The organism is Streptomyces sp. NPDC041784, from assembly GCF_055591025.1.
This window is the reverse complement of the sequence record NZ_JBVJAB010000014.1, coordinates 1-57,671: the sequence shown is the minus strand read 5'-3', so window position 1 is coordinate 57,671 and position 57,671 is coordinate 1. Positions and strand designations below refer to the sequence as shown.

47 protein-coding genes and 3 pseudogenes (1 of these 50 running past the window's edge) are annotated in these 57,671 nt (G+C 71.6%); 31 read left to right on the top strand and 19 right to left on the bottom strand.

The window, feature by feature from the left end:
* Together ACZ6D7_RS28015 and ACZ6D7_RS28010 are read right to left on the bottom strand one after the other, a co-directional pair.
* On the bottom strand, positions 1-1,170 hold the 5' portion of the coding sequence (locus ACZ6D7_RS28015; protein ID WP_469496356.1) for a D-arabinono-1,4-lactone oxidase. Its footprint begins 150 nt before the window's first position; the window shows 1,170 of its 1,320 coding nt (coding positions 1-1,170); its start codon is at positions 1,168-1,170; its stop codon lies beyond the left edge, outside the window.
* A complete protein-coding gene (locus ACZ6D7_RS28010) occupies positions 1,130-2,368 on the bottom strand; it encodes an MFS transporter (protein ID WP_469496354.1) in 1,239 nt (412 codons plus the stop codon). Before ACZ6D7_RS28010 ends, ACZ6D7_RS28015 begins: the two co-directional genes overlap by 41 nt.
* Before the next feature lie 242 nt (positions 2,369-2,610).
* On the opposite strand from ACZ6D7_RS28010, the gene ACZ6D7_RS28005 reads away from it, so the two are divergent.
* Together ACZ6D7_RS28005 and ACZ6D7_RS28000 are read left to right on the top strand one after the other, a co-directional pair.
* The gene (locus tag ACZ6D7_RS28005) at positions 2,611-3,738 is read left to right on the top strand and encodes a ferrochelatase (protein WP_469496349.1); all 1,128 of its coding nucleotides are present in this window, start codon (positions 2,611-2,613) and stop codon (positions 3,736-3,738) included.
* 8 nt (positions 3,739-3,746) lie between these two features.
* A complete protein-coding gene (locus ACZ6D7_RS28000; protein ID WP_469496346.1) occupies positions 3,747-4,562 on the top strand; it encodes an inositol monophosphatase family protein in 816 nt (271 codons plus the stop codon).
* A 74-nt stretch (positions 4,563-4,636) separates the two neighbouring features.
* Here the strand turns inward: ACZ6D7_RS28000 and ACZ6D7_RS27995 are convergent, their stop codons facing one another.
* Entirely contained in the window at positions 4,637-4,810 is a 174-nt protein-coding gene (locus ACZ6D7_RS27995) for a hypothetical protein (RefSeq protein ID WP_177244520.1), read from the bottom strand.
* A gap of 417 nt (positions 4,811-5,227) precedes the next feature.
* Here ACZ6D7_RS27995 and ACZ6D7_RS27990 point away from each other — a divergent pair, with 417 nt between their 5' ends.
* The 4 genes from ACZ6D7_RS27990 to ACZ6D7_RS27975 all read left to right on the top strand — a co-directional run bounded on the left by ACZ6D7_RS27990 (position 5,228) and on the right by ACZ6D7_RS27975 (position 8,806).
* On the top strand, positions 5,228-5,881 hold the full coding sequence (locus ACZ6D7_RS27990; RefSeq protein ID WP_003993508.1) for a response regulator transcription factor: 654 nt from the start codon (positions 5,228-5,230) through the stop codon (positions 5,879-5,881).
* A gap of 5 nt (positions 5,882-5,886) precedes the next feature.
* Complete coding sequence (locus ACZ6D7_RS27985; RefSeq protein WP_469496341.1) at positions 5,887-7,152, top strand: sensor histidine kinase; 1,266 nt, start codon at positions 5,887-5,889, stop codon at positions 7,150-7,152.
* 396 nt (positions 7,153-7,548) lie between these two features.
* Entirely contained in the window at positions 7,549-7,845 is a 297-nt protein-coding gene (locus tag ACZ6D7_RS27980) for a DUF4193 domain-containing protein (RefSeq protein ID WP_003993510.1), read from the top strand.
* 13 nt (positions 7,846-7,858) lie between these two features.
* A complete protein-coding gene (locus ACZ6D7_RS27975; protein WP_469496334.1) occupies positions 7,859-8,806 on the top strand; it encodes a hypothetical protein in 948 nt (315 codons plus the stop codon).
* A gap of 64 nt (positions 8,807-8,870) precedes the next feature.
* On the opposite strand, the gene ACZ6D7_RS27970 is transcribed toward ACZ6D7_RS27975, so the two are convergent.
* On the bottom strand, positions 8,871-9,335 hold the full coding sequence (locus tag ACZ6D7_RS27970; protein ID WP_469496330.1) for a DUF3093 domain-containing protein: 465 nt from the start codon (positions 9,333-9,335) through the stop codon (positions 8,871-8,873).
* A 58-nt stretch (positions 9,336-9,393) separates the two neighbouring features.
* Here ACZ6D7_RS27970 and ACZ6D7_RS27965 point away from each other — a divergent pair, with 58 nt between their 5' ends.
* The 8 genes from ACZ6D7_RS27965 to ACZ6D7_RS27930 all read left to right on the top strand — a co-directional run bounded on the left by ACZ6D7_RS27965 (position 9,394) and on the right by ACZ6D7_RS27930 (position 17,393).
* Positions 9,394-9,978 (top strand): PaaI family thioesterase, encoded by a 585-nt coding sequence (locus ACZ6D7_RS27965; protein WP_469496325.1) that lies wholly within the window; start codon positions 9,394-9,396, stop codon positions 9,976-9,978.
* Complete coding sequence (gene dut / locus ACZ6D7_RS27960; RefSeq protein WP_469496321.1) at positions 9,975-10,517, top strand: dUTP diphosphatase; 543 nt, start codon at positions 9,975-9,977, stop codon at positions 10,515-10,517. The genes ACZ6D7_RS27965 and dut overlap by 4 nt, the downstream gene beginning before the upstream one ends.
* Position 10,518: 1 nt before the next feature.
* Positions 10,519-11,286: a DUF3710 domain-containing protein gene (locus tag ACZ6D7_RS27955; protein WP_469496318.1), complete on the top strand. Its 768-nt coding sequence runs from the start codon at positions 10,519-10,521 to the stop codon at positions 11,284-11,286.
* Between the two features lie 248 nt (positions 11,287-11,534).
* A complete protein-coding gene (locus ACZ6D7_RS27950) occupies positions 11,535-12,692 on the top strand; it encodes an alginate lyase family protein (protein ID WP_469496314.1) in 1,158 nt (385 codons plus the stop codon).
* A gap of 179 nt (positions 12,693-12,871) precedes the next feature.
* Positions 12,872-15,463 (top strand): ATP-binding protein, encoded by a 2,592-nt coding sequence (locus ACZ6D7_RS27945; protein WP_469496311.1) that lies wholly within the window; start codon positions 12,872-12,874, stop codon positions 15,461-15,463.
* A complete protein-coding gene (locus ACZ6D7_RS27940; protein WP_469496308.1) occupies positions 15,457-16,173 on the top strand; it encodes a response regulator in 717 nt (238 codons plus the stop codon). The genes ACZ6D7_RS27945 and ACZ6D7_RS27940 overlap by 7 nt, the downstream gene beginning before the upstream one ends.
* A 74-nt stretch (positions 16,174-16,247) precedes the next feature.
* Entirely contained in the window at positions 16,248-16,646 is a 399-nt protein-coding gene (locus tag ACZ6D7_RS27935; RefSeq protein WP_159536198.1) for an OB-fold nucleic acid binding domain-containing protein, read from the top strand.
* A gap of 3 nt (positions 16,647-16,649) precedes the next feature.
* Positions 16,650-17,393 carry a DUF3159 domain-containing protein gene (locus tag ACZ6D7_RS27930; RefSeq protein ID WP_469496304.1) on the top strand — a complete coding sequence of 248 codons (744 nt, stop codon included), beginning with the start codon at positions 16,650-16,652 and terminating at the stop codon, positions 17,391-17,393.
* A 165-nt stretch (positions 17,394-17,558) separates the two neighbouring features.
* Here the strand turns inward: ACZ6D7_RS27930 and ACZ6D7_RS27925 are convergent, their stop codons facing one another.
* Both ACZ6D7_RS27925 and ACZ6D7_RS27920 read right to left on the bottom strand, forming a co-directional pair.
* Complete coding sequence (locus ACZ6D7_RS27925; RefSeq protein WP_020125145.1) at positions 17,559-18,236, bottom strand: potassium channel family protein; 678 nt, start codon at positions 18,234-18,236, stop codon at positions 17,559-17,561.
* Complete coding sequence (locus ACZ6D7_RS27920) at positions 18,236-18,904, bottom strand: potassium channel family protein (RefSeq protein ID WP_390661841.1); 669 nt, start codon at positions 18,902-18,904, stop codon at positions 18,236-18,238. Before ACZ6D7_RS27920 ends, ACZ6D7_RS27925 begins: the two co-directional genes overlap by 1 nt.
* A 402-nt stretch (positions 18,905-19,306) precedes the next feature.
* On the opposite strand from ACZ6D7_RS27920, the gene ACZ6D7_RS27915 reads away from it, so the two are divergent.
* The 4 genes and pseudogenes from ACZ6D7_RS27915 to ACZ6D7_RS27900 form a co-directional block, all read left to right on the top strand.
* Positions 19,307-21,433, top strand: coding sequence for an APC family permease (locus ACZ6D7_RS27915; protein ID WP_469496299.1), 2,127 nt, complete (start codon positions 19,307-19,309; stop codon positions 21,431-21,433).
* Positions 21,434-21,525: 92 nt separating this feature from the next.
* Positions 21,526-22,854, top strand: coding sequence for a class I SAM-dependent RNA methyltransferase (locus ACZ6D7_RS27910; protein WP_469496296.1), 1,329 nt, complete (start codon positions 21,526-21,528; stop codon positions 22,852-22,854).
* A 461-nt stretch (positions 22,855-23,315) separates the two neighbouring features.
* Positions 23,316-25,043, top strand: coding sequence for a glycosyltransferase family 2 protein (locus ACZ6D7_RS27905; protein ID WP_469496293.1), 1,728 nt, complete (start codon positions 23,316-23,318; stop codon positions 25,041-25,043).
* Positions 25,044-25,137: 94 nt separating this feature from the next.
* Positions 25,138-25,264: pseudogene (locus ACZ6D7_RS27900) on the top strand (IS701 family transposase); the annotation flags it as partial.
* A gap of 16 nt (positions 25,265-25,280) precedes the next feature.
* Here the strand turns inward: ACZ6D7_RS27900 and ACZ6D7_RS27895 are convergent.
* The 6 genes and pseudogenes from ACZ6D7_RS27895 to ACZ6D7_RS27870 all read right to left on the bottom strand — a co-directional run.
* Positions 25,281-25,427 (bottom strand): annotated as a pseudogene (locus ACZ6D7_RS27895) (IS701 family transposase); the annotation flags it as partial.
* Between the two features lie 178 nt (positions 25,428-25,605).
* Positions 25,606-26,685 carry an ABC transporter ATP-binding protein gene (locus ACZ6D7_RS27890; protein WP_469496290.1) on the bottom strand — a complete coding sequence of 360 codons (1,080 nt, stop codon included), beginning with the start codon at positions 26,683-26,685 and terminating at the stop codon, positions 25,606-25,608.
* Between the two features lies 1 nt (position 26,686).
* Positions 26,687-28,252, bottom strand: coding sequence for an ABC transporter permease (locus ACZ6D7_RS27885; RefSeq protein WP_469496287.1), 1,566 nt, complete (start codon positions 28,250-28,252; stop codon positions 26,687-26,689).
* The gene (locus tag ACZ6D7_RS27880) at positions 28,249-29,298 is read right to left on the bottom strand and encodes an iron ABC transporter substrate-binding protein (protein WP_469496285.1); all 1,050 of its coding nucleotides are present in this window, start codon (positions 29,296-29,298) and stop codon (positions 28,249-28,251) included. The genes ACZ6D7_RS27885 and ACZ6D7_RS27880 overlap by 4 nt, the downstream gene beginning before the upstream one ends.
* A 171-nt stretch (positions 29,299-29,469) precedes the next feature.
* Positions 29,470-29,949 (bottom strand): bacterioferritin, encoded by a 480-nt coding sequence (gene bfr, locus ACZ6D7_RS27875; protein ID WP_469496282.1) that lies wholly within the window; start codon positions 29,947-29,949, stop codon positions 29,470-29,472.
* A gap of 169 nt (positions 29,950-30,118) precedes the next feature.
* Positions 30,119-30,772, bottom strand: a complete 654-nt coding sequence (locus ACZ6D7_RS27870) for a PH domain-containing protein (RefSeq protein ID WP_469496279.1) — start codon at positions 30,770-30,772, stop codon at positions 30,119-30,121.
* A 144-nt stretch (positions 30,773-30,916) separates the two neighbouring features.
* On the opposite strand from ACZ6D7_RS27870, the gene ACZ6D7_RS27865 reads away from it, so the two are divergent.
* The 5 genes from ACZ6D7_RS27865 to ACZ6D7_RS27845 all read left to right on the top strand — a co-directional run bounded on the left by ACZ6D7_RS27865 (position 30,917) and on the right by ACZ6D7_RS27845 (position 39,706).
* Positions 30,917-31,138: an ATP-binding protein gene (locus tag ACZ6D7_RS27865; RefSeq protein ID WP_469496277.1), complete on the top strand. Its 222-nt coding sequence runs from the start codon at positions 30,917-30,919 to the stop codon at positions 31,136-31,138.
* A gap of 117 nt (positions 31,139-31,255) precedes the next feature.
* Positions 31,256-32,887: a TIGR02677 family protein gene (locus ACZ6D7_RS27860; protein WP_469496274.1), complete on the top strand. Its 1,632-nt coding sequence runs from the start codon at positions 31,256-31,258 to the stop codon at positions 32,885-32,887.
* Positions 32,884-34,134: a TIGR02678 family protein gene (locus ACZ6D7_RS27855; RefSeq protein ID WP_469496271.1), complete on the top strand. Its 1,251-nt coding sequence runs from the start codon at positions 32,884-32,886 to the stop codon at positions 34,132-34,134. Before ACZ6D7_RS27860 ends, ACZ6D7_RS27855 begins: the two co-directional genes overlap by 4 nt.
* A complete protein-coding gene (locus tag ACZ6D7_RS27850) occupies positions 34,131-38,354 on the top strand; it encodes a TIGR02680 family protein (protein ID WP_469496269.1) in 4,224 nt (1,407 codons plus the stop codon). The genes ACZ6D7_RS27855 and ACZ6D7_RS27850 overlap by 4 nt, the downstream gene beginning before the upstream one ends.
* Complete coding sequence (locus ACZ6D7_RS27845; protein WP_469496267.1) at positions 38,351-39,706, top strand: TIGR02679 family protein; 1,356 nt, start codon at positions 38,351-38,353, stop codon at positions 39,704-39,706. The genes ACZ6D7_RS27850 and ACZ6D7_RS27845 overlap by 4 nt, the downstream gene beginning before the upstream one ends.
* Before the next feature lie 34 nt (positions 39,707-39,740).
* Here the strand turns inward: ACZ6D7_RS27845 and ACZ6D7_RS27840 are convergent, their stop codons facing one another.
* The 4 genes and pseudogenes from ACZ6D7_RS27840 to ACZ6D7_RS27825 all read right to left on the bottom strand — a co-directional run bounded on the left by ACZ6D7_RS27840 (position 39,741) and on the right by ACZ6D7_RS27825 (position 45,888).
* Positions 39,741-40,076, bottom strand: a complete 336-nt coding sequence (locus tag ACZ6D7_RS27840; protein WP_469496265.1) for a hypothetical protein — start codon at positions 40,074-40,076, stop codon at positions 39,741-39,743.
* Between the two features lie 466 nt (positions 40,077-40,542).
* Positions 40,543-44,897 (bottom strand): annotated as a pseudogene (locus tag ACZ6D7_RS27835) (putative T7SS-secreted protein); the annotation flags it as partial.
* A gap of 2 nt (positions 44,898-44,899) precedes the next feature.
* The gene (locus ACZ6D7_RS27830) at positions 44,900-45,556 is read right to left on the bottom strand and encodes a hypothetical protein (protein ID WP_469496262.1); all 657 of its coding nucleotides are present in this window, start codon (positions 45,554-45,556) and stop codon (positions 44,900-44,902) included.
* A complete protein-coding gene (locus tag ACZ6D7_RS27825; RefSeq protein ID WP_469496259.1) occupies positions 45,553-45,888 on the bottom strand; it encodes an SseB family protein in 336 nt (111 codons plus the stop codon). The genes ACZ6D7_RS27830 and ACZ6D7_RS27825 overlap by 4 nt, the downstream gene beginning before the upstream one ends.
* Before the next feature lie 425 nt (positions 45,889-46,313).
* On the opposite strand from ACZ6D7_RS27825, the gene ACZ6D7_RS27820 reads away from it, so the two are divergent.
* On the top strand, positions 46,314-47,381 hold the full coding sequence (locus tag ACZ6D7_RS27820; protein ID WP_469496256.1) for an enoyl-CoA hydratase/isomerase family protein: 1,068 nt from the start codon (positions 46,314-46,316) through the stop codon (positions 47,379-47,381).
* A 99-nt stretch (positions 47,382-47,480) separates the two neighbouring features.
* Here ACZ6D7_RS27820 and katG read toward each other — a convergent pair whose 3' ends face one another.
* A complete protein-coding gene (gene katG / locus ACZ6D7_RS27815; RefSeq protein ID WP_469496252.1) occupies positions 47,481-49,673 on the bottom strand; it encodes a catalase/peroxidase HPI in 2,193 nt (730 codons plus the stop codon).
* Positions 49,674-49,697: 24 nt separating this feature from the next.
* Positions 49,698-50,135 carry a Fur family transcriptional regulator gene (locus ACZ6D7_RS27810; RefSeq protein ID WP_469496249.1) on the bottom strand — a complete coding sequence of 146 codons (438 nt, stop codon included), beginning with the start codon at positions 50,133-50,135 and terminating at the stop codon, positions 49,698-49,700.
* Positions 50,136-50,453: 318 nt separating this feature from the next.
* Between ACZ6D7_RS27810 and ACZ6D7_RS27805 the strand changes: the two genes are divergently transcribed.
* Positions 50,454-51,125 (top strand): TetR family transcriptional regulator, encoded by a 672-nt coding sequence (locus tag ACZ6D7_RS27805; RefSeq protein ID WP_469496247.1) that lies wholly within the window; start codon positions 50,454-50,456, stop codon positions 51,123-51,125.
* Positions 51,126-51,310: 185 nt separating this feature from the next.
* Positions 51,311-52,939 (top strand): MFS transporter, encoded by a 1,629-nt coding sequence (locus tag ACZ6D7_RS27800; protein WP_469496244.1) that lies wholly within the window; start codon positions 51,311-51,313, stop codon positions 52,937-52,939.
* A 149-nt stretch (positions 52,940-53,088) separates the two neighbouring features.
* Here ACZ6D7_RS27800 and ACZ6D7_RS27795 read toward each other — a convergent pair whose 3' ends face one another.
* A complete protein-coding gene (locus ACZ6D7_RS27795; protein ID WP_469496241.1) occupies positions 53,089-53,718 on the bottom strand; it encodes a MarR family winged helix-turn-helix transcriptional regulator in 630 nt (209 codons plus the stop codon).
* Between the two features lie 119 nt (positions 53,719-53,837).
* On the opposite strand from ACZ6D7_RS27795, the gene ACZ6D7_RS27790 reads away from it, so the two are divergent.
* The 5 genes from ACZ6D7_RS27790 to ACZ6D7_RS27770 all read left to right on the top strand — a co-directional run bounded on the left by ACZ6D7_RS27790 (position 53,838) and on the right by ACZ6D7_RS27770 (position 57,576).
* Entirely contained in the window at positions 53,838-54,353 is a 516-nt protein-coding gene (locus tag ACZ6D7_RS27790) for a YceI family protein (RefSeq protein WP_469496239.1), read from the top strand.
* Between the two features lie 395 nt (positions 54,354-54,748).
* On the top strand, positions 54,749-55,129 hold the full coding sequence (locus tag ACZ6D7_RS27785; protein WP_469496236.1) for a cell division protein SepF: 381 nt from the start codon (positions 54,749-54,751) through the stop codon (positions 55,127-55,129).
* Positions 55,130-55,258: 129 nt separating this feature from the next.
* Positions 55,259-56,521, top strand: coding sequence for a P-loop NTPase family protein (locus tag ACZ6D7_RS27780; protein WP_469496234.1), 1,263 nt, complete (start codon positions 55,259-55,261; stop codon positions 56,519-56,521).
* Entirely contained in the window at positions 56,518-56,844 is a 327-nt protein-coding gene (locus ACZ6D7_RS27775) for a nucleotide pyrophosphohydrolase (RefSeq protein WP_469496231.1), read from the top strand. The genes ACZ6D7_RS27780 and ACZ6D7_RS27775 overlap by 4 nt, the downstream gene beginning before the upstream one ends.
* A gap of 261 nt (positions 56,845-57,105) precedes the next feature.
* A complete protein-coding gene (locus tag ACZ6D7_RS27770) occupies positions 57,106-57,576 on the top strand; it encodes a DUF6099 family protein (protein ID WP_469496228.1) in 471 nt (156 codons plus the stop codon).
* Positions 57,577-57,671: the final 95 nt, after the last annotated feature.

Sequence of the window (57,671 nt, the reverse complement as noted above, 5' to 3'; positions counted from 1 at the left end):
GCCCTCGTGCGCGGTCAGGATGCGCTCGGCGGCGGTGAAGTACGCCTGGTAGGGCGTGCCCTTGACCATGTGGACGGCGATGTAGGCGCTGTCCCGGCCGGAGGCGGTGGACAGTGTGATGTCGTCGGCCGGCGCGGTGCGCACCTCCACGGGGAAGCTGACCCGAAGGCCGGACCGCTCGATCGTCGTCCTCAGTTCGCGCAGCGCCCCGGTGACGGCCGCGCGCGGGAGGGCGTACTCCATCTCCACGAAACGCACCCGGCGCGGGGACGTGAAGACCTTGTACGGGATGTCGGTGTAGGTGCGCGCGGAGAGGGCCTTGCTGGAGAGCCGGGCGATCGACGGGATCGTGCCGGGCGCCGCGCGGCCGACCCACTGGGCCACCTGGAAGACGCCGTTGGAGAGGAACTCGTCCTCGATCCAGCCCGGGACCTGGCCCACCGGCCTGCGCGGGCCCGCGCTGCGGTTGTTGCGCTTGGTGTTGGTGCTGCCGGTGTGCGGGAACCAGTAGAACTCGAAGTGCTCGTTCTCGGCCCAGAGTTCGTCGAAGTCGGCGAGCACCCGGTCGAACGGCATCGGCTCCTCGCGCGCGGTGAGCAGGAAGATCGGCTCCACGGCGAAGGTGATCGCGGTGACGATCCCCAGCGCGCCGAGACCGATCCGGGCGGCCGCGAAGACCTCCGGGTTCTCCTTCTCGGAGCAGGTGAGCACCGAGCCGTCGGCCGTGACCAGCTCCAGGCCCTTGATCTGCGCGGCGATCGAGGCGGACTCGCGGCCCGTGCCGTGCGTGCCGGTGCTGGTGGCCCCCGACACCGTCTGCTCCATGATGTCGCCCATGTTCGTGAGCGACAGACCCTCGCGCGCGAGGGCCATGTTGAGTCTCTTGAGCGGTGTGCCGGCCTCCACCGTGACGGTCATCTCGTCGCGGTCGATGCCGCGGATCCCGGTCAGCAGCTGAGGGCGGATCAACACACCGTCCGTGGCGGCGATCGACGTGAAGGAGTGGCCGGTGCCGACCGCCTTCACCTTCAGCCCGTCCTCGGCGGCCCCGCGCACGGCCTCGGCCAGTTCGTCGACGGACGCGGGGGTGACCTCCCGCGCGGGCCGGGCGGTCACATTGCCGCCCCAGTTACGCCACGTGCCGTTCTTCGCGCTCGCTGTGCTGCTCAACGGTGCCTCCCCGACCCGGCGCCGGCCTGCTGAGCCGGCGGTACCCCAGGAATCCGACCGCGACCGCGACGGCCCCGGCGACCGCCGGAACCCCGTACCCGGCCTGTGCACCGGCCGCGTCGATGACCCAGCCGGCGATGGAGGAGCCGAGCGCCACCCCGACCGCGAGCCCGGTGCTGATCCAGGTCATGCCCTCGGTCAATTGTGCGCGTGGTACGTGCTCTTCGATGAGGGACATCGTGGTGATCATCGTGGGAGCGATGGCCAGGCCCGCAACGAACAGCGCCACGGCCAGAAACGGCAAGTTTCCGACCAGTAGGAGGGGGATCATACTCACGGCCATCATGAACACGCCCAGCAGCCAGCGTCGTTCCGGTGCCCCCTGGGGGCGCAGCAGCCCGAACACCAGCCCGGCGACGCAGGAGCCGGCCGCGTAGAGCGCCAGGACGACGCTCGCGGCGCCCTTGTGGCCCTGCTCGTCGGCGAAGGCGACGGTGACCACGTCGACCGCCCCGAAGATCGTCCCCGTCGCCACGAAGGTGGCCACCAGGACCTGGAGGCCGGGGGAGCGCAGCGCGCTGCCGGCGCCGTGCTGCGCGCGCGGGTGCGGCGCCGGCTCGGTGCCCCGCTGGGCGGTCAGCCAGAAGACCCCGACCGCGAGGAAGCAGCCCGCGAGCAGCGGGCCCGCCTCCGGGAACCAGGCGGTCGACAGACCGATCGAGATGATCGGGCCGAAGATGAAACACACCTCGTCCACCACGGACTCGAACGAGTACGCGGTGTGCAGCTGCGGGGTGCCCCGGTAGACGGCCGCCCAGCGGGCCCGGACCATCGCGCCGAGGCTCGGCACGGCTCCGATGCCCGCGGAGCACACGAACAGCACCCAGTCCGGCCACCGGAAGTGGGCGGCCAGCAGCAGCCCGGCCGCGGCCGCCAGCGCGACCAGCGTCGCGGGGCGCAGCACCCGGCGCTGCCCGTGCTGGTCCACCAGACGCGAGATCTGCGGTCCGACGAGCGCGGCCGACAGCGCGATGGTCGCCGACAGGGCGCCCGCGAGGCCGTAGCGCCCGGTGAGCTGGGAGACCATCGTGACCACGCCGATGCCCATCATCGACAGCGGCATCCGGCCGAGGAACCCCGCGGCGGCGAAGCCCTTGGAGCCGGGGGCGGCGAACAGGGCGCGGTACGGGCTGGGCACGGCGGTCTCCGGGGGTCCGGTCACGCGCGCGTGCGGCTTCGCGCGGCATGAAGGAGGGCGGCTCGTAGGCCTTCGGTCACGCTCGGTAAGGCGTAAAGGTGGCCCATACAGCTTACGAGTTAGGTAACCCTAACGCACCACTCGCGCACCGCCCGACGCAGCCGGCGGCCCCGGGCGGCGCGCTGGCCCGCCCCCCCCCCGCCGTTTCCCGGCCGTCAGCGCCGGGTGGCAGGATCGACTCCATGCCAGACGCGCTCGATGCCACCCCCTACGACGCCCTGCTCCTGCTCTCCTTCGGCGGCCCGGAAGGCCCGGACGACGTGGTCCCGTTCCTGGAGAACGTGACGCGAGGGCGCGGCATCCCCAAGGAACGCCTCAAGGAAGTCGGGCAGCACTACTTCCTGTTCGGCGGGGTCAGCCCCATCAACGACCAGAACCGCGCCCTGCTGGACGCCCTGCGCAAGGACTTCGCCGACCACGGCCTGGACCTGCCAATTCATTGGGGCAACCGCAACTGGGCCCCGTACCTGACGGACACCCTGCGCGAGATGGTCGCGGGCGGCCACCGCCGCATCCTCGTCCTCGCCACCAGCGCCTACGCCTCGTACTCGGGCTGCCGCCAGTACCGCGAGAACCTCGCCGACTCGCTGGCCGCCCTGGAGGCCGAGGGCCTGCCGCTGCCGACGATCGACAAGCTGCGGCACTACTTCAACCACCCGGGCTTCCTGGAGCCCATGATCGACGGCGTGCTCGAGTCCCTCGCCGACCTCCCCGAGGACATCCGCGACGGCGCCCACCTCGCCTTCACCACCCACTCGATCCCGAACGCCTCGGCCGACACCTCCGGCCCCGTCGAGGACCACGGCGACGGCGGTGCGTACGTGCGCCAGCACCTGGACGTCGCGCGGCTGATCGCCGACGCCGTCCGTGAGCGCACCGGTGTCGACCACCCCTGGCAGCTCGTCTACCAGTCCCGCTCCGGCGCCCCGCACATCCCCTGGCTGGAGCCCGACATCTGCGACCACCTGGAGGAGCGGCACGCGGCCGGCGTCCCGGCGGTCGTGATGGCCCCCATCGGCTTCGTCTCCGATCACATGGAGGTCCTCTACGACCTCGACACGGAGGCGACGGCCAAGGCCGAGGAGCTGGGCCTGCCGGTGCGCCGCTCGGCCACCGTCGGCGCCGACCCGCGCTTCGCCGCCGCCGTCCGCGACCTCGTCCTGGAGCGCGCCGCCGCCGAGAGCGGGCGGCAGGTCACCCCGTGCGCCCTGGGCACGCTCGGCGCGAGCCACGACCTGTGCCCCGTCGGCTGCTGCCCCGCCCGGGCGCCCCGGCCCGCCGCCGCGGGCGCCGACAGCCCCTACGCGTGAGGAACCCCGTGACCGACCCCCTCCACACGGACCTGCTCGCCCTCGCCCGCGAGGCCGCCCGCCGGGCCGGCGAGCTGCTGCGCGACGGCCGCCCGGCCGACCTCGCGGTCGCCGCCACCAAGTCGAGCCCCATCGACGTGGTCACCGAGATGGACATCGCGGCCGAGAAGCTGATCACCGGCCTGATCGCCGAGCACCGCCCCGACGACGGCTTCCTCGGCGAGGAGGGCGCCTCCAGCGAGGGCAGCACCGGCATCCGCTGGGTGATCGACCCGCTCGACGGCACGGTGAACTACCTGTACGGCCTCCCCACCTGGGCCGTCTCCATCGCGGCCGAGCAGGACGGCGAGGCCGTCGTCGGCGTCGTCGAGATCCCGATGCGCGGCGAGACGTACCACGCGGTGCGCGGCGGCGGGGCCCGGGCGACCGGCGCCTGGGCCGGCGAGCGCGTCCTGGCCTGCCGGCCCCCGGCACCCCTCGACCAGTCCCTGGTCTCCACCGGCTTCAACTACGTCGCCGAGGTCCGCGCCCACCAGGCCGACGTCGCGCAGCGGCTGATCCCGCTCCTGCGGGACATCCGGCGCAGCGGTTCGGCCGCCGTCGACCTGTGCGACGTGGCGGTCGGCCGTCTCGACGGCTACTACGAGCGCGGGCTGCACCCCTGGGACCTCGCGGCGGGCGACCTCATCGCCCGGGAGGCGGGCGCGCTGACCGGTGGACGCCCCGGAGAGCGCCCGGCACGCGATCTGGCGATCGCCGCCACCCCGGCCGTCTTCGAGCCCCTCCAGCGCCTGCTGGAGGACTTCGGCGCCTGGCACGACTGATCGCTCGCCCCGCATACGCGAAGGGGCCCCGGCGCTGGATTCGCCGGGGCCCCTCCGTCGTACGTACGAACCGCTCAGACGCTTGTGGCGCCGACCTCCACACCGTGTTCGGCGGCGAGGCGTCGCAGGTCGTCGAGCTCTGCCTGCTCCACCTCGGCGAGGAAGTCGTCGCCCTCGTCACGAGCCCGGGTCAGATCGGACTCGGTCGCCCTTATGCGCTGCAGAAGTCCTGCGGTGAATGCGTCCATGCTGCGCCCCCTCGTCCTTGGGTCGTGGGTCGGTGGCACGGGGGTGTGCCGGTTGGGAAGGGGCGATCACGTCTCCAGCAGATGCCCGGCGCGCTGCCCTGCCGGGCGGCCACGGTGCCGGACACCCACGCCCGCTCTGCGGAAAGCGGACCGGAGTGCCACATGGTGGTGTGGCACATGCAGAGCGTGATCGCGGGGTGTAAAGCCGTCCTCCCCCCGCTCTCTTCCACGGAAACCTCAACCGCACGAGAAAATCTCGCATTCCCGGGCCTCACACCCGCCCTTCATGCCGCCCTCACCGTCTTACCGCCGACTTATGGCCGAAAAGGGCAGGATGGGATGCACACACTCACCAGCACCCCTGCCCACGCGCGCTCACCGAGCGCTACGCGGGTGGACACAGGAAGGACAAGCGACGTGCGCGTACTCGTCGTCGAGGACGAGCAGCTGCTCGCCGATGCGGTGGCCACCGGACTGCGCCGGGAGGCCATGGCCGTCGACGTCGTGTACGACGGTGCGGCCGCCCTGGAGCGCATCGGCGTCAACGACTACGACGTGGTCGTCCTCGACCGCGACCTCCCCCTCGTGCACGGCGACGACGTCTGCCGCAAGATCGTCGAGCTGGGCATGCCCACGCGCGTGCTGATGCTCACGGCGTCGGGCGACGTCAGCGACCGGGTCGAGGGCCTGGAGATCGGCGCCGACGACTACCTCCCCAAGCCCTTCGCCTTCAGCGAGCTGATCGCACGCGTGCGTGCCCTCGGCCGGCGCACCAGCGTGCCGCTGCCGCCCGTCCTGGAGCGCGCCGGCATCAAGCTCGACCCCAACCGCCGCGAGGTCTTCCGCGACGGCAAGGAGGTCCAGCTCGCGCCCAAGGAGTTCGCCGTCCTGGAAGTGCTGATGCGCAGCGAGGGTGCCGTCGTCTCCGCGGAACAGCTCCTGGAGAAGGCGTGGGACGAGAACACCGACCCGTTCACCAACGTCGTACGCGTGACCGTCATGACCCTCCGCCGCAAGCTGGGCGAACCCCCGGTGATCGTGACGGTGCCCGGCTCCGGCTACCGGATCTGATCCCCGTGGCAGCGACGCCCGCGCCTCCCCAGGCGCCTCCGAAGCCCACTTGGGACCCCCGGAGGCCGCAGCCCAACCTCCCGTGGCTGCGCCCGACCATCCGGATACGCCTCACGCTGCTGTACGGCGGCATGTTCCTGATCGCCGGCATCCTGCTGCTGTCGATCATCTACCTGCTCGCCGCCCAGGCCATCAGCACGGGCAACCAGCCGCCGTTCAAGATCGTGAGTCTCGGCGTCAACGACGAGATCAAGGTCGCCAGCGCCGACTGCCCCGCGGTCAACCAGGCCAACGCGACCAGCCTGACGCTCACCCAGTTCAACACCGCGATCAGCGCCTGCATCGACCACCAGCGCCAGGTCGCCCTGGACAACCTGCTCAGCCGCTCGCTGCTGGCCCTCCTCGGCCTCGCCGTGATCGCCTTCGCCTTCGGCTACGCGATGGCCGGACGGGTCCTGTCCCCGCTCGGCCGGATCACCCGCACCGCCCGCGCGGTGGCGGGCTCGGACCTCTCCCGCCGGATCGAGCTGGACGGCCCGGACGACGAGCTGAAGGAGCTGGCCGACACCTTCGACGACATGCTGGAGCGCCTCCAGCGGGCCTTCACGGCCCAGCAGCGCTTCGTCGGCAACGCCTCGCACGAGCTGCGGACACCGCTGGCGATCAACCGCACGCTGCTCGAGGTGCACCTGTCCGATCCGGGCGCGCCCGTGGAGCTTCAGCAGCTCGGCAAGACCCTGCTGGCCACCAACGAGCGCAGCGAGCAGCTCGTGGAGGGCCTGCTGCTGCTCGCCCGCAGCGACAACCAGATAGTCGAGCGCAAGCCGGTCGACCTCGCCGAGGTCGCCGAGCAGGCCGTCGACCAGGTGCACGCGGAGGCGGACGCCAAGGGCGTGACGATCCGCGGCGAGCAGAAGCCGGCGGTCGTCCAGGGCAACGGCGTCCTGCTGGAGCGCATCGCCCTGAACCTGGTGCAGAACGCCGTGCGCTACAACGTGCCGGAGGACGGCTGGGTCGAGGTCACCACCGAGGTCCAGCACGGCCAGGCGGTCCTGGTCGTGTCCAACACGGGACCGGTCGTCCCGGCGTACGAGGTCGACAACCTCTTCGAGCCCTTCCGGCGGCTGCGTACGGAGCGCACGGGGAGCGACAAGGGGGTCGGGCTCGGGCTGTCCATCGTGCGGTCCGTGGCCCGGGCGCACGGCGGGCACATCACGGCCCAGCCGCGCGAGGGAGGAGGCCTCGTGATGCGGGTCACCCTTCCCGTCTGAGACCATGTCGCCGACACACGCGGGGATGTTCGCTTTGCGCGGAATTTTCAGGGCTCGCCCCTGACACTTCCGTGTGTGATCGATCACAAGGGCGAATTTCCGGCCATCTACTCTCCGTGATCATGGAGGGCGTCGGAAGGCCCGGAAAATCCGGGTTTTCGGGGGTCCTGATCACGGGAAGTACACGGTGAGACGCCTTTGAAGTGCGGCAACGGGACCGTGTACGGTCCCGATCGCCATCCAAGCCGATCACTCTTGAGGAGTCCGGTTGGGTGTCGATTGAGTAACAGACCTTGATGTGAGGCAAAATCTCCGCCTCGAGGCGGGCACAAGTCCGGCCTCTCACGCGTTACGTGCGCTGGAGACACCGCAGACACCCAGAGGGGGAGAGGCGAAATGGCAACCGATTACGACACCCCACGCAAGACCGATGACGATGTCGATTCCGACAGCCTTGAGGAGCTGAAGGCACGGCGGAACGACAAGTCCGCCTCCGCTGTCGACGTCGACGAGTTCGAGGCCGCGGAGGGCCTTGAGCTGCCCGGCGCCGACCTCTCCAACGAGGAGCTGGCGGTCCGAGTACTGCCCAAGCAGCAGGACGAGTTCACTTGCATGAGCTGTTTCCTGGTGCACCACCGCAGCCAGCTGGCCCGGGAGAAGAACGGTCAGCCGATCTGCCGCGACTGCGACTGAGGCGGGGTCGGCCGTGACTGGCTCGACCCCTTCCCGGAAGCGCCGCTTCTCCTTGCCGGGAGCGGACAAAGGGCCCTCCGAAGGCCCTCACGGCGTGCGTGACGACGAGCGAGGCTCATCCGGCAAGGGAGTGACCCCTGCGGGATCGGCCTCGCTCGGAACGGCAGGTGACGGGGCTGACCTCCCGGCGCCGCGCCAGGAAACCGCGGCCGTCGCCAGGCGACGTGCCGCGGTCATCCGCGAGAAGGCCAGGGACCTGGCCCGGGAAGGCGTCCGCAAGGGCGGTGACCGTGCCAGGGCGGCCCTGGCCTACCTCACCGACCGCATCATCGAGATCGCCCCCAGAATCCCCGTACGGGACCTTCAGACGCTCCGCAGACAGTTTCCGGGGTTGGGGCCCGAGGACCTCGCGGACAAGCTCGTGGCGGGCGCGGCGAACGCCACGTCCACGGTCGGCGCCGGCATCGGGGCGGCCGCGATGCTCCCCGTGCCGCCCGCGATGCCCACCGAACTGGCCGCGGAGATCACCGGCGTCGCCGCGATCGAGCTGAAGCTGATCGCGGAACTCCACGAGGTCTACGGCGTACGGCCGCCCGGCAACCTCAAGGACCGCAGCACCGCGTATCTGCGCTCCTGGTCCGGTGAACGCGGCGTCGACCCGCTGAAGCCGTCCACGATCAACTCCGCGCTCGGCGGCCAGATGCGGCGCGAGCTGCGCCAGCAGGTCATGAAGCGCATGGTCCGCGACCTGCCGAACCTCATGCCGTTCCTGGTGGGCGCCGCCGTCGGCGCGCTCATGAACCGGCGGGACACCAGAAAGCTGGCCGCGAAGATCCGGACCGATCTGCGCAAGGCGCAGGTGCCGTGGGACGCGCTGCCGGACCTGCCGCGCCTGGAGAAGCCCGCGGACGCGCTGGACATGGAACAGCTCCCCGGGAATCCCAGGGAGCTGGGGTACTGAGGAGTTCCGGCGCGCGGATCCCCCCCCGCGAAGGCTCCGCGCGGCGCGTTGAGAGGCGCGCTGCCTAGGCCGCGGCCTCCCGCGCCGACACCAGGGCCTGCGCCAGCCGCTCCGGCTCGCGCGTCGACAGGTACAGGTACGGCGTCGGGTCCTGCGGGTCGGTGACCTGCACGCGCAGTGCCGTCGGGATGTAGGCGCGCAGCAGCAGGAACGCGCGCGTGTCGGCCTTGTACGTGCGCCAGGCGCGCGCCTCCTCCGCGTCCAGGACCTCCGCCTCGCCCAGGGCCGTCACCGGGATCTTCGCCTCGCCGGCGATCAGCGAGTCGCCCACGACCCGGATGCGGACCGAGCCGTAGGAGCTGGCCACGACCGCCGCGGCCGCGGTGCCGCCGACCAGACCGCCCAGCAGCGGCAGGGTGCCGAACGGCAGCAGGATCAGGGCGAAGGAGACGCCCACGAGGAACGACACCAGCCACCAGGAGCGGGGGGCGGTGAGGCGTTCTTCGTAGGAGGTGGCGGAGAGCTGCATGCAGCCAAGCTTGGCACGGTGTCCGGATCGGGCGGACGCGCGGGTAAGGTCTGCGGCTGTGAGTGGTACTTCCGCAGCTCTTCAACCTCCGGCCGACGCCGGGAAACCCGTTCGGCACCCCGATGCCCCCGCGCCCGGTGAGCTGCTCGGTGCCCACTACGAACAGTGTTTCGGGTGTGGCGGCGGGCAGTCGCACGGGCTGCACCTGGCGGCGCGGGCCGGCGAGGGGGTGACCGTCACCGCCGAGTTCACCGTCCAGCCCGCCCACCAGGGGGCGCCTGGGCTCGCCCACGGCGGTGTGCTGGCCACCGCCCTCGACGAGACGCTCGGCTCGCTGAACTGGCTGCTGCGGACGATCGCCGTGACCGGGCGGCTGGAGACCGACTTCGTCCGGCCGGTGCCCGTGGGCACCACGCTGTACCTGGAGGCCGAGGTGACGGCGGTGGCTCGGCGGAAGATCTACTCGACCGCCACCGGCCGGATCGGCGGCCCCGACGGGCCGGTCGCCGTCCGTGCCGACGCGCTCTTCATCGAGGTCGCCGTGGAGCACTTCGTGCACCACGGCCGCGAGGAGGAGATCCGGGCCGCGATGAGCGACCCGGACCGGATCCGGCGCACCCGCGCCTTCGAGGTGAACCCGTGAGCCGTGCCCCGCTGGACGTCCTGATCCGCCGCGTCGACCCCGACGTACCGCTTCCGGCGTACGAGCACCCCGGGGACGCGGGGGCCGATCTGCGGACCACCGAGGCCTGCGAACTGGCGCCGGGGGAGCGGGCGGTGCTGCCGACGGGGGTGTCCGTCGCGCTGCCCGAGGGGTACGCGGCCTTCGTGCACCCGCGGTCGGGGCTCGCCGCCCGGTGCGGAGTCGCGCTCGTGAATGCCCCGGGGACGGTTGATGCCGGGTACCGTGGGGAGATCAAGGTGATCGTGGTGAATCTCGACCCGCGCGAGTCCGTGCGGTTCGAGCGCTTCGACCGGATTGCCCAACTGGTTGTCCAGCAGGTCGAGAGGGTCCGCTTCCAGGAGGTGGCGGAACTTCCCGATTCGGCACGGGCCGCGGGGGGCTTCGGGTCCACCGGCGGGCATGCCGCGGTGGGCGGTGCAAGCGGTCAGGCCGCCAAGGGCGGCACTGTGGGTGGGTATCGATACGCTTCGGTCGTATCCGACCGGGAAGGACAGTGACGTGTTCGGACGTCGCAAGAAGAAGGGTGCCGCCGAGGACGCGGCCGGCGAGGCCGAGCAGGTCGTCGACAGTGTCGACACTGAGGCGGACGAAGAGGTAACCGGCGAGCGCGAGCGCGTCCGGCTCGAACCGGAGCCGCGGCCCGACGGGCCGTGGGACGACTCCGAGGTCCGCGACCCGGCCGAGGGCCGGGTGGACCTGGGCGGTCTGTTCGTGCCGGGTGTCGACGGCATGGAGCTGCGGGTCGAGGTCGCGGGCGACGCGATCGTCGCGGCCACCGTCGTGCTGCGCGACAGCGCCATCCAGCTCCAGGCCTTCGCCGCACCCAAGCGCGAGGGCATCTGGGGCGAGGTGCGCGAGGAGATCGGCTCCGGCATCACCCAGCAGGGTGGCATCATCGACGAGGTCGAGGGCCCCCTGGGCTGGGAGCTGCGGGCCCAGGTGCCGGTGCAGCTGCCGGACGGCACGGGCGGCTTCCACGTCGTACGGTTCGTCGGCGTGGACGGTCCCCGCTGGTTCCTGCGCGGTGTGATCTCGGGTCAGGGCGCGGTGCAGCCGCAGGCCGCCGGGCTGCTCGAGCAGATCTTCCGGGACACGGTCGTGGTCCGCGGCGAGGGCCCGATGGCGCCTCGCGACCCGATCGTCCTCAAGCTGCCGAACGACGCGCAGATGGTGCCGGAGGGTGTCCAGCAGCAGGAGGAGGGCTCGCGCTTCTCCGGCGGCATGGGCCAGCTCCAGCGCGGACCGGAGATCACCGAGGTCCGCTGACCGCACGGCAGGCACACGACTGAAAGGGCCGCATCCCGCTCCGGGGTGCGGCCCTTCGTCATGCCGTCGTCATGCCCTTCACCGCGCCCTCGCCGTGCCGCCCCGTCAGGCCGGGGCCGCGCGGACCCTTGACGGCGGATTGGTCTGTACCTATGGTCTCGGCTCAACGCCTCGTTCATAAGGGCACTCTGTGTTCACATACGAGAACGAACGGAGCTGCTGTGCGCCGAACCGCATCCGCAATCCTTGTGACCGTCACCGCCCTCGTGCTGGCGGTCCTCGCGCCACCCGACACTCCTCGCGCCGAGGCCGCCCCCGCCGTCTTCGCCCACCCCGGGGTCACGGTCTCCCGGGGACAACTGGACTTCGTCCGCACCCAGGTCGCCTCCGGGGCCCAGCCCTGGAAGGGCGCCTTCGACCAGATGCTGGCGAGCAGGTACGCCGACCTCAATCGGGCCCCCAAGCCCCGCGCGGTCGTCGAGTGCGGTTCGTACTCGAACCCCAACTACGGCTGCACCGACGAGCGGGAGGACGCCCTCGCCGCCTACACCGACGCCCTCGCCTGGTACATCACGCGGGACGAGCGGTACGCGCGCAAGGCCATCGAACTGATGGACGCCTGGTCCGCCGTCATCACGGACCACACCAACAGCAACGCGCCCCTCCAGACCGGCTGGGCCGGCTCCTCCTGGCCGAAGGCCGCCGAGATCATCAAGCACACCTACTCCGGGACCTGGGCGAACTCCGGCCGCTTCGCGACCATGCTGCGCAACGTCTATCTGCCCGAGGTGATCAACGGATCCAACTCCAACGGCAACTGGGAGCTGTCGATGATGGAGGCGGCCGTCGGCATCTCCGTCTTCCTCGAGGACCGGACGTCGTACGACAGGGCCATGGCCCGCTTCCGTACCCGCACCGCCGCCTACGTCTACCTCGCCTCCGACGGTGCTCTGCCGAAGACCGTGCCGAGCCAGAACCTCGACACGCGGGAGAAGATCGTCAACTACTGGCAGGGGCAGGGCACCTTCGTCACCGGATTGACCCAGGAGACCTGCCGCGATCTCACCCACACCGGGTACGGCATCTCCGCGATCTCGCACATCGCCGAGACCAGCCGGATCCAGGGCCAGGACCTGTACGGCACCGACGTCGGCGAGCGGCTGCGGCAGGCCCTGGGCTTCCAGTCCAGGTACCAGCTCGGTACGGCCGTCCCGAGCTGGCTGTGCGGCGGCTCGCTGACGCTGGGGCTCGGCCCGGTCACCGAGGTCGGATACAACGCCCTGCACCACCGGCTCGGCATCGCGATGACCAACACCCAGACCCTCACCGAGCGCAACCGTCCCGCGGGCACCAACAACCTCTTCGTCGCCTGGGAGACGCTGACCCACGCCGAGAATTCCGCGTGAACCGATCAGGGGGGCTCGTCCGATGAACGGGTGAGGGGCGGCGAGGCCAGGCACGGCATCCGGTCGCGTCAGGGTTGCGTCAAGGACGCCCCTCATCCTGCGGATGATCCCGTTTGTCGGAACTGTTGGCCGTAAGGTCGACGCTGCGTACGCAGCAGTTACTGGAAGACAATGAGGCCATGGCACGCGGCAAGCTTCGGATCTACCTCGGTGCGGCACCGGGTGTGGGCAAGACGTACGCGATGCTGTCCGAGGCGCACCGGCGGGTGGAGCGCGGCACGGACTGCGTCGTCGCGTTCGTGGAGCACCACGACCGCCCGCGCACCGAGGTGATGCTGCACGGCCTGGAGCAGGTCCCGCGCCGCGAGCTGGCCTACCGCGGCGCCGTCTTCACCGAGATGGACGTGGACGCCGTCCTCACCCGCCACCCCCACGTCGCCCTGGTCGACGAACTGGCCCACACCAACATCCCCGGCTCGCGCAACGCCAAGCGCTGGCAGGACGTGGAGGAGCTGCTGGCCGCCGGGATCGACGTGGTCTCGACCGTCAACATCCAGCACCTGGAGTCCCTCGGCGACGTCGTGGAGTCGATCACCGGGGTACGGCAGCAGGAGACCGTCCCCGACGAGTTCGTCCGGCGCGCCGACCAGATCGAACTGGTCGACATGTCCCCGCAGGCCCTGCGGCGGCGCATGGCCCACGGCAACATCTACCGGCCGGACAAGGTCGACGCGGCCCTGTCGAACTACTTCCGGCCCGGCAACCTGACCGCGCTGCGCGAGCTGGCCCTGCTCTGGGTGGCCGACCGGGTCGACGAGTACCTGAAGCAGTACCGCAGCGAGCACCGGGTGTCGGCGATCTGGGGCTCGCGGGAGCGGATCGTGGTCGGACTGACCGGTGGCCCGGAGGGGCGCACCCTCATCCGGCGGGCCGCCCGGCTCGCCGAGAAGGGCGCAGGCGGCGAGGTGCTCGCCGTGTACATAGCGCGCAGTGACGGGCTGACCTCCGCCTCGCCCAAGGAACTCGCGGTCCAGCGCACCCTCGTCGAGGACCTGGGCGGCACCTTCCACCACGTGGTCGGCGACGACATACCGGCCGCGCTGCTCGCCTTCGCCCGCGGGGTGAACGCCACCCAGATCGTCCTCGGCTCCTCGCGCCGCAAGGCCTGGCAGTACGTCTTCGGACCCGGCGTCGGCGCGACGGTCGCCCGGGAGTCGGGGTCCGACCTCGACGTGCACATCGTCACCCACGACGAGGTCGCCAAGGGGCGGGGGCTGCCGGTGGCCCGGGGCGCCCGGCTCGGGCGGTCCCGCATCATCTGGGGCTGGGTGATCGGACTGGCCGGTCCGGCGCTCCTGGCGGTCCTGCTGAACATCGTCGACCTGGGCCTCGCCAACGACATGCTGCTGTTCCTGGCGGTGACGGTGGCGGCCGCGCTGGCCGGCGGGCTGCTGCCGGCCCTGGCCTCGGCGGCGCTGGGCTCCCTGCTGCTGAACTACTACTACACCCCGCCCCTGCACCGCTGGACCATCGCCGACCCGAAGAACATCGTCGCCATCCTGATCTTCGTCGGGGTCGGCGTCTCGGTGGCCTCGGTGGTGGACCTGGCCGCCCGGCGCACCCACCAGGCGGCCCGGCTGAGAGCCGAGTCCGAGATCCTGTCCTACCTGGCCGGCAATGTGCTGCGCGGCGAGACCAGCCTGGAGGCACTGCTGGAGCGGGTGCGGGAGACCTTCGGCATGGAGTCGGCGGCGCTGCTGGAGCGGGCGGACGACCGGGCGCCGTGGACCTGCGCGGGCCACATGGGCGTCGGCCGGCCGGTCGAGCGGCCGGAGGACGCGGACGTGGACGTGCCCGTCGGCGACCACATGGCACTGGCGCTCACCGGCCGGGTGCTGCCCGCCGAGGACCGCCGGGTGCTGGCCGCGTTCGCCGCGCAGGCGGTCGTCGTGCTGGACCGGCGACGGCTCCAGGAGGAGGCCGAGCAGGCCCGCGCGCTGGCCGAGGGCAACCGGATCCGCACCGCCCTGCTGGCCGCCGTCAGCCACGATCTGCGGACCCCGCTGGCCGCGATCAAGGCGGCGGTGTCCAGCCTGAGAGCCGACGACGTGGCCTGGTCCGAGGAGGACGAGGCGGAGCTGCTCGAAGGCATCGAGGACGGCGCGGACCGCCTCGACCACCTGGTGGGCAACCTGCTCGACATGTCCCGCCTCCAGACCGGCACGGTCACCCCGATCATCCGGGAGATCGACCTCGACGAGGTGGTGCCGATGGCCCTCGGCGGGGTGCCCGACCCGGGGGAGACCGTGGAGCTGGACATCCCCGAGACGCTGCCGATGGTCGCCGTGGACGCCGGGCTGCTGGAGCGGTCGGTGGCCAACCTGGTGGAGAACGCGGTCAAGTACAGCCCCGCCGACGAACCGGTGCTGGTCTCGGCGAGCGTGCTGTCCGACCGGGTCGAGGTGCGCGTGGTGGACCGCGGTCCGGGCGTTCCCGACGAGGCCAAGGAGCGGATCTTCGCGCCCTTCCAGCGGTACGGTGACGCTCCGCGCGGGGCGGGGGTGGGACTCGGCCTCGCGGTGGCCCGCGGCTTCGCCGAGGCCATGGGCGGCACCCTCAACGCCGAGGACACCCCGGGCGGGGGCCTGACCATGGTCCTCACGCTGCGCGCGGCGGGATCGCGACCGCAGTTGCCGCCCGGCGCGGATGCCGAGGCGCGGGCCGCGGCAGAGGAACGCTCGGCACAACGGGAAAGGCAGGCTTCATGGTGAGCCCTGCTGGGGGGATCCCCCAGACCTCGACGAGGGTGCTTGTCATCGACGACGAACCGCAGATCGTGCGCGCCCTCGTGATCAACCTCAAGGCGCGCAAGTACGAGGTCGACGCCGCCCACGACGGCGCCACCGCCCTCAAGCTCGCCGCCGCCCGCCACCCGGACGTGGTCGTCCTCGACCTGGGACTGCCCGACATGGACGGCGTCGAGGTGATCAAGGGGCTGCGCGGCTGGACCCGGGTGCCGATCCTGGTGCTGTCCGCCCGGCACACCTCGGACGAGAAGGTCGAGGCGCTCGACGCCGGCGCCGACGACTACGTCACGAAGCCCTTCGGCATGGACGAGCTGCTGGCCCGGCTGCGGGCCGCCGTGCGCCGCGCCGAGCCCGCCGGGGGCGAGGAGGACGACGCCCTGGTGGAGACCGACGACTTCACCGTCGACCTGACCGCGAAGAAGGTCCACCGGGCCGGGAAGGACGTCCGGCTGACGCCCACCGAGTGGCATCTGCTGGAGGTGCTGGTGCGCAACACCGGCCGGCTGGTCAGCCAGAAACAGCTGCTCCAGGAGGTCTGGGGGCCGTCGTACGGGACGGAGACGAACTACCTGCGGGTCTACATGGCCCAGCTGAGACGCAAGCTGGAGGCGGACCCGTCGCATCCCGAGCACTTCATCACGGAGCCGGGGATGGGATATCGGTTCGAGCGATAGTGCGCGGCGGTGTCCGGGCACCGCGGCAGTACCAGGGGTACGGCGGTGTCGGCGGGCACCGGTACGCTTCAGATATGAGTGCTGTTCCTCGTTCCGAAAAGCCGGCGGGCCGTTTCCGGCGCATGCTCGACCGGCTCTCCTCGTCCCAGGAGGACCTGGAGTCGGAGGAGCTGCGAGAGGACGCCGAGACGGCCGGATGCACCCGCATCGGAGACTGCCAGGACCGCCAGATCGTGACGGTTACTGGTACCTTGCGCACGGTCACCCTGCGGCCGCGGGCCGGGGTCCCGGCCCTGGAGGCGGAGCTGTTCGACGGCAGCGCCGCGCTGGACGTGGTGTGGCTGGGCAGGCGTTCCATCGTGGGGATAGAACCGGGGCGCAGGCTCATCGCATCGGGCCGGATCTCCATGAGCAGAGGCCGCCGGGTGCTCTTCAACCCGAAGTACGAACTGAGACCCCTCGGTAGGGAGTAGCCGGTGACGTCGCTCGACAAGCCGACCGAAGACACTCAGCAGGACGACGCCCGGGCGGTGACCGAGGCGGCCTTGTTCGAGGCGTTCGGCGGCGTGCGGGGCATGGTCGAGACGGTGATGCCCGGCCTCCTCTTCGTCACGATCTTCACGATCAACAAGGACCTGCACATGGCGGCGATCGCCGCCCTCGCGGTCTCGGTGATCCTGGTCGTGGTCCGCCTGGTGATGAAGGACACCGTCAAGCACGCCTTCAGCGGCGTCTTCGGCGTCGCCTTCGGTGTCGTCTTCGCGATGATGACCGGCAACGCCAAGGACTTCTATCTGCCCGGCATGATCTACACGCTGGGCCTGGCGCTGGCCTACATCATCACGACCCTGTGCGGGGTCCCGCTGATCGGGCTGATCCTCGGCCCGGTGTTCAAGGAGAACCTCTCCTGGCGCACCCGCAACCCGGGCCGCAAGACGGCGTACGCCAAGGCCAGTTGGGCGTGGGGCCTGATCCTGCTCGCCAAGTGCGCCATCCTCTTCCCGCTGTACTGGTGGGCCGACACGACCCAGCTCGGCTGGGTGCTGGTCGCGCTGAAGATCCCGCCGTTCCTGCTCGCCGTCTACCTGACCTGGGTCTTCCTGGCGAAGGCGCCCGCGCCGATCGACGTCTTCGCGGAGATGGAGGCGGAGGAGAAGGCGGAGGCCGAGCGCACGGCGGCCGCCGCGGAGGCTGGTGGGCGGCACCGTCGGGAGGGCTAGTACCCGGCGTTTTGGTGACCGTCCCCGGTGACCGCCTCCGGGGGCTGCGCCCCCAGACCCCCGCTTCGGCCCTGAACGGGCCTCGTCCTCCATCGCCGGACCCGCTGGCAGGGAAAGGGCGCCCTGAGATTTCAGGGCGCCCTTTGCCGTCGTCACCCGCTCCGGTCAGCTGCCGGTGTCCTCCTTGCGGACCGACAGCAGGTCCTCCAGCTGCTCCTCCCGCGCCTGCGCGGCCACGAACAGCAGCTCGTCGCCCGGCTCCAGCGAGTCCTCGCGGGTCGGGGTGAGGACACGCGTGCCGCGGATGATGGTGACCAGGGAGGTGTCCTCCGGCCACTCCACGTCGCCGACCTGCGTGCCGGCCAGGGCCGACTCCTCGGGGAGGGTCAGTTCGACGAGGTTCGCGTCGCCGTGGCTGAAGCGCAGCAGCCGGACCAGGTCGCCGACGCTCACCGCCTCCTCGACCAGGGCGGACATCAGACGCGGGGTGGAGACGGCCACGTCGACGCCCCAGGACTCGTTGAAGAGCCACTCGTTCTTGGGGTTGTTGACCCGGGCGACGACGCGCGGAACGCCGTACTCCGTCTTCGCCAGCAGCGAGACGACCAGGTTGACCTTGTCGTCGCCGGTGGCGGCGATCACGACGTTGCAGCGCTGGAGGGCCGCCTCGTCGAGGGACGTGATCTCGCAGGCGTCGGCGAGCAGCCACTCCGCCTGGGGGACGCGCTCGACCGAGATGGCGGTCGGCGCCTTGTCGACGAGCAGGACCTCGTGGCCGTTCTCCAGCAGCTCGCCCGCGATCGAGCGGCCGACGGCGCCGGCTCCGGCAATGGCGACCCTCATCAGTGACCGCCTTCCTTCGGGCCCTCGGCGAACGACGCCTCGACCTTCTCCACCTCGTCGGTGCGCATCATCACGTGGACCAGGTCGCCTTCCTGGAGCACCGTCTGCGAGGTCGGCAGGATCGCCTCGCCGAGACGGGTCAGGAACGCCACGCGGACGCCCGTCTCCTCCTGGAGCTTGCTGATCTTGTGGCCGACCCAGGACGGGGCGGCGTGCACCTCGGCGAGCTGGACGCCCCCGGTGGGGTCGCGCCACAGCGGCTCGGCGCCCGAGGGCAGCAGCCGGCGCAGCATCTGGTCGGCCGTCCAGCGGACGGTGGCGACGGTGGGGATGCCCAGGCGCTGGTAGACCTCGGCGCGCCGCGGGTCGTAGATCCGGGCCGCGACGTTCTCGATGCCGAACATCTCGCGGGCCACCCGGGCGGCGATGATGTTGGAGTTGTCACCGCTGGAGACGGCGGCGAAGGCGCCCGCCTCCTCGATGCCGGCCTCGCGCAGGGTGTCCTGGTCGAAGCCGACTCCGGTGACACGACGGCCGCCGAAACCGGAGCCCAGTCGTCGGAAGGCGGTGGGGTCCTGGTCGATCACGGCGACCGTGTGCCCCTGTTGCTCCAGGGTCTGGGCGAGAGCGGAACCCACTCTGCCGCAGCCCATGATGACGATGTGCACGCCCGTCCTTCCGAGGTCAAGAAGTCAAGATGTCCGTCAGTTCTCTTGCGTGGCTCTGAACAGGGTCTCAGACCGTCGACCAAGCTACACACGCGCGGTCGTCCAGGGGCACCCCCGTGCACGGTTCGGGGGATCAGCGGCGGCTGATGCTCCAGAGACTGAGAAAGGTAAGGATTCCGAGGCCGACGAGGGTGCCGGCGGCGCCGATCAGCTCCGCGGTCGTGTGCATGGAACCTCCGAGAGGTGGCAGCGGGACGGGGTTTGTCATATATGCATGGCGATCCGTGCCGCTGCGGAATCCGTAGCCGCGCCGTGGCCGATTTCACCCGTGAGGCAGACGCGGCGTCCCGGGGCCGGGGGAGGGTGGGCGACCCCGTGTTCGAAGGCTTACGATCCTCTGTTGTGTCCAAACTGACCGACGTGCCCAAAAGGATTCTGATCGGGCGCGCACTGCGCAGTGATCGGCTGGGGGAAACGCTCCTGCCGAAGCGCATCGCCCTGCCCGTCTTCGCTTCCGACCCGCTGTCCTCCGTGGCCTACGCGCCCGGGGAGGTGCTGCTGGTCCTGTCCATCGCGGGCGTGTCGGCCTACCACTTCAGCCCGTGGATCGCCCTCGCGGTCGTCGTGCTGATGTTCACGGTGGTCGCCTCCTACCGGCAGAACGTCCACGCCTACCCCAGTGGCGGCGGTGACTACGAGGTCGCCAACACCAACCTCGGTGCCAAGGCGGGCCTGACCGTCGCGAGCGCCCTGCTCGTCGACTACGTCCTCACCGTCGCCGTGTCCATCTCCTCCGGCATCGAGAACCTCGGTTCCGCGGTCCCGTTCGTCGTCGAGCACAAGGTGGCCTGCGCGGTCGCCGTGGTTGTCCTGCTGACGCTGATGAACCTGCGCGGCGTCAAGGAGTCCGGGAAGCTCTTCGCCATCCCGACCTACGTGTTCGTCGCCGGCGTCTTCATCATGATCGCCTGGGGCGCGTTCCGCGGCCTGGTCCTCGACGACAGCATGCGGGCGCCGACGGCCGAGTACACGATCAAGCCCGAGCACCAGGGGCTGGCCGGGTTCGCGCTGGTCTTCCTGTTGCTGCGAGCCTTCTCCTCCGGCTGTGCGGCGCTCACCGGCGTCGAGGCGATCTCCAACGGCGTCCCGGCGTTCCGTAAACCCAAGTCGAAGAACGCGGCGACCACGCTGGCGGCGATGGGCCTGCTGGCCGTCACCATGTTCTGCGGCATCATCGTCCTGGCCCTGGTCACCGACGTCCGCATGGCCGAGAACCCGGCCGTCGACCTGCTGAACAACGGGGTCGCGGTCGGCGCCGACTACGTCCAGAACCCGGTGATCACCCAGGTCGCCGAGGCCGTCTTCGGCAAGGGCAGCATCCTCTTCATCGTGCTCGCCGCGGCCACGGCCCTGGTGCTGTTCCTCGCCGCCAACACCGCCTACAACGGCTTCCCGGTGCTCGGCTCGATCCTCGCCCAGGACCGCTACCTGCCCCGCCAGCTGCACACCCGGGGCGACCGCCTGGCGTTCTCCAACGGCATCGTGCTCCTGGCCGGCGCGGCCAGCCTGCTGATCGTGATCTACGGCGCCGACTCCACGCGGCTGATCCAGCTGTACATCGTCGGTGTGTTCGTGTCGTTCACGCTCAGCCAGATCGGCATGGTCCGCCACTGGAACCGCCATCTGGCCACCGAGACCGACCCGGCCAAGCGCCGCCACATGGTCCGCTCGCGCGCGATCAACACCTTCGGCGCCTTCTTCACCGGCCTGGTCCTGGTCGTCGTCCTCGTCACCAAGTTCACCCACGGCGCCTGGGTCGCCCTGCTCGGCATGGTGATCTTCTACGCGACGATGACCGCCATCCGTAAGCACTACGACCGGGTGGCCGAGGAGATCGCGGCCCCCGAGGGCCCGAGCGACGACAGCGTACGGCCGTCCCGCGTGCACTCGGTCGTGCTGATCTCGAAGATCCACCGGCCGACGCTGCGCGCCCTCGCCTACGCCAAGCTGATGCGCTCCGACACCCTGGAGGCGCTCACCGTCAACGTCGACCCGGCCGAGACGAAGCTGCTGCGCGAGGAGTGGGAGCGGCGCGGGATCGACGTACCGCTGAAGGTCCTCGACTCGCCGTACCGCGAGATCACGCGGCCGATCATCGAGTACGTCAAGGGCCTGCGCAAGGAGTCGCCGCGGGACGCGGTGTCGGTGATCATCCCCGAGTACGTGGTCGGCCACTGGTACGAGCACCTGCTGCACAACCAGAGCGCGCTGCGGCTGAAGGGCCGGCTGCTGTTCACCCCGGGCATCATGGTCACGTCCGTCCCGTACCAGCTGGAGTCCTCCGAGGCAGCGCGGATGCGCGCCCGCAAGCGGTCGGAGTGGAACGCGCCGGGTGCGGTGCGGCGCGGTCCGGCGGAGGCGGCCCGGCCGAAGGAGCCGTCGGACAGCTCGGCCGGTGGTGGCGGTGGTACCGGCGGTACTGGGGGTTCCTCCGGCGCCTCGGGCGGCTCGTCGGGCACCAAGCGCTGAGGCCTTTCTGGTCAACGGCCGGGCGGCACCCACGTAGACTGGTGGGCTGTTGTCCGGCCGTTTTCTCATCTCGTCACTGGAGTCACCCCGCCATGCAGGCAGAACCGAAGAAATCGCTGGTGGGGACCGAGTACGAGGTCGAGATCGGCCCCGTCGCCCACGGCGGTCACTGCATCGCCCGCACCGAATCGGGCCAGGTGCTGTTCGTCCGGCACGCGCTGCCCGGCGAGCGGGTCGTGGCCCAGGTGACCGACGGCGAGGAAGGCGCGCGGTTCCTGCGCGCGGACGCCGTACGGATCATCGAGGCATCCAAGGACCGCGTCGAGGCCCCCTGCCCCTTCGCCGGCCCCGGCCGCTGCGGCGGCTGCGACTGGCAGCACGCCAAGCCGGGCGCCCAGCGCCGGCTCAAGGGCGAGGTCATCGCCGAGCAGCTCCAGCGGCTCGCCGGACTCACCCCCGAAGAGGCCGGCTGGGACGGCACCGTGATGCCGGCCGAGGGCGACAAGCTCCCGGCGGGGCAGGTGCCGCAGTGGCGTACGCGCGTGCAGTACGCGGTGGACGCGGACGGCAACGCCGGGCTGCGCCGGCACCGCTCGCACGAGGTCGAGCCGGTCGACCACTGCATGATCGCGGCTCCCGGTGTCACCGAGCTGGGCATCGAGAAGCGGGACTGGACCGGGATGGCCTCGGTCGACGCGATCGCGGCGACGGGCTCGCAGGACCGCATGGTGATCCTCGAACCCCGTCCCGGTGCCCGCCTTCCCCTCGTCGAACTCGACAAGCCGGTCTCCGTGATGCGTGTCGAGGAGAAGGACGGCGGCATCCACCGTGTCCACGGCCGGGCGTTCGTGCGCGAACGCGCCGACGGCCGTACGTACCGCGTCGGCAGCGGCGGTTTCTGGCAGGTCCACCCGATGGCTGCCGACACGCTGGTCAAGGCCGTCATGCAGGGCCTGCTGCCGCGCAAGGGCGACATGGCGCTCGACCTGTACTGCGGCGTCGGGCTCTTCGCCGGCGCCCTCGCGGACCGCCTCGGCGACAAGGGCGCGGTCCTCGGCATCGAGTCCGGCAAGCGCGCGGTCGAGGACGCCCGGCACAACCTCGCGGGCTTCGACCGGGTACGGATCGAGCAGGGCAAGGTGGAGAGCGTCCTCCCGCGCACCGGGATCACGGAGGTCGACCTGATCGTCCTCGACCCGCCGCGGGCGGGGGCGGGGCGCAAGACGGTGGAGCACCTCTCGTCGCTGGGGGCGCGGAGGATCGCGTACGTGGCCTGCGACCCGGCCGCGCTGGCGCGGGATCTGGGGTACTTCCGGGACGGGGGGTACCGGGTGCGGACGCTGCGGGCGTTCGACCTGTTCCCGATGACGCATCATGTTGAATGCGTCGCGATCCTTGAGCCTGCCGCAAAGGGCGCCTGACCTGCTGTTTTTAGCTGGTGTGCGTGATGTGCGTTGCGGGCGTTACGGGCGATATCTTGACGCACGTTTGACGCACGCGGCGCATGTCGACGCACGTTCTGACGTGTCGTCAGGTGTCTTGGGCTGCAGGTCAGTAGCCCGCGAAGGCTGGGATCTGGCCGAGGGCGCCCGCGCGATCCCTGCGAGCTGGTCTTCCAGGGGGCGGTCGGGGGTGTCGGCCCATTCGATGGCTCGGTGGGGATTGCCGCCGCGGAGAAAGATGGCTCCAGAAGGCCGGGTCCGCAGTGTCAGGGGAGCCGGAGTCGTAGGCGGCGATGGTGAGGGTGCCGGGTAGCGGCGAGCTGGGCATGACGCCCACTTGGACCAGCCGGACTGTCTGTACGAGGCGCTCACCGGCGTCTCCCCTTAGCGTGGTGACCGAACTCGGGATTCGGGCGCTCTGGCAACCGTCTGGGGGTTTCGTGCTGAAAGTCAGCGTCGTGGTGCCCGTCTACAACGCGGGCCGCTACATCGAGCTCTGCTCCCCTTCACTGCTCCACCAGAGCATCGGCCGGGAGTCGTACGAGGTCATCTACGTCGACGACGGCTCGACCGACGACTCCGCCGAGCGGCTCGACCGGCTGGCCGCCCAGTACCCGCACGTGCGCGTCTTCCACCAGGAGAACTCCGGCTGGCCCGGCAAGCCCCGCAACGTCGGTGTCCGCCACGCCCGCGGCGTATACGTCCAGTTCGTCGACCAGGACGACGAGCTGACCCCCGAGGCCCTGGAACGCCTCTACGCTCTCGCCGCCCGCAACGGCTCCGACATCGTCATGGGCAAGGTGGCCGGCACCATGCAGGGGCCCCACAACCTCTTCAAACGCACCGTCGAGCGTTGCACGGCCGCGGACGCTCCCCTCTTCGAGAGCCTCACTCCGCACAAGATGTTCCGCCGCACCTTCCTCCTCGACCACGGCATCGAGTTCCCCGAGGGACCGGTGCGTCTGGAGGACCAGGTGTTCATGGCCCGGGCCTACGTGCGCGCCAGGACGGTCTCCATCCTCGGCGACTACCCCTGCTATCTGTGGAACCGCCGCGACGACGGAGGCAACACCAGCAGCCGGCCCGCCGCCCCCGAGGACTACTACGCCCACCTGCGGACGGTGGTGGAGGCAGTCAAGGAGGGCATCGAGCCCGGCCCTCTCCAGGACCACCTGCTGCGCCGCTCCTACCGGGTCGAACTCCTGCGCCCGGTGAGCGAGCCGCGAGTCCTCCAGCGCACCGGCAAGGAACTCGAACGCTACTTCGACGTCGTGCGCCGGATGGCCCTGGACGCCTACCCCCCGGGCGTACGGCAAGGACTCCCGGCGATCACCAGACTCAGGGCGACCCTGCTGGAGGAGGGGCTCCTCGACTCCCTCGTCGAACTGGCCCGCCGGGTCCGGGACATCAAGCCCCACCTCACCATCGACGACATCCGCTGGCAGGCAGGCAGGCTCCGCGTCACAACGACGATCGGCATGGTCCGCTCCGACGGCGAACCCCTTACCCTGCAGGAACGGTACGGTCGGCTGCTCCTGGACCCCGAGCTCCTCGAAGGCATCAAGGGCGCCGAAGGCTGGGAGGCTCCGCACCCACTCGCCTACGCCCGAGGGGAACTGCTCGTCCACGACACCGCGCGCAACCAGTGGTGGTTTCCCGACGCGGACCTGCGACCCCGTACGGAGCCGCTGGGCGCCGGCCGGCACCATGTGCTCATCTCCGGCGTGACGGTCATCGACCCCCTGACCCTGACCGGCGGCCACTGCTTGCCTCCCGGCACCCACCAGATCTGGGCCGACGCCCAACTCCTGGGCGTCGGCCGCCGCATCCGCCTCACCCGCCCAGCCCCCCGCTCCCGCCTTGCCCCGGTCACGGTGGGCACTCCGCCCCGCCTGGTCATTCCCGGCTGGACCGCCCGAGACAGCCAGCTGCGCCTGGCCGTGGGCCCTCCGGCCGGCACCAACATCGCGCACCGCATCCTCCTGCGCACCACGTCCGCAGCCCCCGTCCGCCGCGCCGCCCGAGCCGTCCTCCACCAACTCCCACCCGCGCTGCGACAGAGGGCCCGGACCCTGGCTCACCAAGCCGACCCATGGAGGCGGGCCGCCACAGACCGGCCGGGACCCGACGCTCCGAAGTCCCGGCGGACCCACCTTCGCTCAGACTGAGAACGCGGCGGTCTCCCTTCTTCGATCAGATTGATCAACGACTGCCGGGCGTAGGAGAGCAGGTGCCCGGCATGACGCGAAGCGGCCGGGGCGCGGGGCCGGTTTCTCGCGGGCGGACCTGCGGTGGCGGATGCGGCTGTGTCCGCGGGCTGCCGGCGCCGGTGGGCCGCAAGGACGGCCGGCAGCTGGCGGAGTACGCAGGACATCGCGGCGGACCAGGTCCTTGGTCAGCTCGCCCTTGGTCAGCTCGCCCTTGGTCGCGCAGGCGCGCTCGTCGGGGATCTTCGCCTCCGGGCACCGCTCACGATCCCTGGTCCAGCACTTGGGCAGGTAGAGCTCGCGGTCGACCAGGGCCCGTCCGCGGACAGTGGCGTAGGCCGCGAAGCGCCGTTCAGCACATGTTGCAGCCCAGCAGGGGCTGCATCGCCTCGGCCTGCTCACCGGCCTGGCCGCCACCGCCGTCCTCCTCCTGCGCCGCTACCACCAAGGGCTCGCCGGTCGCATGAGCGAGCCAGTCCCGGCCTGACCGCAGCCCACCGTCGGTCCAGCTGACGGTACGTCTCTAGCCCAGCGGGTCACGACCACTTCCTGGAGACGCAGTGAAAGCACGGGCGGTGCCGCGGACGCGCAGGGCGACCTTGTCGCCGACTGCGGGTGGGACGGCGGCCGGGTCGAAGATCCGGGCGGCCACCGGCGTGCCGTCGTTCAGGTGCAGGGCCAGCACCGCGTCGTGGCCGTAGAAGTCGCGTTGTACGACGGTCGCGGCGACCGCGTCCTGGGCACCGATCGGGGCGAGGGTGATCTGCTCGGGCCGCAGCAGTACGCGGATCGGGCCGGTCGGCACGCCTCCGTCGGCCTCGGCCGTGGTGACTCGTACCGTGCCCAGTGGGGTGCGGGCCCGGTCGCCGTCCCGGACCGCGTGCAGCCACACGGCTTCGCCGACGAAGCCGGCCACCCACGGGTCGGCCGGGCAGCGGTAGACGATCTCGGGCGGTCCGCTCTGGACGATCCGGCCTTCGCGCATGACGGCGACCTCGTCGGCCATCGACAGGGCCTCCGCCTGGTCGTGGGTGACGAGGACGGCGGTGGCGCCGTCGGCACGCAGGGCCTGCCATACGTCCCGGCGCAGTTCGGCCCGTAGCGCGGCGTCGAGCGCGTTGAACGGTTCGTCGAGCAGCACGACCGGTGGGCGCGGCGCGAGTGCCCGGGCGACCGCGACGCGCTGCTGCTGCCCGCCGGAGAGGTGGTGCGGCATCCGGTCCTGGAAGCCGGCCAGGCCCACCAGGTTCAGAACGGCGGCTGCCCGGCCGGCCTTCCGGGCGGAGCGGTCGAGCCCGTAGGAGACGTTGCCGAGCACGGAGAGGTGCGGGAAGAGGGCGCCTTCCTGCGGGACCATTGCGATGCGTCGCCGTTCGGGCGGCGTGGCCGCGGCGGGGGAGGCGATGCGGCGGCCGTCGACGCGGATCTCGCCGGCGTCGAGTGCTTCGAAGCCGGCGACGCAGCGCAGCAGGGTGGTCTTGCCGCAACCGGAGGGGCCGAGCACGGCCACCAGCGCTCCGGACGGGACCGTGAGGTCCACACCGGACAGTGCCTGGACCCGTCCGTATGCCTTGCGGACGCCGACGATACGCAGGTCCGCCATGTCAGCCGCCTCCCCGGGTGAGTACTCCGGTGCGCGCCGACAGCCACCAGGTGGGCACGGCGGCGATGAGCACCAGAAGAGCCGCGTAGGGTGCGGCGGCCGCGTACGCGGCGACCGAGGTGTGCGTCCACAGGCCGGTGGCCAGGGTGTTCATCCCGGTGGGGCGCAGCAGCAAGGTGGCGGGCAGCTCCTTCATGCAGGTGAGGAAGACCAGTGCGGCCCCGGCGCCGATGCCGGGTGCGGCCAGCGGCAGGGTCACCGTGCGCAGCACGTAGGAAGGTCGGCGCCCGAGCGAGCGTGCCACCTCATCGAGGCCGGGCGGGGCCTGCGCCGCGGCGGCGCCGACGGCCGCGACCGCGAGGGGCAGGAAGAGCGCCGCGTACGCCAAGGCGAGCAGCCACACGCTCTGGTAGAGCGGGTAGGCCACGTTGATGCCGAAGAACACCAGGGAAAGACCGATGACCAGACCGGGCAGCGCGTGCGAGAGATAGGCGAGGCGGTCCAGGGCCACGGCGAGCAGACCGGGTGCACGGACGGCGAGCAGACCGACGGGCAGCCCGAGCAGCAGGGTGACGGCCGTCCCGAGCAAGGAGACACCGAGCGAGTTCCCCGCCGCGGTGGCGAGCTCGGCAAGCGATGCGGGGCGTGAGACGCCTTCGCCGGACCACCGGAGCAGGCTCCCGGCCGGGACACCGAGGGCCAGTGCGATCACGCCGGTGAGCCCGAGCAGGGCCGGCCACCGCAGCCGTCCCAGGCGCAGCCGCGCCGGCGGTCGGGGCGCCCCGCCGCCCAGGCGCGCGTAACGGGCCGCGCGCCGCCGGGTGAGCTGCTCGCCGAGGAGTACGAGGGCGGTGAGGGCGACGAGCACGGTGGCGAGCACGAGGGCCCCCGTACGGTCGAAGCCGAGGTTGATCGAGGTGAAGATGGCCCTTGTGAAGACGTCGACCCGCAGGATGGAGACGGCGCCGAAGTCGGAGAGCACGTAGAGCGCGACGAGCAACGCGCCCGCCGACACCGCCGGCCGCACCTGCCGCAGCGTCACTCCGAGGGCCGTGCGCCACGGCCCGCTCCCCAGCGACCGCGCCACCTCCTCCTGCGCCGGGTCCGCACCGGCCAACGCGGCGGCGACCGGCAGGTAGACGTAGGGGTACGAAACCAGCGTAAGGACGAGCGCGGCCGCCCAGAAGCCCTCGAATCCCCCGACCGTGGACACCCAGGCGAAGGAGGCGACGTAGCTGGGCACCGCGAGCGGCAACGCGGCCAGCACCCCGAACACGCGCCGCCCCGGCACATCGGTGCGGATCACCAGGAACGCCGAAGCCACGCCCAGTACGGTGCATGCCGCGGTGACGACCGCCGCCAGCGCCACACTGCGGACGACCAGTACCCCGGTGCGCGCCGTGAACACCTCCTCGGCGATCCGGGCCCAGCCCGCCTCACCGACGCGTACCGCCAAATACACCAAGGGGATGAGGGCGACCCCGACGGCCAGCACCGCGGCGCCGGCCAGCACGGGACGCGGCATCAGCTGCCGCACCCGCCGCAGGGTGAGGACCGGTGTGCTCACACGAGACCCGACTCCTTGATCATCTTGACGGTGGCCTCCAGGCCGGCCAGGTCATTGAGGTCGATGTCCGGCGAGTTCAGTGAGGACAGCTCGGGCAGGCCGGGTGCGCTCGCGACTCCGGCCACGAGCGGGTACTCGTACGTCTCCTCGGCGAAGTACCTCTGCGCCTCGGTGCCCAGCAGGTAGTCGACGAAAGCACGCACGTCGGGATCGGCAGCGGACCCGTCCAGCACGCCGACGCCGGAGACGTTGACCAGGGCGCCGGTGTCCCCACCCGGGAAGAAGTGGTTCTTCGCCTTCAGCGCGTCGACGGAGGTGCCCTTCTCCTTGGCCAGCTCGTACACGTAGTAGTGGTTGACCAGTCCGGTGGCGAGCCTGCCTGCGTCGACGTCGGCGACGATGGGGCTGTTGCCCTCCCGGATCTGTGCGTCGTTGGCCTTCAGTCCCGCGAGGAACTCCTCGGTCTTCTCGTCGCCGTGCTGGACCCGCATCGCCGTCACGAATGCCTGGAACGAGCCGTTGGTCGGCGCGATTCCGACCTTGCCCTTCCACTTCGGCTCGGTCAGCTCGAACACCGACTTCGGTAGATCGGCGGCGGGCACCTGGTCGGTGTTGTAGACCAGCACGCGTGAGCGGCCGGTGACTCCGACCCACTCTCCGCCCGTCGCGCGATACTCCTTCTGCACCTTGTCCAGGACCTCGGCGGGCAGTGGGGCGAACAGCCCCTCCTCCGTCACGGCACCCAGTGCGCCCGCGTCCTGGGCGAGGAACACGTCGGCCGGACTCTTGCTCCCCTCCTCCAGCAGCTGGGCGGCCATCTGCGCCGTGTCGCCGTACCGCACCTCGACGGTGATGCCACTGGCTTTCTGGAAGCTGTCCAGCACCGGTTTGACGAGCGACTCGCTCCGCCCGCTGTACACGGTGATCTTCTTGTCGGAACCGCCCTCGGGCGGCTCTTCCTGCGCCGAACCGCAGGCCGCGACTCCCGAGGCCAGCAAGCCGCCGAGGGCCGACGCCAGCACGAGCCTCATCCGGGGGGTACGCACGATCCCACTCCTCTGTCGCGGGTCAGCCGGGCTGCTGTCGCGGGTCAGCCGGGCTGCGGGGCGGGCGCAACCCGCTGTTAGGTCAGGCTAACCTTAGAAAAGTGAGGAATGCCAGATTTGCGTGCCATGGGAGTGATGCCGGTTCCAGCAGGCGCCGCCGCAGGATTCGAGTCAGCCCTCGGGCTGCTCGACGACCTGCGCGAGGTACAACGGCTCGCCCAGCTTCTCGATGAGCGCCAGCTGTGTGTCGAGGTAGTCGATGTGGTCCTCCTCGTCCGCGAGGATCGACTCGAAGAGGTTCGCCGAGGTGACGTCTCCCTTGGAGCGCATGACCCCGATACCCCGCCTGAGTCGGTCGATCGCCTCCACCTCCACCTCGCGGTCGGCCCGGAACATCTCGGTGACCGTCTGCCCCACCCGCACATGGAAGAGCCGCTGATAGTTGGGCAGGCCGCCAAGGAGGAGAATCCGGTCGGTCAGAACCTCCGCATGGTTCATCTCCTCGAACGACTCGTGCCGCGTGTAGGCCGCGAGCTTCGTCCAACCGAAGCTCTCCTGCATCTTGTGATGCAAGAAGTACTGATTGATCGCGGTCAGCTCCGCGGTCAGCTGTTCGTTCAGGAACTCGAGTACCTCGGGGTCGTCCTGCATGACAACGCCGTCCTTTCAGAGGTACTGACGCCATGCCGCGCCGCTCTGCACCGCGACTGGCGCGGCAGGCGCGCACTCACACAATCGGCCCTTCGCGGCCGGCCGCGAATCCGGCTCGGCCGGGACGATGCCGTTGCAGCCCTCTTCTCCGATCCTAACGCGCACCTGATCAAGGCGTCAGGCGAGAGGGCTTCCCGCGGAGGAGCCCAGCCCGGGCAGCCGCGACGGTGGGCGCGGGGTGGCGTGCGGTGGGCCCCAGTCCAGATGCCGGGGGCAGGACCACGAGGCCGTCGGCCGGCCCGCCCGGCTCCCCGAGCGAGTCCGGCAGGGCGTACGGCCGGGCCTCCGAGCCGCGGGCCTCAGAATCGTGCACGACCACCCAGTAGTCGGATTCCTCGACCGACGCGGCGCACAGGTGGTGGCCGTCGAGCGAGACGGCCACGAATTCGGGGGAACCCGTCACGCCGGCGATACGTGACGGGAGGTTCCTGCCGACCGGGTCTTTCACCCTCACCCAGCCGACCGTGCTCCCCCCGGACACGGGCGGGAGGATGAGGAATTCTCCGTTGTCCGCGTAGAGCGACGCCTGCGCGGCATGGTGATGCCACGCCTCGTCCAGGGCGTCGGCGGCGTGGGGGGCGGAGGCGGGGATCTCGGCGACCGGCTCCACCTCGAATCCGCTGACCGCATGGATGGCGGCGGTCACGGGCGGGCCGTCGGACGCCGCCTCCCCCGTCACCTCCAGTCCGCAGCGGCCAAGGGTGTCCCGCCACTCCGGTGCCTGCCGGTCCGTGATGATCCCTGACCCTTCATCGGTCCCCACGGCGTTCCATTGCCCTCGTAGAACAGGTGATGGTCGCCACCGGTTTGTTGATCTTGCCGTATCGCTCCATGGACTCCGGACAGCTGACCGCGAACGCCGTACGGCACGGCCATGTCCCCGGCCGGGACTTCCACCTGAGACAACGTGATCGCCGAGTCGGGGATTGCGCGGGTCGAGGTCACCGACACCCGCGCCGAACAGGTGCCGCCCCGCCCGGACGCCCTCCACCTCCCGGACGCCGAGGACTCCGGCGGCCGGGGACTCCTCCTCGTCGCCGGGCTCGCCGTCCGCTGGGACTGGCACCTCCGGCCCGACGGGCCGGGCAAGACGGTGTGGGCCGAGTGCGCACGCACGGTGCCGGCGTGATCTTGGGGCGACGGTGCTGAACAGCCGCTGCTGCCCAAGAGTGCTGGTCAGTCCGAGCAGGCGAAATTCGGACATCACGCACAGGTGGGGGCACAGGTCCGGAACAATGGACCGACGATGACATCCCAGACCTCCGAGCCGCCCCCGGCCTCCGAACCTTCCGCCCCGCCCCCGATCGACTACGCCCCCTTCACCCACCTCACCGTCCCCAACGCCCCCCTCTACCGCCAGGTGATGCGCGCTTTCCTGGCTGCCAAGGAGCGGTTCGCCGTGCACCTGCGGCCGGAGGACGTGTATGCCGCGCTGGAGGCGGGGAGTCGGCCGGCCGACGTCGAAGTCGTCGTGCAGGCGCTCGACAGGCTCGTCACCTGGGGCAATCTGCGGGCCGATCCGGACCACGCGAGGGTGACGGCGGTCGAGGACTTCTACCGTCGGCGGTTCATCTACCAGCTCACGCGGGCCGGTGAGGCGGCCGAGGCGGCGCTGGGGACGTACGACGAGGTGCTGGGCCGGCGCGGGGAGCTGCAGGCGGTCGCGCTGCACGACATCGTCACGCAGTTGCGGGCGCTGCTGGTGATCGCTGCGGAGGATGAGCCGGATCCGGCCAAGGTGTATGTAGCGCTGTCCGTGCTGACATCGCGCTTCACCGACCTCGCCGACAACGCCCGCGCCTTCATGGGGTCGCTCCAGCGCACCATCGATCTGCACGACATCGAGGTTGAGGCGTTCCTCGCGTACAAGGACCGGCTGATCCAGTATCTGGAGCGGTTCATCCAGGATCTCATCACCCTTGGCGGGCGGATCGCCCTGCTGATCGGGGAGTTGGAGGATCAGGAGCGGGTCGGGCCGCTGCTGCGGCTCGCCGCCGTCCGGGAGGCCGCCGACGCCGCTCCCGAGGACGCGGAACACGCGGAGGCGGTGGCGTACGAGAAGTGGGCCGCCCGCTGGTCCGGGCTTGCTCAGTGGTTCGTGTCGGCGGAGGGGCGCGAGTCTCAGGCCAGGCTGCTGCGTGGGCGGGCCCTCGGGGCGATTCCGCAGCTCCTCGCCGTCGTACGGCAGTTGAACGAGCGGCGCGCCGGGCGCTCCGACCGCTCGGCCGACTTTCGGGAGCTGGCACGCTGGTTCGCCCAGGCGCCGGACGACGAGGGGAGGCACCGGCTGTGGCGGGTGGCGTTCGGGCTGTACTCCTCCCGGCACCTCACCGTCGACGCCGACACCCTCGCCGAGCGTCAGGCCGCGCCGGAGCCGGCCTCCACCCCATGGGGCGAGGCGCGACCGTTGCGAATCAGTCCCCAGCTTCGCCGTACCGGCAGCTATGAACGGCGTGGCAAGCCGCGCCGGGTGGCCGACCGGGGCGAGGCGAAGCGCAGGCTCGCCGAGCTCGCTGCCCGGCAGGCGGAACAGGCGAGCGCGGCCCGGGCCCGCCTTGCGACGGACGGCGCGATCCGACTGTCCAGCCTGGACGAACTCGATCCGCTCGCCTTCGAGTTGTTCCTGCGCCTGCTCGGCGACGCCCTCGCCACCTGGCGGCCGGGCATGACGACCACCGTGGCCACCAGCGGGGACGGCTCGATGGAGATCCGGCTGACCGCGCTCGACGACGGTTCCACCGCCGAAGTGCACACCCCCGACGGGGTGTTCAGCGGACCGGACCATCTGATCGACATCGTCGATCTCACGGCGGAGCCCGTCGGCGCGGTGCCCGTCCCGGCCGGGACCGGACTTCCGGGCATGGAGAGGATGCCATGACCGGCCCCCTCGCCGAGGTCCTGGACGGCCAGCGCGAAGCCGACCTGCGGCGGGCCGCGCGAGCCCTGCTGAAGGAGCCGCTGCTCACTGCCGACGGGCCGTACGCCGACGAGTTCCGGCTGGTGCGCCGGCACGCAGCCGAACTGCGGGAGTGGTTCGAGCGCAACGTCGGCTGGACGCTGCGTACGGACGCCGACGCCGCACGGCTGCGCAAGACGCCGGGCACCCTCACCGACGCCACGCACCCGGCACGCGAGGCCGCCCGCACCGCCCTGCCCTTCACCCGCCGCCGCTACGTCCTGCTCTGCCTGACACTGGCCGCGCTGGAGCGGGGCGAGTCGCAGGTGGCACTCGGACGCCTCGCGGAGCAGGTCGTGCTGGCCGCGGCCGATCCCGAACTCGTCGCCGCCGGCATCACGTTCACCCTGGAGCGGCGCGACGAGCGCCTCGACCTCGCGGCCGTCGTACGACTGCTGCTGCGGCTCGGTGTGCTGCGGCGGGTGGCCGGTGACGAGGAGGCGTACGTCAGCGGATCGGGGGACGTGCTGTACGACGTGAGGCGGCGCGTGCTGGCCGGAATGCCGGCGTCACTTCGCGGTCCGTCCATGGTCGAGGCCCAGGGCTTCGAGGAGCGCCTGGTGGAGATGACGGCCCAGACCGCTCTCGACAGCGACGAGCTCAGGTTCCGCGCGATCCGCTGGAAGCTGACCCGCCGTCTTCTCGACGACCCGGTCCTCTCCTACGACGACCTGACCGACGAGGAACTGGCCTATCTCACCCGGCAGCGCGGCTTCATCACCGCGCGCATAGGTGAACTGACCGGACTGGTCGCGGAGGTCCGTGCCGAAGGCATCGCCATGGTCGACCCGCTGGACGACCTCACGGACGTACGGATGCCGGAGCAGGGCACGCACGGTCACATCACCCTGCTGCTCGCCCAACATCTGGCGCGGGCCGACCGGCCCGTCGCGCCTGCGGAGCTGGCGTCCCGGGTGCGCGAACTGGCCTCGGAGCACGGCGGTTTCTGGGCCAGGTCAGCGAGGGAGCCGGGAGCCGAGCCCGAACTCGTGGAGCAGGCCCTGAGGAAGCTGGTGGCCCTGGGGCTCGCCGAGCGCACGGAACGGGGCGTCGTGCCGCGGCCCGCCCTCGCGCGGTACGCGGTCGGTGAGCCCGTCGTCAAAGAACCGGGACCCGCCCGCCACCACCTCGCCGCGCAGCCGGACACGACCGTGAAGGATGAAAGGTGAACCGCGCCCTGCCTCCGCTCCCCAGCCCCGCCCCCGGCCGGTGGCGGCCCCTGCGCATCGGGCTCGTCGACCTGTTCCACTACGACGTCGAGGAGTTCTGGTTCCGCGACGGCCGGCTGCTGCTGCGCGGCAACAACGGCACCGGCAAGTCGAAGGTGCTCGCCCTCACCCTGCCGTTCCTGCTGGACGGCGACCTCTCCGCCCGCCGCGTCGAGCCCGACGGCGACCCGGGCAAGCGGATGGAGTGGAATCTGCTCCTGGGCGGTGAACACCCGCACCCGGAACGGCTCGGCTACACCTGGATCGAGTTCGGACGGCTCGACGAGACCACGGGCGAGCCGCACTTCCGTACGCTGCTCTGCGGGCTCAAGGCGGTCGCCGGACGCGGCATCGCCCGTCACTGGTTCGCGGTGACGGACCAGCGGATCGGCGCCGAGCTCGATCTGCTCGACGCCACCGGAACGGCCCTGTCCCGGGACCGGCTCGCGGATGCCGTCGGCGGCCGGGGCATGGTCCACGACACCGCGAAGACGTATCGCAGAGCGGTCGACGAGGCTCTCTTCGGGCTCGGGGAGCGGCGCTACGGCGCGCTCGTCGACCTGCTGATCCAACTCCGCCAGCCCCAACTGTCCAAGCGGCCGAACGAGGCCGCCCTGTCCCGGGCGCTGACGGAGGCGCTGCCGCCCATGGACCAGGCGGTCATCGCCGACGCGGCGGAGGCGTTCAGGTCGCTGGACGAGGAGAAGGAGGAACTGCGGGCGGCGCGCGAGGCGCAGCAGGCGTCGTCGGCGTTCCTCGACCACTACCGGCGCTACGCCCGCCTCGCCTCCCGACGCCGGGCCCGGCTGCCGCGTCGCGAGCACGCCCGGTACGAGAACCTCCAGCGGGAACTCCTCAAGGCACAGGGCGACCGGGAACAGGCCGTGGCGGACCGAAAGGAGGCCCAGGAGCGGGGCGCCGCGCTCTACGAGCGGGCCGCGCGGCTGAGTGCCCAGGACGCCGCGCTGCGGACCGGGCCCGAGATGCGCGACGCCCGCGCACTCGACCAGGCCGCGCTCGACGCCTCCCGCACGGCAGGGGAACTGACGCGCGCCGAGGCGGACCGGCGGACGGCGGCAGAAGCGCACACCCGGGCCCTGGGCCGGCTCGCCACCGCGCACCAGCGGCTCACCGCGGCCCAGGAGACCTTGGACGACGTCCTGGGCCGCGTGGCGGAGAGCGCCGCGGCGGCCCGGCTGGAGGTCCCCAGGACTCAGGGAGCCCCCGACGCGGCCTTGCGCCGGGCGGCGGACGAGGCGACGGCAAGCAGACGGCGAGCCGTCGAGCATGTCGAGGTCCTCGCCGCGCGGGCCGAGGGGACCGAGGAGACACGCCTTGCCGCCCGACTTCGCGCCGACGAGGCCGACGAGGAGGTCACGCACAGCGAAGAGCGGCTCGCCGAGGCGCAGGAGAGTGTCGCCGGGGCAGGGCGGACGCTGGTCACGGCCGTACGGGAACATCTCTCCGAGTGCGCTGAGCTGCGGATAGCCGGACTGTCCGGGGTCCTCGATGCGGTCCAGGACTGGGTGGGCAGTCTGGACGGCCCCCACCCGGCACGCGTGGCGGCAGCCGCGGCCCATCGCGTCGTCGCCTCCGAGCTGGCCGACCGGGCGGCCGTCCTCGCCCATCGAGAGACGGCGAGGGCGGACCGGCACCGCCTGGCGGCGGAGGAACTGACCGCCCTCGAATCGGGTGGCGAGCGCGGCCCGTCGGCTCCGTACACACGCACACCCCATGCCCGGGACCAGGGCCTCGGCGCCCCGCTGTGGCGACTCGTCGACTTCCGCCCGCACGTCACCGAGGCCGAACGCGCGGGACTGGAAGCCGCGCTGGAGGCGTCCGGGCTCCTCGACGCCTGGGTGCGGCCGGACGGTACCGCGGTCGCGTCGGACGGCCACGACGTGCTGCTCGACCCCGTCGGCACGCCCGGAGGGGGCGGCCTCGAGCGGGTGCTTTGCCCGGCGGTCAACCACGCGGACGTGCGGGCCGCCGCCGTGGGGGAACAGACGGTCGGGCGTCTGCTCGCCTCGATCGGGCTGGCTGGAAAGAACGGTGACGGAGCAGACGAAGACGCCTCCTGGGAACCGCTCGGCCACGACACCTGGGTCTCCACGGACGGGCGCTTCCGCGTCGGCGCGCTGACCGGAAGCTGGGGCAAGGACAGCGCCCAGTACGTCGGAGAAGGGGCGAGAGAACAGGCGCGCCGCGTCCGGATCGGCGAACTGCGCACCGAACTGGCCGCGTCGGCGGCGGAGCGGCAGCAACTCGCACAGGAAATGGGCTCCGTGGCCGATCGTCGCGGCGTACTCGACGCCGAACTCGCCGCGATCCCGGGCGACGACGACCTGCGTCACGCCCACGCACGCGTCACCGCCGCGGCCGACGCGGCCCACCGGGCCCGTACCCGGCAGGGCGGGCGGGCCGAGGAACTGGCCCGGGCGACCGAGGAGGCCGACCGTGCGGCGGCCGAGCTCACCGAGACGGCGGCCGCCCTGAATCTCCCCGCCGACCGGACGGGACTGGGCTCCGTGCGCCAGGCCCTCGCCGACCACACCGCCTTCCTGGCGGCGCTGTGGCCCGCCCTGCGTGAACGCGCCGACGCCGGGCATACGGTCATCGGCGAGCAGACGGAGACCGACCGGGCCGAACTGCGCGTCGCCGAACTCGCGGAGCGCACGACGGAAGCGGCACGGCTCGCCGCCGCGGCGGACGAGCGCCTCACCACACTCCGCTCCACCGTCGGAGCGGCCGTTGCCGAACTCCAGCGGCGACTGGAGGAGACGGCGGCAGCCGCGCGCGCCTGCGAGGGCGAACAGCGGCGCGCCCAGGCGGACTTCGGCGACGCGGACCGGCGCGCCAGCCATGCCGAAGGGCGCATCGAGCGGCTCGCCGAGGACGTCACCGACGCGACCGCCGCACGGGAACGCGCCATCGCGGCCCTTCAGCGGTTCGCCTCGACAGGACTGCTCGCCGTCGCCCTTCCGGACATCGGCGTGCCGGACGACGACGGCGGTACGTGGGCGGCGACCCCCGCCGTCCAGCTCGCCCGCGCCATCGAATCCCGGCTTTCCGCCACCGACGACTCGGACGCGGCCTGGGAACGCGTGCAGAAACGGCTGAGCGAGGAGTTCGGCAGGCTGCAGGACGCCCTTTCCCGGCACGGCCACACCGCCACCGCCCGTCCGAGCGAGGACGGCGTGCGGGTCGACATCGTCTACCAGGGCCGTGAACGGGCCGTCCCCGAACTCGCCGACGCCCTCGCCACCGAAGTAGCCGAACTGACCCGCATCCTGTCCGCACACGAGCGCGAGATCCTTCAGACCCATCTGATCACCGAGGTCGCCGGCACGCTTCAGGAACTGATCGGTGCCGCCGAACGGCAAGTGCGCGCCATGAACAAGGAACTGGAGGAGCGCCCGACCTCGACGGGAATGAAGCTGCGGCTGGTGTGGCGGGCGTCCCGCCGGGCCCCGCAGGGACTGGCACAGGCCCGTGAACGGCTACGCCAGTCCGCCGACGCCTGGTCGCCCCAGGACAGGGCCGCGGTCGGCGCGTTCCTCCAGGAGCAGATCGCGCGCCGACAGGCCGACGACCGTGTCGGCAGCTGGCTGGAGGATCTCACCGCCGCCCTCGACTACCGGGCCTGGCACGAGTTCGGCGTCGAACGCCACCAGCACGGCAAATGGGTTCCGGCCACCGGGCCCGCCTCGGGCGGCGAACGGGTCCTTGCGGCGTCCGTGCCTCTCTTCGCCGCGGCATCCTCCCACTACGCGAGCGCGGGTGGCGCGTACGCTCCACGCCTGGTCACCCTGGACGAGGCGTTCGCCGGAGTGGACGACGACTCCCGTGCCAAGTGTCTCGGGCTGCTGCGCGCCTTCGACCTCGACGTCGTCATGACCAGCGAACGGGAATGGGCCTGCTACCCGCAGGTTCCCGGAATAGCCATCGCGCAGCTCTCGCGCGTCGACGACATCGCCGCCGTCCTGGTCACCCGCTGGGAGTGGGACGGCAGCGGCCGGCGGCGCGGCTCGGAGCCGGGTGCACGGGTCGGCGCGCCGCGGGCGGCTTCCCCTGCCGACGGCTCCGGCGAGGCGGCAGGCAGGCAGGTGAGTCCCGTCGGCGAGCCGGGGCCGATCGCTGCCGCCGACGGCATCGGCGAACAGGAGTCCCTGTGGGCGTGAATCCCGCGGCGACTCCGTCCGCCCACGACGGGCGGGATCCCGGAATCCGGGCAACGGTCGGACGAAGGACACCGGCGGACGCCACCGCGAACGTGCCGCCGCCCGCACCACCGGCCAAAGAGCAGATCGACACCGAGCGTCTCGGCCGTCTGCTCGGCGATCCCGGCCTCGCCTGGCTCGTGGACCGCGCCCGACAGCGGATGGCACGCGGCCGGCCGCTCACCGGCTCCCTCACCCTCTCAGCCCCCGACGAATCCCAGCGCCGCGCAGCCGACCGCCTGCTGGGACGGGCGCCACGAGCCGGTGGTTCCCTGAGCGTTCGCCTCGACACCGTGGACGCGATCCTGCGCCGCTCCGGTGTCAGCCCCGACGGACTGGAAGCCGCCGTGGTGGCCCTCACCGGCCCCGTCACACTCCACGCGGAGACCCGGAACAGGGTGGAACGGGCCTGGGAGGAGGCGTACGCTCCGCTCGCCACCCTCGACGCGGAGCTGGCCCCCTGGGCGGAGCGGATCCGCGGGGACGGTCTCGTACGTCGCCTCGCTCGTACGCCGGAGGTCGCCGGCCCCCTGGTGGAGGCGGCGGTGCGGGCGCTGCGTGAGCTGCCCGTGTCACCCCCGACCTCGCGAGCGACGTTCGCGGCACGTCACCTCTCGGGTGCCCATGCCCTGGACGAGGGGACGCCGCTCGCCACGCTCGTCCTGTCCGGGCTTCGTTGCCTCACCGGCTTTCCCGACGGCGACGGCGCCCAGTGGCGGCGCGAGGCATGGGCTTCGGCGGGGCTGCTCAAGGACGACCTGTCGTCGACCGTCCTCGTCCTCAACCTGCGCGGCACACGACCGCTCGATTGGATGGCCGACGCGGGTGAGCCCGCGGTGCTGACGCTCCGCTCTCTCACCCGTGGCACACCGGTTACGGCCGTCACCACGACAGGAACCGTCCACGTCTGTGAGAACCCGGCCGTGCTGTCCGCCGCTGCCGACACTTTCGGCCCGGCGTGTCCGCCCATGGTGTGCCTCCAGGGACAACCGTCGGCTGCCGCACTCATCTTGCTGCGCGGCCTGTCCGAGCGGGGGGCCGGCCTTCGCTACCACGGCGACTTCGACTGGGGCGGCGTGCGCATCGCCTCGGCGCTGGCGCGAAGTGTCCCGTGGCTACCGTGGCGCTACACCGCCGCCCACTATCGAGCCGCAGTGGCCAGGGTGGCCGAAGCCGCGGACCTGACCGGCTCGCCCGCTGCGACTCCGTGGGATCCGGCCCTGGCTGTCGCTCTCGCCGAGCGCGGTGTCCGGGTCGAGGAGGAGGCGTTGCTGGACGACTTGCTGGCGGACCTCGGACCGGGGGACCGTTGACGTGCGTCCCCCGACGCACGGCGCTGCGGGACGGTCAGTCCTGCTCCAGTTCCGCCGCGCGCCTCTTGAGGTCCTCGGCGAACGGGTCCCAGTCGGGGCCGAAGGACAGCAGGTCCGCGGCCGCCTCCCGGAGCAGTCGCGGGTCGTCGGGGCGTTGCAGGCAGGCAAGGCGATAGGCGAGGTTCCGGGCCCAGGGCGGCAGGGCCATCCAGTCCTCGGTGAGGACGTCCCGGAGCATGGTGATGATCTCGTCGGCCGTCGCGAAGGTGAGCAGCTCGACGAAATCTCGGGTCGCTTCGTTGACCTGCCGGCTGTCGGCACCGTCGATCGCCCGGCTGAGGCTCCTGGCCGCGGGGGTCGGATCGGGCATCTCTCGCTTCTCCTGAGGGATCCGGTGGTTCTCTGTCCGTGTCGTGCCCGCTGCGGGCGCCCGGGGCGCCCAGGGCGCCCAGACCCTAGCAGCCGGGCCGCTACGGGTTGAGCCAGTACGTGGACAGTTGGTAGGCACCGTCGGGACGGTGGATGACCCGGTAGCCGACGTCGTGCCCGTCGATCTGCACCGACCTGTCGAGCGGGCCGGTGAACTCGGGGGTCCCGGCGCGGGGGACGACCCCGCCGTCCTGCATGTACTTGTACACGTCGGAGACGATCGCCTGTTCGATCTGGTCGGGCTTCAAGTTGGTGGTGCGCAGATCGTTCGTGGTCCCGCCCGGCCCGGTATGGGCCCGGTCGTAGCCGTGGCCCGTGTTGAAGTGCCACTGGTCGTCGCCGACCATGGCGGAGCGTTTGAGGTCCTGGCCCTCGCCCTTGGAGGTGTACTCGCCGATCGTCGGACCGTCGCCGTTCTTGTACGGCGACAGGCCGAAGGGGTCGCAGAGGGTGTGCGGGTTGGTCACGTAGGCGACCGGGTTCGGGGCCGGCGAGAGCCCCAGCGGGTCCGGAGACGTGTACCGGCCGGTCTCCGGGTCGTAGTGACGGAAGAGGTTGTAGTGGAGGCCGGTCTCCGGGTCGTAGTACTGGCCGGGGAAGCGGAGCGGGGTGTAGGCCGTGCTGGAGCGGGACCAGGCGGTGGTTCCCCACAGCGTGGTGCGGGAGCGCCACGCGATCTCGCCGGACTCGTCGACCAGTTCGGTGGGGGTGCCGATCAGGTCGGTGGCCACGGCGAAGAAGCGCCGGTCGATCTCCTCCTGACGGGCGTCCGGGGAGAGGATGCGCTCGGTCTGCGCGAGCGGCACGAGGCCCCTGTGCTCCCAGGTGAGCGCCACCGGACGGGGCAGGTCGCCGGCGACGGTGGTCTGTTCGCAGAGGACCAGGCCGTCCCAGCTGAAAAGGATCTCCTCCGCCACCGTCTCGCCGTCCGCCGCCAGACGCTGCTTGGCGGTACGTCGGCCCAGGGGGTCGTACGTGTAGCGCCAGCGGGTGCCGTCGGGGGTGACCACGGCGGTGAGGCGGTCCTCGGCGTCCCACGTGTAGCGCCAGGTGTCCGGTTTGCGGGAGAGCCGGGTCTTCTGGCGCAGGATGACGCGGCCGAGGGCGTCGTGCTCGAAGCGGATGTCACCCGCGCGCGTGACGGTGGTGCCGGTGTACGCGCGGGGGCCGGTGGCCTCGTGGCCGGGGTGCGAGTCGGGCCAGGCGGCCGAGGTCTGGTTGCCGCTCGCGTCGTAGGCGTACCGCTCGGTCCAACCGCGGGCGTGGACGGCGGTGACCCGGCCGACCGGGTCGAGGTCGAAGGTGCGCGCCTCCGACAGCCGGTCCGACGTCGCGGAGAGACGGCCGTCGGCGCGGTAGGTGTACGCGCGCTCGTTGAGGGTGCGGGAACCGGCGGTGAGGTGCTGGGCGGACAGCCGCCCGGCCTCGTCCCAGGTGCAGGCCTGGGTGACGATGTCGTCGACGACGCGTTCCACCTCGCGTCCGGCCGCGTCGTGCGTGAAGGTGATGTCGTGGCCTGCGGACGTCACCCGGGTGGGGCGGCCCGCGGCGTCGTAGGCGTAGCTCGTGACCAGCCCGGTCGGCGTGGTGCGACGGATCCGGCGGCCGGCGGCGTCATAGGCGTGGTCGAGGGCGCGGCCGTCGACGAGTTCGGTCTTGAGCCGGCCGCACCGGTCGTAGCGGCGCACCAGTTCGCTGCCCGGCCCCGACGCCTGGACCAGGCGCCCGGCGCGGTCGTAGGCATGGACGGTGACCTGGCCCGCGACCTCCTTGCGCAGCACCCGGCCGAGGTCGTCGTAGGTGTACGCGGCCACGCCGCCGAGGTGATCGGTCCGGGTGGCGAGCTGCCCGGCGGCGTCGAGGCCGTAGGTGACGGTGCGGCCGTCGAAGTCGGTCTCGGAGACGAGCCGGCCCGCCCGGTCGTACCCGTAGGTCCAGACGAGCCCCTGCGGGTCGGTGACCCGGTTGAGCCGCAGGCCGGCGTCGTGCTCGAACTCGTACCGCGCGCCGTCGGGCAGGGTGCGGGTGGCGAGGAGGTCGAAGTGGGTGTACTCGAAGCGGCCACTCCGCCCGCCGCGTCGGTGTGGGTGAGGCAGTTGCCCTCGCCGTCGTAGGTCCATGTCTCGGTGGCGCCGTCGGGGCCCGTGCGCCGGGCGAGCTGCCCGTCGGCGTGCCACTCCAGATGGGTGACGGCGCCCATCGGGTCGGTGACGCGGACCGGACGGCCGAGGGCGTCGCGTTCCAGCCGGGTGGTGCCGCCGACCGGGTCGGTCACCTCCAGCGGGCGTCCGGCCCCGTCGCAGCGCACGACGGTGGTGGCACCCAGGACATCGGTGACGGACGTCAGGAGACCGGACTCGTCGTAGGCGTAGCGGGTGGTGTGCCCGGCCGGATCGGTGACCGCCGTGCGGTTGCCCCGCTCGTCGAACTCCTGCAACCACCGCGCGCCGTCCGGGTCGTACCGCTCCGTGGGCAGGCCGGACGGGCCGCGTACGACCCGCAGTTCGCTGCCGTCGGGACGGGTGACCGTGACGAGCCGGCCCTCCTCGTCGTGGGCGTACGTGGTGGTGCGGCCCAGCGGGTCCGTGCGGGTGAGCAGGTCACCCCTGGTGTCGTAGGTGAACCGGGTGGTGTGGCCGAGCGGGTCGGTGGTGGCCAGGACGCGACAGCCGGGGCCGATCAGGTGCCGGGTGGCCCGGCCGTCGGGGGTGGTCAGGACCGTCGTCCGGTGACCCGTCCCGGCGTCCGGCTCGGTGTAGGTCAGGGTGATCTGGACGTGGCCGGCCTCGCCGCCCTCGGCGACGACACGGTCGCGCTCGTCGTAGACGTAGTCGTAGCGGTGTCCGTTGGAGTCGATCCAGGCGATGACGCGGCGGCGGTCGTCGTAGAGGAAGGTGGTGGTGGCGCCCGACGGCTTGGTGACCGTGGTGAGATCGCGGTCCTGGTAGCCGTAGCTCATCAGGGGCAGGTCCGTGCCGCCCTCGCCCGCGCCGGCCAGGGACAGGGCGGTGACCAGGCCTTCGGCGGTGGACAGGTTCACCCGGTGGCCCGCCGAGTGGACGAGGGCCAGCGGCAGCCCGTCCTCGGCGCGGTCGACGGTGAGGGTGTGGCCGTTGCGCTCGGCGACGGCGGACAGCCAGGCCGTACCGTCGCCGCCCGGCTCGCCCCCTGGCGGGGCGGTGAAGTGGCGGGTCAGACCGGCGTCGGGGTCGGTGAGGGTGAAGTCGCCGTCGGCGTCCCGGGACAGGAGCGTGCGGGAGCGGCCCGACTGTGGCCGGGTGGGCACGCCGGGGACCGGATGCGGGTAGGGGACGAGCAGGCCGTCGGCGGTGACATGGAGGACACCGACGGCGTCGATCTCCAGCCGCTCGTCGACGGTGGACGACCAGGCGGGTCCCAGGAAGCGGCCGGTCGTGCAGCCGGACTCGGTGCGGCGGGCGAAGACCAGCGGCAGGATGCCGGGGATCTCCAGGTCGGTCTGGGGCAGGAACATCCGGCCCGAGGCGAGGTCCACCGGGTCGGTGCCGTCGGTGACGCGCTCGCCGTCGGGCCGGTTGTGGGTGCCGTCCGGGGCGTCGTCGACCAGCCGGCGCAGCCGTGCGGCGTCGGCGGCCTCCTCGGCGATGCGCACGCCCTTCACCGCGGCGCCGCCTCCACCGGTGGCCACGGTCAGCGCGATGTCGGGGATCAGCCGGCCGAAGCCCTCGGCCGGGTCCTTCATGAAGTCGCTGATCATCTGCTTGCCGGTGCCGACGGGGTCGTTGGCGGCGACCACCAGACCCGCGGCCAGGCTGTTGAGGGACGTGGCGTACTCGGCCGGGTGCGTGAGGTTGTACGGGTCCATCGGGTTGACGCTGCGGACGAAGTTGAGCAGCCCCGCCGTCCCCTTGATGATGCCGCCGCCGACATGGTCGCCCATGATCTGCAGCTCCTGGATGCCGTCGCCCAGTTGCTCGGCGTAGGACGGCTTCTTCGGGGCCATGTCGCGGGCGGCGCGGACCGCGGTGCGCGCGGTCTCCGCCGCCGAGTTGCGCTGCTTGCGGGCCTCGGCGAGGAGGTCCTGGGCCTCCTGCATCAGCTTCTTGCCCGGATCGTCGAAGGTCGCGGCGGGCCTGGGCGGCAGCGAGGACGGGTCGCGTTTGTCGGCGGGCTGGGCGTTGTAGCGGTCGACGGCGCTGTTGAAGTCGTCGACCTTCTTGCGGTGGGCGTCGGCGGCGTCCTCGGAGGCCTTGACGCCCTCCTTCCACTTGTCGATCGCCGTCTGCGCCTGCCCCTGTGCCCAGGTGACGGTGCCGGCGAACGCCTCCAGCGCGGCGGCCGCCTTCGCGCAGGCGTCGGCCCCGGTGAACCACTTGGGCGGCTGGGTGCTCACCGCCGTACGCACCGCTTCGGCCGTCTCGCCCTTGAGCCGGGAGGAGTCCAGGCCCTTGAGACCCTCGCCCGCGCTGTCGAAGGCCGTCTGGAAGCCGCGGAGTTTCTCGGCGGTGGAGCGGATCTTGTCCGCGCTGCCGTAGATCAGCTTGGTCTTGTCCTCGGTCTGCCCGAGGTCCATCTCGTCGACCTCGGCGCCCAGCCGGTTGGCGACCGAACGGGACTGCTCGCGCACCCAGTCCGCGCCGGACTCCCAGCCGACGTCGTCCAGCCGGTCGGCGGTCCAGTTCCCGGCGTCCTCCACCCGGTTGCCGACCCACTCGACGCCGTCCTCGACCGCGTCCTCGACCGAGTCGGGTGTGATGTCACTGATGAAGTCGCCGATACCCACGGTCAGTTCCCCCCGGACTCGCCCTGCTGCCGTTCCTGCTGGGCGCGTTCCTCCGGCGAAGGACCGAAGGTGTCGTCCAGCGCCTGGTTCCACTGGTCGTCGGATATGCCCAACGCGTCGTTGAGCATCTCCGACCGCCGGCCGCCCTGACCCTCGGTGAGCACCGTGCGGCCGGTGTCCTTCCAGGTCTGCTCCATGTCCTCACCGGCTTTGTCCCACGACTCGGCGCTCCAGTCGGGGTTCAGATAGTCCGGCGTGAAGACGTCACCCCAGTCCTGCTGGGCGATCTCCTCCTCGCTCGCGTGCGGGTTGCCGCCCATCAGAGCGTTGACGCCCACCTTGAGGGTGCCCGCCACGTACTGGTCGTGCTCCCACTGGGTGCCCGCCGCCAGGCCGAGCAGGTTCGCGATCGCGCTGGCGTCGCTCACCAGGGCGCGCACGCCCCACTCCCAGCGTTCGCAGAGGTCCTCGAAGTCGACCGAGAGGCCGTGGTGCCCGGCCTCCATCCCGGTCATGGCCAGCTCCGAGAAGCCCTTGCCCATCACCGAACCGGTGGCACCGCCCAGTTCACCGAGCTGGTCGATGGTCGCACCCACGCCCTGCGTGAACTTCGCGACGGCTTCCTTGCCGAGCCGCAGATCCTGTCCGTCACCGCTCACGACCGCGGCCCTCCGTCTCCCACCGCACCGGCGTCGACCGCGACCGCGTCCGGGACGATGCCCACGACCGGCGGGAAGAACATCGACCCGTCCTCGGTGGCGATGTCGACGGCGAGGCCGGCGGGCTCGCCCAGCGCGGGCACGATCTCGTCGACGATGCGCGCGCCCAGCAACGCCGCATACTCCATGGGCTGATCACCCGGTCCTTGACGCAGGGCGAACCGCGCCAGCGCGGTCTCGTCGGTGAACCCGCAGATCCACCGCACCCCACCCGAACGCACCGACCACAGGCCCCCGCCCGACACCGGCACCAGAAGGACCGAACGCCTCATCTCACCGACCAGGGCACGAGGGTCGTCACCTCCCCCTCTCCGCTCGGCAATCCGCTCGGCAAGCGCCGCCCTCGGCTGCTGCACGGTTCCTCCCCGGTGGTGATTGCCTGTTGGCACCGTAGAGCAGGACGCGCATGAAGGAACGGGTGGTTCTCGTGAAGGTTGGCCCGGACCGGCCCTAGCGAAGGGAAACCGGCCCGAGCAAAGGGAATCCGGCCCGAGCAAAGGGAAGGGGACAGGGGGAGGAGTGGCGCAGGACGCTCGCCGTAGCGGCTACGGCCGTCCCGACGGCGACGGTCGCCCAGCGGCTACCGTGGCTACCGTGGCTACGGGGCCGCCGGTGACCTGCGCGGTCACCGGATCCTGGAAGGAACCGACGAGATCATGCGTGACATCACGGCCGAGAGGTCGGCGGAGGCGTTCGGATGACCGGCAGCACCGAGGACCCCGTCCACCCCGTCCTCCTGCACCGCACCGGACGGGTCGCCCGCATCACCCTCAACCGGCCCCGGGCCATCAACGCCCTGAACCACGAGATGGTCCGCCGTATCGACCGGGCGCTCACCGCCTGGGAGCGGGACCCGGCCGTCGAGGCCGTCGTGATCACGGGGGCGGGGGAGCGCGGGCTGTGCGCGGGCGGTGACATCCGGGCCGTCCACGACGACGCCCGCGACGGCGACGGCACCGCGGCGGCCGCGTTCTGGTACGACGAGTACCGGCTGAACGCCCGGATCGCCCGGTATCCGAAGCCGTACGTCGCCGTCATGGACGGAATCGTGATGGGCGGCGGGGTCGGGCTCTCCGCCCACGGCAGCGTCCGTGTCGTCACCGAGCGGTCGAGGGTCGCGATGCCCGAGACCGGCATCGGCTTCGTCCCGGACGTCGGCGGTACCTACCTGCTCTCCCGCGCACCGGGTGAGCTGGGCACGCACCTCGGGCTGACGGGCGCTCAGATCGGCGCGGCGGACGCCGTGTTGTGCGGGCTGGCCGATCACTTCGTGCCGTCCGCGTCCGTGCCGCGGCTCCTCGACGACCTCGTCACCCTGCCCGTACGGGACGTCCTCGCCCGTCATGCGCAGCCGCCGCCGCAGGGGGAGCCGTCCGGCCGGCGGGACTGGATCGACAGCTGCTACGCCGCCGACACCGTGGAGGAGATCGTCGAACGGCTCCTCGACCACGGCGACCCGGCGGCCAAGGAGGCCGCCGAGACCCTGCTCGCCAGATCGCCCACCTCGCTCAAGGTCACCCTGGCCGCGCTGCGCCGGGCCCGGCGGCTGGACACGCTGGAACAGGTCCTGGACCAGGAGTACCGCGTCTCCGTCGCGGCCCTGACCACGGCCGACCTGGTCGAGGGCATCCGTGCCCAGGTCGTCGACAAGGACCGCGCCCCGCGCTGGTCCCCGGCGACGCTCGCCGAGGTCACCGCCGCCGACGTCGACCGCTTCTTCGCGCCGCTCGGCGCACGCGAACTCGGGCTGGCGGCGGGAGCGTAGGGACCGGACGCGCGACAGCCGCCCGGACGGACCCTCGCGGGCCGTCCGGGCGGCTGTCGGTGGTGGACGGGATCGGTCAGGTGCGACCTACGCCGTCGGTCAGATCAGGTCGAACCGGTCCAGGTTCGACACCTTGACCCACGCGTCGACGAAGTCCTTCACGAACTTCTCCTTCGCGTCGTCGCTCGCGTAGACCTCCGCGAGGGCGCGCAGCTCGGAGTTGGAGCCGAAGACCAGGTCGGCACGGGTGCCGGTCCACTTCAGCTCGCCCGTGGCGGCGTCGCGGCCCTCGAAGGTGTGCTGGTCCTCGGAGGTCGACTTCCAGGTCGTGCCCAGGTCGAGCAGGTTGACGAAGAAGTCGTTGGTCAGCACGCCCGGGGTGTCGGTGAACACGCCGTGGGTGGACTGGCCGCTGTTGGCGCCGAGGACGCGCAGACCGCCGACGAGGGCGGTCGTCTCGGGGGCGCTCAGGGTGAGCAGGTTCGCCTTGTCGAGCAGCAGGTACTCGGCCGGCAGGCGGGTGCCCTTGCCGGTGTAGTTGCGGAAGCCGTCCCAGGTCGGCTCCAGCGCGGCGAACGACTCGGCGTCCGTGTGCTCCTCGGTGGCGTCCACACGGCCCGGCGTGAAGGGGACCTCCACGTCGAAGCCGGCGTCCTTGGCGGCCTTCTCGACACCGGCGGCACCGCCGAGGACGATCAGGTCGGCCAGCGAGACCTTCTTGGCGCCGGTGTTGAACTCGGCCTGGACGCCCTCGAGGACGCTCAGGACGTGCCGCAGCTGGTCGGGGTCGTTGGCCTCCCAGCCGCGCTGCGGCTCCAGGCGGATGCGGGCACCGTTGGCGCCGCCGCGCTTGTCGCTGCCGCGGAAGGTGGACGCGGACGCCCACGCGGTGGACACCAGCTGCGAGACGGTCAGGCCCGACGCGAGCAGCTTGGCCTTGAGGGCCGTGACGTCGGCGGCGTCGATGGCCTCGCCCTCGGCCTGCGGCAGCGGGTCCTGCCAGAGCAGGGTCTCCGCCGGGACCTCCGGGCCGAGGTACAGGGACTTCGGGCCCATGTCACGGTGGGTCAGCTTGTACCAGGCACGGGCGAAGGCGTCCGCGAACTGGTCGGGGTTCTCGTAGAAGCGACGCGAGATCTGCTCGTAGACCGGGTCGAGGCGCAGCGACAGGTCGGTGGTGAGCATGGTCGGCAGGTGCTTCTTCGACGCGTCGTGCGCGTCGGGGATGATCGCCTCGGCGTTCTTGGCGACCCACTGCTTGGCGCCGGCCGGGGACTCCGTCAGCTCGTACTCGTACTCGAAGAGGTTCTTGAAGAAGCCGTTGCTCCACTGGGTGGGCGTGGCGGTCCAGGTCACCTCGAGACCGGAGGTGATGGCGTCGCCGCCCTTGCCGGTGCCGTACGTGCTCTTCCAGCCCAGGCCCTGGTCCTCGATGGAGGCGGCCTCGGGGTCGGCGCCGACGCTGTCCGCCGGGCCGGCGCCGTGGGTCTTGCCGAAGGTGTGGCCACCGGCGATGAGGGCGACGGTCTCCTCGTCGTTCATCGCCATCCGGCGGAAGGTCTCACGGATGTCGCGGGCCGCGGCGATCGGGTCCGGGTTGCCGTTCGGGCCCTCCGGGTTGACGTAGATGAGGCCCATCTGGACGGCGCCGAGCGGGTTCTCCAGCTCGCGGTCGCCGGTGTAGCGCTGGTCGTCGAGCCAGGTGGTCTCGGGACCCCAGTAGACGTCCTCCTCGGCCTCCCAGACGTCGGCGCGGCCGCCGCCGAAGCCGAAGGTCTCGAAGCCCATCTGCTCCAGCGCGACATTGCCGGTGAGGATCATCAGGTCGGCCCAGGAGATGCTCTGGCCGTACTTCTTCTTCACCGGCCACAGCAGACGGCGGGCCTTGTCGAGGTTGGCGTTGTCCGGCCAGCTGTTCAGCGGCGCGAAGCGCTGCTGACCGGCGCCGGCGCCACCGCGGCCGTCGCTGATGCGGTAGGTGCCCGCGCTGTGCCAGGCCATCCGGATCATCAGCGGGCCGTAGTTGCCGAAGTCGGCCGGCCACCAGTCCTGCGAGGTGGTGAGCACCTCGGCGATGTCCTGTTTCACGGCCGCGAGGTCGAGGTTCTTGAACGCCTCGGAGTAGTCGAACTCCTCACCGAGGGGGTTCGCCACGGCCGGGTTCTTGGAGAGGATCCTCAGGTTGAGGCGCTCCGGCCACCACTGACGGTTCCCGCCGCCCTGGGTGGGGTGCGCGGCGCGTCCATGTGCGACCGGGCACTTTGCCTCTGTGGCGTCGTTGATCTCAGACATGGGGGAGTCCTTCCGAGTCGATGCTCAGGCCCTGCGGGCGGTGGAACAGGCGGGGCACAAGCCCCAGTAGATGACTTCGGCCTCGTCGACCGAGAAGCCGCGGTCGTCGGCCGCGGTAAGACACGGGGCGTGGCCGACCGCGCAGTCGACGTCGACGACGACATCGCACGAGCGGCACACGAGGTGGTGGTGGTTGTCCCCGACGCGCCCCTCGAACCGGGCCGGGCTGCCCGGCGGTTCGATACGGCGGACGAGTCCTGCCGCGTCCAGGGCGTGGAGCGCCTCGTACACGGCTTGCAGCGAGATGTGACCGACGCGATCACGCACACCGGCGGCGATCGCCTCGACACCGAGGTGGTCGCCGGCCCGGACGGTTTCGAGCAGTGCGACGCGGGCGGCCGTCACCCGCAGGCCGGCACCGCGCAGTTCCTCGGCGGTGGTCGGAGTCTGGGGTGCAGTCATGGGGACAACCTACTTCCATAAACACGAAGAGTTCAAGAAAACGAGCACTCCAAGTTTGGTGTGCCGTGATTGAGGTGGCTTGTACCGTTATAGAGGTGGGAGTGGGGCTGGTGGGGCGGTATCGGATGGTGCCGGCCGGTGCCGTGGCTGGTGTCGGGCCGGTGTCCGGGGTGTCGCTTCGCGTCGGCGCCGGCCTCCGTCGGCGTCCCGGATCTCCGGAACGGCTCCGTGTCAGAATGGGCGGCACCCCACCCTCCTTCCCTCTCGTCTCCCCCTCGCCTCCCTCTCGTCCGTACCGATCCATCGAGGAACCCCCCCGTGACCAACTCCGTGGCCCGCGAGCCGCAGCGGCGCAATTCGCGGTCCAACAGGGCGCGCATCCTGGCCACCGCCCGCCGGGAGCTGGGCCGGAACCCGGACGTCACCCTGGAGGAGCTGGCGCGCGCCTCCGGTGTCGTACGGCGGACGCTCTTCGGGCACTTCCCCGGGCGCGCGGCACTGCTGGAGGCGCTCGCGGAGGAGGCGTCCGAGGCGCTGCGCGGCGCGCTGGCGGTCGCCGCGGCCGGCGAGGGGCCGGCCGAGCGGCGGCTCGCGCACTTCGTCTTCTCGATCTGGCCGGTCGGCGACCGCTACCGGCTGCTCCTGGCGCTGGCCCGCCGCGACCTGGGCGCCGACCGTGTCGCCGCGATCCTGGAGCCGGCCCGCCACGCGGTCACGGCCATCCTGGAGAGCGGTCAGCGTGACGGCGTCTTCCACGCCCGGCTGCCGGCCGCCGTGCTGAGCGCCGGCCTGGAGGGTATGCACGTCGCGCTCCTGGAGGAGGTCAACACCGGGGCGCTGGAGGACGACGGCACCCGCACCGCGATCGCCACCCTCATCGCGGCCGGCCTGCCGGAGGGGCGGGCCCGGGAGGTCGTCGACGAGGTCGCGGCCACCGGAGTGCGAGGGGAGTCCGCAGGCGTGCTGGGGGAGCCCGCCGGCGGCGACTGAGCCGCCGGGGCCGATCACGCGTTTCCCGAGGCGTCCGTGCACGACAGGTGCACGGGCGCCTCTTTGTCATGCCCCGGGACCGGGCCGTGGGGAGTCGCAAGGCAGGCCACTTAATTTGCACAGTGGTGGGCAATAAATTAGTCTGCACATCAGTGGGCAATTAATGCGTCCCCGAGGAGTCCCCGATGCCCTTCCTTGCCACCACCCCCATCGACCGGACGGTCGGCCCCTATGCCCGCCGCTGGTGGGCCCTGCTCATGCTGTGCCTGAGCCTGCTGATCGTCGTCATGGCGAACACCTCGCTGATCGTGGCCGCGCCCGACATGACCACCGACCTGGGCCTGTCCAGCAGTGACCTGCAGTGGGTCATCGACGGCTACACCGTCCCGTACGCCGCGCTGATGCTCGTGCTGGGCGCGATCGGCGACAAGTACAGCCGCCGCGGCGCCCTCGTCGCCGGTCTGCTGGTCTTCGCGGGCGGCTCGGTCATGGGCAGCCTGGTCGACGAAACCGGCCTGGTCATCACGGCCCGGGCGATCATGGGCGTCGGCGCCGCCGTCGTCATGCCGGCCACCCTCTCCCTGCTGGTCGCGATGTTCCCCCGGCGGGAGCGCGCCCGCGCCATCACCGCCTGGACCGCCACCTCCGGCCTCGCCATCGCGGTCGGCCCGCTGGTCGCCGGCTGGCTGCTGGAGGACCACGCCTGGGGCTCCACGTTCCTGATCAACGTGCCCATTGCCCTGGTCGCCGTCGTCGGCGCCTTCGCCCTGGTCCCGCCCTCCAAGGCGGAGGGCATGGGCCGGATCGACTACGTCGGCGGCCTCCTGTCGATCGTCTCCGTCGGCTCGCTGGTCTACGCGACCATCGAGGGCCCGCACTTCGGCTGGGGCGCCGGCCCCGTCGCCGCCGCCGTGGTCGCCGTCGCCGGCCTGGTCGCCTTCGTCGCCTGGGAGCTGCGCCACCCGCACCCCATGCTGGACGTCCGCAAGTTCGCGCAGCGCCCCTTCAGCGGCTCCATGCTCGCGGTGCTGTTCTTCTTCTTCGGCACCTTCGGCGCGATCTACTACTCCACCCAGTTCCTCCAGTTCGTCCTCGGCTACGACGCCCTGGAGACCGGCGTACGACTGCTGCCGCTGGCCGGAGCGGTGTTCGTCGGCGCGGCCGTCACCGGCAAGCTGACCCCCAGGCTGGGCATGAAGCCGATGGTCGTCGCCGGCATGCTGATCGGCACGGCCGGCGTCCTGCTGCTCACCCGGATCGAGACGGGCTCCACCTACGCCGACTTCCTGGCGCCGATGATGATGCTCGGCTTCGCGATCGGCCTGAGCGTCTCCCCGGCCACCGACACGATCATGGGCACGTTCCCCGAGAACGAGCTGGGCGTCGGCGGCGGCGCCAACGACACCGCGCTGGAGCTGGGCGGCTCGCTCGGCATCGCCGTCCTCGGCTCGCTGCTCGGCACCGCCTACCGCGACAAGCTGGCCGACCTGATCGGCGGCCACCTCCCGGCCGCCGCGCTGGAGACCGCCAAGGACTCGGTGGGCGGCGGGCTCGCGGTCGCCGAGCAGGTCGCCAAGGACCCGGCCGGCGGGGCGCAGCAGGCCCAGGCCCTGGTCGACGCCGTCCACGAGTCCTTCGCCCACGGTGTCGCGCAGACCAGCCTGATCGGCGGGATCATCATGGCCGCCGGCACCCTGGTCGTCCTCGCGGTCCTGCCGGGCCGCCGGGGAGACACCAAGTCCGAGTCCCTGACGGCGGATTCGAAGGCGGCGCAAGAGTCGAAGGCGGCGGAGGAGCTGGCCGACGCGCAGTAGGGGGCGTTGAGGCTTCGATGGCCGGTCGGCGGCGGGTCAGTGGCCGGTCGGTGGCCGGTCAGCGGCCGGTCAGCGGCCGACTGTGTGAGGTCGCCCGGTGCGGACCGTTGCCCGATCTTCCCAGGTCGGGCGGGGGCCGCCGGGCGGCCTCACAGGTGTGTTGCGGGCGCCTGGTCGCGGGCCGGTGCCTCCTCCCGCTGGTGGTCGGGGGCCTCCTGCTGCTGGTCGGGCGTCTCCTCGTCGGCCTCGCGCAGCCCCGGCACCAACCCGCGTACGGCGGCCCGCTGTTCCGGCCCCATGACGTGGGCGAGCGCCCCGGCGACCGTCTCCGCGAGCGCGCCGGACGCCTCCCGCAGCAGGCCGCGGGCCTTCTCGGTGAGGGCGACCTCGACGCCCCGCTTGTCGCCGCACGCCGACCTGCGGGTGACCAGGCCGGCGTGCTGGAGACAGGCGATCTGGTAGGTGAGCCGGGTCTTGGGGCGGGCCAGCAGCTCCGCCACGCGCGTCATCCGCAGTCCCTCGCGGGGCTGCTCGGCCAGCAGGCACAGGATCAGGAACTCGTCGTGCGAGACGTCGAGCCGTTCCTTCACGACCGAGCGCAGCCGCTGCTCCACCGCGCCCGTCGCGGCCAGCAGCACCATCCAGGCCCGCAGCTCCGGGGGCAGCAGGCCGGTACCCGCCATGGAGGGGCATTCGGGCAGGTCGGTGAGGCGCTCCTGAGCGTGCTCTCGGGGGTGCTCCTGAGCGTGCTCCTGGGGGTGCTCCTCGGGGTCTGCCATGCCGTCGAGTCTATCCGTTGTCCAAATTTGCATGACTGTGTTGTTCAGTTTTGGATTACCGACTAGCGTGAACCTCGCAGTCTCATCCAAATTTGGACTACCCGATGTGAGGGATCACCATGACCGTCGCCGTGGAAACCGGAACCTGGCAGCTCGACGCGGGTGCCTCCACCGTCGCCCTGAAGCACCGGACGATGTGGGGCCTGGTCACCGTGAAGGGCGCCTTCGCCTCGGTCGCCGGCGGGGGAGAGGTCGGACCCGACGGGTCCGCCACCGGTACCCTGACCCTCGACGCGACCTCCCTCGACACGAAGAACGCCAAGCGGGATGCGCATCTGCGCAGCGCCGACTTCTTCGACGCCGAGAACCACCCCGAGATCACCTACGGGGTCCGGACCGCCGAGCGCCGCGACGGCGACACCGTACTGGTGTCCGGCCAGCTGACCGTGCGCGGCATCAGCCGCCCGCACACCCTCACCGCACAGCTGGTGCAGGCGGACGCGGACGCGGTCACGCTGGCCGCCGAATTCACCGTGGACCGGGACGAGTTCGGCCTCGGCTGGAACCAGATGGGCATGATGCGCGGCCTGACCACCGTCACGACCACGCTCCGTTTCACCCGCACGGTGGCCTGACGGCAACGTCTGTGGAACCGCCGCCACCCGCATCCGCAGCGGCGGCGTTCCCCTGACGGCCGCCGCCGCACTCGCCAGGGCCGGCAGGAGCAGCACCGCCACCGCAACCGGCGCGATGATCCCCGCCGCCGCCGGCCCCCACCACCGCCACCGCCACCGACAGCGGGCTCGGGTGCCCGTACCAGTCGAGCCCGTCACCGCCGTCCGTGAGATACGGCGCCCCCCCGATCAGCCCCTGCTCGTGCAGCACCGCGCCCTGCGTCAGCGGCGGCGCGAACGCCTGTCCGGGGCGGGTGAGCCAGTCGCGGTCCGTGTCGCTGTTGGGCCGAACGGGTGACTTGGCGTAAGAATTGGCAGGTGCAGGCATTGAGTGCGAGTCAGTTCGGGGGGAGCCGGTGAACCGATACGACGTCACCGATGAACAGTGGGAGGGGCTCGCCCAGGTCGTTCCGCTGCGGGGCCGGGACGCGTGGCCGTCGGCGGTGAACCATCGCGCGCTCCCCGACGCGGACACGGAGACCCGTCGCCGCTTCGTCGTCCTGCGGGTCAACGTCTTCGCGGACGCCCGCGAGGTCGCCGAGACCCTGATGGCCGGCATCCCGGTCCTCCTCGACCTCACCGGCGCGGAGACCGAGGTCGCCAAGCGCGTCCTCGACTTCTCCACCGGCGTGGTCTTCGGCCTCGCCAGCGGAATGCATCGCGTGGACCGCAACGTGTTCCTGCTGACTCCGCCGGGCACCGAGGTGAGCGGGATCATGGAGGGGGCAGGCGTGTGACGACGGGGGTGTGAGGGCGGGGAGCGAGGTGAGGGGGCGGCGGTGTACGTCGTCCCGCGCGTCGCCCGATCGTAGGAAGCTGGACGGGCGGAACGGTTCCGCAGGTACCTGGAGTCCTACGGTCCGCCTATGCCCGTGCCGCCCCCTTCCTCCGCTTCCCCCACCGGTGTCGCGTCCCGTGACGTGACCGACTTGACGTCGTCCGAGGCGGCGCCGCCCGCCCGGGTACCCGCCCAGGCGTCACCGGCGCCCGCCCCGCCCGACCCGGCCCCCGAGCGGCACGTCCGCCCCTGTCTCACCGAGCTGCGGCTCTCCGCCTTCGCCGGGCATCGGCGGGCGGCGTTCCCGCTGGGGGCGGTGACGTTGTTCGCCGGGCGCAGCGGAAGCGGCAAGACCACCGCGCTGCGGGCCCACGAGGCACTCGCTCGGCTCGGTGGCGGCGCGCCGCTCGGGGAGGTGTTCCCCGACCCCGTCGCCTGTGTGCCGGAGCGGGCCCGCCCCGACGCCCAGCGCCGGCGCGGCTTCCGCATCGGCTGTACGGCCGACGGCCCCGCGGGACCGGTCCGGCTCGACGTCGCCGTACAGGCGGAACCCGAGCTGCGCGTCGTGGGGGAGCGGCTGAGCGCGGGCGGCGTCGTCCTGCTGGAGACCGCCCTGCGCGACCCGGGGCGCCGCACGGTACAGGCCGCCTGGCACACCGCCGGATCCGCGCCCGTCACCCGCGCCCCGCTCCCCGACGACCGCCTGGGCACCGCTCTGCTGCCGCTGCGGGTCGCCGGCAAGACCGACGGACAGCGCCGAGTGCTTGCCGCCGCCGAGCAGATGGTGGTGGCCCTGCGTTCCGTCTTCGCCTGCGACCCCCAGCCCGACTGGATGGGTGCCCCCGTCCCCACCGGCTCCGGACGGCTGCTCGGCGGCTGCGACAACCTCGCCGACGTGCTCTGGCGCACCCGCGAGGAGTGCGTACGGCGGCACGCCCAGCTGGTGGCCGCCCTCGCCGCCGGCTGCGCCGGACCCGTCACGGACCTGCTCGCCGAACCGCTCCGCGACGGCACGGTCCGCGGCCTGCTCGACCGCGGCGACGGCACCCGCACGGAGCTGGCCCGGCTCGGCTACGGCGAACTGCGCTACGTCGCCCTCGCGCTGGTCCTGCTCACCGGCCCCGGCGTCCTCGACCTGGACACCGCCGGCGAGGTGCCCTCCGCGATGCAGACGCTCACCCTCCTCGCCGACAACCTCGACCGGGGCCTCGATGTCCACCAGCGCGCCGAACTGCTGCGGTTGGCGGTGCGGATGGCCGAGCGCGGGCACATCCGCTGCACCGGAGCGGTCAGCGACGCCTCCTGGGCCGTCCGGACCCGCGGTGTGACGGTGGTACACCTGGGTCCGTGACAGAACACCTCGACGTGGGCAAACTGCAGCGCCGGCTGGCCGAGTTCGCGGCCGCGCGGAACTGGCAGCCGTACCACACCCCCAAGAACCTCGTCGCCGCGCTCAGCGTGGAGGCCTCCGAGCTGGTCGAGATCTTCCAGTGGCTGACCCCGGAGGAGTCGGCGCGTGTCATGGACGACCCGGAGACCGCGCACCGGGTGACCGACGAGGTCGCCGACGTCCTCGCGTATCTGCTGCAACTGTGCGAGGTGCTCGGCGTCGATCCGCTGGCGGCCCTCGACGCGAAGATCGACCGCAACGAGCGGAGGTTCCCGGCGCCGTAGGAGGGCGGGCAGGAGGGCGGGCAGGTGGGTGGGCAGGTGAGTGGGCCGACGGGTGGGGTCGGGGAGTGTATCGATCCGTTTTCACTCTCCGCAGTTGTTCAACGGTCCGAAACCGATTTGTTGTCCACAGATTTCCGTCTTCCTCTGGCTTTTCGTCCCACAGACCCTCACTCTGGGTAGTGGACGCTCTCTGTGTGCCACTGCGCGCCAGGGAGTTCGGCGGACGTGCGAGGAGCACGTCGGGACAGACGGGGGCGGCGCATGGACGCGGTGCGGCTCATCCTGACGAGCAGGCGCGCGCTGGCGGACAGCCGTGAGGGGCACGTGATCCTCACGGAGGTGTGGCAGGCGCAGGCCCTGGCGCAGGCGATAGGCAGCAGGCTCGCCGTCTCCGGCCCGCCCGAACTGCGCGGCGAGGCCCTGGGCCTGACCGAGCTGGCGGGCCGGGGCTGCGGGGTGCTGGACACGCCGGATCTCGATCTCGGGGATCTGCGCGCCGCCCAGCTCACCGACCTGGACGACGCCCGCCGGGCCCTGCTCGACCTGGGTGTTCTGCTCGCCGAGGTCGGCATCGCGCTCGTCGGCGTGGCGAGCGCGGCGGCCGACGAGGCGACGTACTGGCAGTGCATGGAGGCCATCGACGCGGCGGACGAGTCCCGGGACCGCGTCCTGGAGATGCTGCGGAAGCTGGCGGTGCGGGAGGAGCGGGAGAGAGTTTTACCGGAGCGGTGAGGGGTTCGGAGCTGCTGCCGCTGGAGTGTGTTCAAGGGTGTTCTGGTGAGCGGGAGTGAGCGTCGGTGGTCTGCGTCGTACCGTGTGCCGCGGCA

What these genes read in the sequence shown, in the direction of transcription:
- ACZ6D7_RS27855 (WP_469496271.1), top strand. Translation starts at nt 32,884, where the DNA reads ATGACCGGCCCCCTCGCCGAGGTCCTGGACGGCCAGCGCGAAGCCGAC.
- ACZ6D7_RS27980 (WP_003993510.1), top strand. Translation starts at nt 7,549, where the DNA reads ATGGCAACCGATTACGACACCCCACGCAAGACCGATGACGATGTCGAT.
- ACZ6D7_RS27810 (WP_469496249.1), bottom strand. Translation starts at nt 50,135, where the DNA reads ATGACTGCACCCCAGACTCCGACCACCGCCGAGGAACTGCGCGGTGCC.
- katG (WP_469496252.1), bottom strand. Translation starts at nt 49,673, where the DNA reads ATGTCTGAGATCAACGACGCCACAGAGGCAAAGTGCCCGGTCGCACAT.
- ACZ6D7_RS27910 (WP_469496296.1), top strand. Translation starts at nt 21,526, where the DNA reads ATGCAGGCAGAACCGAAGAAATCGCTGGTGGGGACCGAGTACGAGGTC.
- ACZ6D7_RS27890 (WP_469496290.1), bottom strand. Translation starts at nt 26,685, where the DNA reads ATGGCGGACCTGCGTATCGTCGGCGTCCGCAAGGCATACGGACGGGTC.
- ACZ6D7_RS27935 (WP_159536198.1), top strand. Translation starts at nt 16,248, where the DNA reads ATGAGTGCTGTTCCTCGTTCCGAAAAGCCGGCGGGCCGTTTCCGGCGC.
- ACZ6D7_RS27780 (WP_469496234.1), top strand. Translation starts at nt 55,259, where the DNA reads ATGCCCGTGCCGCCCCCTTCCTCCGCTTCCCCCACCGGTGTCGCGTCC.
- ACZ6D7_RS27995 (WP_177244520.1), bottom strand. Translation starts at nt 4,810, where the DNA reads ATGGACGCATTCACCGCAGGACTTCTGCAGCGCATAAGGGCGACCGAG.
- ACZ6D7_RS27790 (WP_469496239.1), top strand. Translation starts at nt 53,838, where the DNA reads ATGACCGTCGCCGTGGAAACCGGAACCTGGCAGCTCGACGCGGGTGCC.
- ACZ6D7_RS27770 (WP_469496228.1), top strand. Translation starts at nt 57,106, where the DNA reads ATGGACGCGGTGCGGCTCATCCTGACGAGCAGGCGCGCGCTGGCGGAC.
- ACZ6D7_RS27825 (WP_469496259.1), bottom strand. Translation starts at nt 45,888, where the DNA reads ATGAGGCGTTCGGTCCTTCTGGTGCCGGTGTCGGGCGGGGGCCTGTGG.
- ACZ6D7_RS28005 (WP_469496349.1), top strand. Translation starts at nt 2,611, where the DNA reads ATGCCAGACGCGCTCGATGCCACCCCCTACGACGCCCTGCTCCTGCTC.
- ACZ6D7_RS27925 (WP_020125145.1), bottom strand. Translation starts at nt 18,236, where the DNA reads ATGAGGGTCGCCATTGCCGGAGCCGGCGCCGTCGGCCGCTCGATCGCG.
- ACZ6D7_RS27800 (WP_469496244.1), top strand. Translation starts at nt 51,311, where the DNA reads ATGCCCTTCCTTGCCACCACCCCCATCGACCGGACGGTCGGCCCCTAT.
- ACZ6D7_RS27970 (WP_469496330.1), bottom strand. Translation starts at nt 9,335, where the DNA reads ATGCAGCTCTCCGCCACCTCCTACGAAGAACGCCTCACCGCCCCCCGC.
- ACZ6D7_RS27820 (WP_469496256.1), top strand. Translation starts at nt 46,314, where the DNA reads ATGACCGGCAGCACCGAGGACCCCGTCCACCCCGTCCTCCTGCACCGC.
- ACZ6D7_RS27795 (WP_469496241.1), bottom strand. Translation starts at nt 53,718, where the DNA reads ATGGCAGACCCCGAGGAGCACCCCCAGGAGCACGCTCAGGAGCACCCC.
- ACZ6D7_RS27860 (WP_469496274.1), top strand. Translation starts at nt 31,256, where the DNA reads ATGACATCCCAGACCTCCGAGCCGCCCCCGGCCTCCGAACCTTCCGCC.
- ACZ6D7_RS27840 (WP_469496265.1), bottom strand. Translation starts at nt 40,076, where the DNA reads ATGCCCGATCCGACCCCCGCGGCCAGGAGCCTCAGCCGGGCGATCGAC.
- ACZ6D7_RS27945 (WP_469496311.1), top strand. Translation starts at nt 12,872, where the DNA reads ATGGCACGCGGCAAGCTTCGGATCTACCTCGGTGCGGCACCGGGTGTG.
- ACZ6D7_RS27940 (WP_469496308.1), top strand. Translation starts at nt 15,457, where the DNA reads ATGGTGAGCCCTGCTGGGGGGATCCCCCAGACCTCGACGAGGGTGCTT.
- bfr (WP_469496282.1), bottom strand. Translation starts at nt 29,949, where the DNA reads ATGCAGGACGACCCCGAGGTACTCGAGTTCCTGAACGAACAGCTGACC.